At 68.8% G+C, this 57,671-nt stretch carries 48 protein-coding genes and 1 pseudogene (1 of these 49 running past the window's edge); 20 read left to right on the top strand and 29 right to left on the bottom strand.

Features of this window, described 5'->3' with window-relative positions; translation table 11 throughout:
• From Vgi01_RS25480 to Vgi01_RS25390, 19 genes are all read right to left on the bottom strand, one after another.
• Positions 1–311 carry the 5' portion of a hypothetical protein gene (locus Vgi01_RS25480; RefSeq protein WP_204292753.1) on the bottom strand. Its footprint begins 250 nt before the window's first position, so the window shows 311 of its 561 coding nt (coding positions 1–311); it begins with the start codon at positions 309–311; its stop codon lies off the left edge, out of view.
• A gap of 67 nt (positions 312–378) precedes the next feature.
• Entirely contained in the window at positions 379–1,437 is a 1,059-nt protein-coding gene (locus Vgi01_RS25475; protein WP_204292752.1) for a M23 family metallopeptidase, read from the bottom strand.
• 476 nt (positions 1,438–1,913) lie between these two features.
• On the bottom strand, positions 1,914–2,999 hold the full coding sequence (locus tag Vgi01_RS30870; RefSeq protein WP_239089149.1) for a hypothetical protein: 1,086 nt from the start codon (positions 2,997–2,999) through the stop codon (positions 1,914–1,916).
• A 383-nt stretch (positions 3,000–3,382) separates the two neighbouring features.
• The gene (locus Vgi01_RS25465; protein ID WP_204292751.1) at positions 3,383–3,745 is read right to left on the bottom strand and encodes a hypothetical protein; all 363 of its coding nucleotides are present in this window, start codon (positions 3,743–3,745) and stop codon (positions 3,383–3,385) included.
• Positions 3,746–4,177: 432 nt separating this feature from the next.
• Entirely contained in the window at positions 4,178–5,515 is a 1,338-nt protein-coding gene (locus tag Vgi01_RS25460) for a hypothetical protein (protein WP_204292750.1), read from the bottom strand.
• 354 nt (positions 5,516–5,869) lie between these two features.
• Complete coding sequence (locus tag Vgi01_RS25455) at positions 5,870–6,388, bottom strand: hypothetical protein (protein WP_146017443.1); 519 nt, start codon at positions 6,386–6,388, stop codon at positions 5,870–5,872.
• Positions 6,385–7,305: a DNA-processing protein DprA gene (locus Vgi01_RS25450; protein WP_239089150.1), complete on the bottom strand. Its 921-nt coding sequence runs from the start codon at positions 7,303–7,305 to the stop codon at positions 6,385–6,387. The genes Vgi01_RS25455 and Vgi01_RS25450 overlap by 4 nt, the downstream gene beginning before the upstream one ends.
• Entirely contained in the window at positions 7,305–8,420 is a 1,116-nt protein-coding gene (locus tag Vgi01_RS25445) for a hypothetical protein (protein ID WP_204292748.1), read from the bottom strand. Before Vgi01_RS25445 ends, Vgi01_RS25450 begins: the two co-directional genes overlap by 1 nt.
• 122 nt (positions 8,421–8,542) lie before the next feature.
• Positions 8,543–8,893, bottom strand: a complete 351-nt coding sequence (locus Vgi01_RS25440) for a hypothetical protein (RefSeq protein ID WP_204292747.1) — start codon at positions 8,891–8,893, stop codon at positions 8,543–8,545.
• Positions 8,890–9,231, bottom strand: a complete 342-nt coding sequence (locus Vgi01_RS25435; RefSeq protein WP_204292746.1) for a hypothetical protein — start codon at positions 9,229–9,231, stop codon at positions 8,890–8,892. The genes Vgi01_RS25440 and Vgi01_RS25435 overlap by 4 nt, the downstream gene beginning before the upstream one ends.
• Complete coding sequence (locus tag Vgi01_RS25430; protein ID WP_204292745.1) at positions 9,228–9,869, bottom strand: diguanylate cyclase domain-containing protein; 642 nt, start codon at positions 9,867–9,869, stop codon at positions 9,228–9,230. Before Vgi01_RS25430 ends, Vgi01_RS25435 begins: the two co-directional genes overlap by 4 nt.
• 157 nt (positions 9,870–10,026) lie before the next feature.
• Positions 10,027–11,040 (bottom strand): DUF4192 domain-containing protein, encoded by a 1,014-nt coding sequence (locus Vgi01_RS25425; protein WP_204292744.1) that lies wholly within the window; start codon positions 11,038–11,040, stop codon positions 10,027–10,029.
• Between the two features lie 48 nt (positions 11,041–11,088).
• Positions 11,089–11,442, bottom strand: a complete 354-nt coding sequence (locus Vgi01_RS25420; protein ID WP_204292743.1) for a DUF3846 domain-containing protein — start codon at positions 11,440–11,442, stop codon at positions 11,089–11,091.
• A 132-nt stretch (positions 11,443–11,574) separates the two neighbouring features.
• A complete protein-coding gene (locus tag Vgi01_RS25415) occupies positions 11,575–12,318 on the bottom strand; it encodes a hypothetical protein (RefSeq protein WP_204292742.1) in 744 nt (247 codons plus the stop codon).
• 50 nt (positions 12,319–12,368) lie between these two features.
• Positions 12,369–13,055, bottom strand: a complete 687-nt coding sequence (locus Vgi01_RS25410; RefSeq protein WP_204292741.1) for a hypothetical protein — start codon at positions 13,053–13,055, stop codon at positions 12,369–12,371.
• Positions 13,056–13,189: 134 nt separating this feature from the next.
• A complete protein-coding gene (locus tag Vgi01_RS25405) occupies positions 13,190–13,618 on the bottom strand; it encodes a hypothetical protein (protein WP_204292740.1) in 429 nt (142 codons plus the stop codon).
• A 134-nt stretch (positions 13,619–13,752) separates the two neighbouring features.
• Positions 13,753–14,160 carry a hypothetical protein gene (locus Vgi01_RS25400; protein ID WP_204292739.1) on the bottom strand — a complete coding sequence of 136 codons (408 nt, stop codon included), beginning with the start codon at positions 14,158–14,160 and terminating at the stop codon, positions 13,753–13,755.
• Positions 14,153–15,025, bottom strand: a complete 873-nt coding sequence (locus tag Vgi01_RS25395; RefSeq protein ID WP_204292738.1) for a diguanylate cyclase domain-containing protein — start codon at positions 15,023–15,025, stop codon at positions 14,153–14,155. The genes Vgi01_RS25400 and Vgi01_RS25395 overlap by 8 nt, the downstream gene beginning before the upstream one ends.
• Positions 15,026–15,117: 92 nt before the next feature.
• Positions 15,118–15,780: a hypothetical protein gene (locus Vgi01_RS25390; protein WP_204292737.1), complete on the bottom strand. Its 663-nt coding sequence runs from the start codon at positions 15,778–15,780 to the stop codon at positions 15,118–15,120.
• A 492-nt stretch (positions 15,781–16,272) separates the two neighbouring features.
• On the opposite strand from Vgi01_RS25390, the gene Vgi01_RS25385 reads away from it, so the two are divergent.
• From Vgi01_RS25385 to Vgi01_RS25375, 3 genes are read left to right on the top strand one after another with little or no spacing between them, the layout of a single operon-like run.
• Positions 16,273–17,007: a hypothetical protein gene (locus Vgi01_RS25385; protein ID WP_204292736.1), complete on the top strand. Its 735-nt coding sequence runs from the start codon at positions 16,273–16,275 to the stop codon at positions 17,005–17,007.
• Positions 17,000–18,121: a KAP family P-loop NTPase fold protein gene (locus Vgi01_RS25380; RefSeq protein WP_204292735.1), complete on the top strand. Its 1,122-nt coding sequence runs from the start codon at positions 17,000–17,002 to the stop codon at positions 18,119–18,121. Before Vgi01_RS25385 ends, Vgi01_RS25380 begins: the two co-directional genes overlap by 8 nt.
• A complete protein-coding gene (locus Vgi01_RS25375; RefSeq protein WP_204292734.1) occupies positions 18,118–20,292 on the top strand; it encodes a CHAT domain-containing protein in 2,175 nt (724 codons plus the stop codon). Before Vgi01_RS25380 ends, Vgi01_RS25375 begins: the two co-directional genes overlap by 4 nt.
• Before the next feature lie 294 nt (positions 20,293–20,586).
• Here the strand turns inward: Vgi01_RS25375 and Vgi01_RS25370 are convergent, their stop codons facing one another.
• The 8 genes from Vgi01_RS25370 to Vgi01_RS25340 form a co-directional block, all read right to left on the bottom strand.
• Complete coding sequence (locus tag Vgi01_RS25370; RefSeq protein WP_204292733.1) at positions 20,587–21,561, bottom strand: replication-relaxation family protein; 975 nt, start codon at positions 21,559–21,561, stop codon at positions 20,587–20,589.
• Between the two features lie 311 nt (positions 21,562–21,872).
• Positions 21,873–24,419: a type IV secretory system conjugative DNA transfer family protein gene (locus tag Vgi01_RS25365; RefSeq protein WP_239089148.1), complete on the bottom strand. Its 2,547-nt coding sequence runs from the start codon at positions 24,417–24,419 to the stop codon at positions 21,873–21,875.
• 125 nt (positions 24,420–24,544) lie between these two features.
• A complete protein-coding gene (locus tag Vgi01_RS25360) occupies positions 24,545–26,332 on the bottom strand; it encodes a VirB4 family type IV secretion system protein (protein WP_204292732.1) in 1,788 nt (595 codons plus the stop codon).
• Between the two features lies 1 nt (position 26,333).
• Complete coding sequence (locus Vgi01_RS25355; protein ID WP_204292731.1) at positions 26,334–27,272, bottom strand: PrgI family protein; 939 nt, start codon at positions 27,270–27,272, stop codon at positions 26,334–26,336.
• Entirely contained in the window at positions 27,259–27,384 is a 126-nt protein-coding gene (locus Vgi01_RS31190) for a hypothetical protein (protein ID WP_275412579.1), read from the bottom strand. Before Vgi01_RS31190 ends, Vgi01_RS25355 begins: the two co-directional genes overlap by 14 nt.
• Before the next feature lie 324 nt (positions 27,385–27,708).
• The gene (locus Vgi01_RS25350) at positions 27,709–28,683 is read right to left on the bottom strand and encodes a hypothetical protein (protein ID WP_204292730.1); all 975 of its coding nucleotides are present in this window, start codon (positions 28,681–28,683) and stop codon (positions 27,709–27,711) included.
• 1 nt (position 28,684) lies between these two features.
• Entirely contained in the window at positions 28,685–29,023 is a 339-nt protein-coding gene (locus Vgi01_RS25345; RefSeq protein ID WP_204292729.1) for a pilin, read from the bottom strand.
• A gap of 299 nt (positions 29,024–29,322) precedes the next feature.
• Positions 29,323–30,192 carry a hypothetical protein gene (locus Vgi01_RS25340; RefSeq protein WP_204292728.1) on the bottom strand — a complete coding sequence of 290 codons (870 nt, stop codon included), beginning with the start codon at positions 30,190–30,192 and terminating at the stop codon, positions 29,323–29,325.
• Between the two features lie 453 nt (positions 30,193–30,645).
• Between Vgi01_RS25340 and Vgi01_RS25335 the strand changes: the two genes are divergently transcribed.
• Complete coding sequence (locus Vgi01_RS25335) at positions 30,646–31,446, top strand: hypothetical protein (RefSeq protein ID WP_204292727.1); 801 nt, start codon at positions 30,646–30,648, stop codon at positions 31,444–31,446.
• A gap of 422 nt (positions 31,447–31,868) precedes the next feature.
• Positions 31,869–32,186 (top strand): phage integrase N-terminal SAM-like domain-containing protein, encoded by a 318-nt coding sequence (locus Vgi01_RS25330; protein WP_204292726.1) that lies wholly within the window; start codon positions 31,869–31,871, stop codon positions 32,184–32,186.
• A gap of 15 nt (positions 32,187–32,201) precedes the next feature.
• Here Vgi01_RS25330 and Vgi01_RS25325 read toward each other — a convergent pair.
• Positions 32,202–33,409, bottom strand: a protein-coding gene (locus Vgi01_RS25325) for an IS3 family transposase (RefSeq protein ID WP_204292725.1) whose coding sequence is annotated in 2 segments (ribosomal slippage) — positions 32,202–33,112 and positions 33,112–33,409 — 1,209 coding nt in all. Because the reading frame shifts where the segments join, the coding sequence is not laid out codon by codon here.
• A gap of 87 nt (positions 33,410–33,496) precedes the next feature.
• Between Vgi01_RS25325 and Vgi01_RS25320 the strand changes: the two genes are divergently transcribed.
• The 4 genes from Vgi01_RS25320 (at position 33,497) to Vgi01_RS25305 (ending at position 36,164) form a co-directional block, all read left to right on the top strand.
• Entirely contained in the window at positions 33,497–34,141 is a 645-nt protein-coding gene (locus Vgi01_RS25320; protein WP_239089146.1) for a tyrosine-type recombinase/integrase, read from the top strand.
• Entirely contained in the window at positions 34,134–34,463 is a 330-nt protein-coding gene (locus tag Vgi01_RS25315) for a hypothetical protein (protein ID WP_204292723.1), read from the top strand. The genes Vgi01_RS25320 and Vgi01_RS25315 overlap by 8 nt, the downstream gene beginning before the upstream one ends.
• A gap of 273 nt (positions 34,464–34,736) precedes the next feature.
• Complete coding sequence (locus Vgi01_RS25310; RefSeq protein WP_204292722.1) at positions 34,737–34,982, top strand: phytanoyl-CoA dioxygenase family protein; 246 nt, start codon at positions 34,737–34,739, stop codon at positions 34,980–34,982.
• A 255-nt stretch (positions 34,983–35,237) separates the two neighbouring features.
• A complete protein-coding gene (locus Vgi01_RS25305; protein ID WP_204292721.1) occupies positions 35,238–36,164 on the top strand; it encodes a gamma-glutamylcyclotransferase family protein in 927 nt (308 codons plus the stop codon).
• 284 nt (positions 36,165–36,448) lie between these two features.
• Here Vgi01_RS25305 and Vgi01_RS25300 read toward each other — a convergent pair whose 3' ends face one another.
• On the bottom strand, positions 36,449–38,299 hold the full coding sequence (locus tag Vgi01_RS25300) for a hypothetical protein (RefSeq protein ID WP_204292720.1): 1,851 nt from the start codon (positions 38,297–38,299) through the stop codon (positions 36,449–36,451).
• Between the two features lie 169 nt (positions 38,300–38,468).
• Here Vgi01_RS25300 and Vgi01_RS25295 point away from each other — a divergent pair, with 169 nt between their 5' ends.
• The 11 genes and pseudogenes from Vgi01_RS25295 to Vgi01_RS25245 form a co-directional block, all read left to right on the top strand.
• Positions 38,469–39,755, top strand: coding sequence for a hypothetical protein (locus tag Vgi01_RS25295; protein ID WP_204292719.1), 1,287 nt, complete (start codon positions 38,469–38,471; stop codon positions 39,753–39,755).
• A gap of 360 nt (positions 39,756–40,115) precedes the next feature.
• The gene (locus tag Vgi01_RS25290) at positions 40,116–40,394 is read left to right on the top strand and encodes a barstar family protein (RefSeq protein WP_204292761.1); all 279 of its coding nucleotides are present in this window, start codon (positions 40,116–40,118) and stop codon (positions 40,392–40,394) included.
• 153 nt (positions 40,395–40,547) lie between these two features.
• Positions 40,548–44,654, top strand: coding sequence for a WD40 repeat domain-containing protein (locus Vgi01_RS25285; RefSeq protein ID WP_204292718.1), 4,107 nt, complete (start codon positions 40,548–40,550; stop codon positions 44,652–44,654).
• Between the two features lie 27 nt (positions 44,655–44,681).
• Positions 44,682–45,872, top strand: a complete 1,191-nt coding sequence (locus Vgi01_RS25280; RefSeq protein ID WP_204292717.1) for a lipase family protein — start codon at positions 44,682–44,684, stop codon at positions 45,870–45,872.
• Positions 45,872–47,014: a caspase family protein gene (locus Vgi01_RS25275; protein WP_204292716.1), complete on the top strand. Its 1,143-nt coding sequence runs from the start codon at positions 45,872–45,874 to the stop codon at positions 47,012–47,014. The genes Vgi01_RS25280 and Vgi01_RS25275 overlap by 1 nt, the downstream gene beginning before the upstream one ends.
• Before the next feature lie 251 nt (positions 47,015–47,265).
• The gene (locus tag Vgi01_RS25270) at positions 47,266–49,074 is read left to right on the top strand and encodes a hypothetical protein (protein WP_204292715.1); all 1,809 of its coding nucleotides are present in this window, start codon (positions 47,266–47,268) and stop codon (positions 49,072–49,074) included.
• A complete protein-coding gene (locus Vgi01_RS25265; protein ID WP_204292714.1) occupies positions 49,071–50,228 on the top strand; it encodes a hypothetical protein in 1,158 nt (385 codons plus the stop codon). The genes Vgi01_RS25270 and Vgi01_RS25265 overlap by 4 nt, the downstream gene beginning before the upstream one ends.
• 58 nt (positions 50,229–50,286) lie before the next feature.
• On the top strand, positions 50,287–53,319 hold the full coding sequence (locus Vgi01_RS25260) for a helicase-related protein (protein ID WP_204292713.1): 3,033 nt from the start codon (positions 50,287–50,289) through the stop codon (positions 53,317–53,319).
• Positions 53,316–56,687, top strand: a complete 3,372-nt coding sequence (locus Vgi01_RS25255; protein WP_204292712.1) for a sacsin N-terminal ATP-binding-like domain-containing protein — start codon at positions 53,316–53,318, stop codon at positions 56,685–56,687. The genes Vgi01_RS25260 and Vgi01_RS25255 overlap by 4 nt, the downstream gene beginning before the upstream one ends.
• 54 nt (positions 56,688–56,741) lie before the next feature.
• Positions 56,742–56,888 (top strand): hypothetical protein, encoded by a 147-nt coding sequence (locus Vgi01_RS25250; protein WP_204292711.1) that lies wholly within the window; start codon positions 56,742–56,744, stop codon positions 56,886–56,888.
• Between the two features lie 140 nt (positions 56,889–57,028).
• Positions 57,029–57,637 (top strand): annotated as a pseudogene (locus tag Vgi01_RS25245) (IS701 family transposase); the annotation flags it as partial.
• Positions 57,638–57,671 lie beyond the last annotated feature (34 nt).

The raw sequence follows: 57,671 nt of genomic DNA, 5'->3' as shown, positions 1-57,671 counted from the left end.
CCCATCGCCATCCCCGCCGCTTGCTCGACGAGCCGCAGCTCCTCGGCATCAACATCGGCGCCCGGCGCGCCGATGACGTACCCGTAAGGCACACCATCGGCGGAGTACCAGTAGCGCGGATCGGGCTCGTACCGATGCAGCCCCTCAGCGATCATCTCCTCAATCACGATCGACTCGATCCGCTCGGTGTCGTGAGGAGCCAGGATGCTTAACGCTGTTCCACCCATGGCAACGAGTAGATAGCATCCGACGTCCTGCAGCCGCATGCGGTGACACGCGGCCAGGTTCTGCCCATCCATCAACAGCCCCATGACTCCTTCCGTGCTGATTCATTTACTGTGAGTAGTTTGCTTGGGTGCAAAAAGGGACTGCCGCGCCTCACGGGCCCGTCGTCGCTGGCGTCGGTGCGGTCAGGTCGATGCCACGGATAGCGAAGAAGTCGACGGGGTCAACGGCGTTGGCATCGATCGCGGGCTGGCCGGTGTGGGTTTCCAGATGCAGGTGGGGTCCGGAGGAGTGGCCGCTGCTGCCGACCTGGCCGATGACCTGACCGACGGTGACCTGCTGGCCTACCTCGACCGGTGGGCGGCGCAGCATGTGGCAGTACCGGGTGACCGTCGAGTCGGAGTGCTCCAGCTCGACGAACCAGCCGCAGCCTGCGACGTTGACCGGATGCCCGTCCACGTCACAGGAGTAAGGGCTGCCGTTACGCAGGTGGGCGTCGCAGACCACGCGGATGACCAGCCCGGTGGCGGCGGCGTGGATCGGGCTGCCCTTGGGTGCGGCGATGTCGACGCCGTCGTGGCCGGGCCGGCCTTCGGTGCGGAACCCGGACCCCAAGCCTCCCTGGACTGGCTTCGTCCAGCCGCCGACGCTGACGCACGGCGCACCGGAATCGCCCGAGTCGACCGGCCCGCCGGCGACGAGCCCGACGAGGAGTGCCGCGTCGTTCTCCCACGGTGCGTAGGCGTCCGGAAAGGCCGACTGCTGCACGGCCTGCGCGGCGACGGTCAGCGGCATCAGCTCCCAACCGGCGATGGTGACGAGCTTGCGGTAGAACGCCGCCGCCGCGTACTCGGGATCCATGATCTGCACCGGTGTGCCCCAACCCTGGCTCGGCCGTTGCTGAAACAGGCCGAGGGAATCGTGGTCGTTGCGGTCACCGAGATGGCCGAGATTGCGCAACCCGGATTCCTGTAGTGCGGTGGCCACTGCGATCACCTGACCTCGCAGTGGGATCCCTTGCTGGACGCCGACAGTAACGATGACCTGCGCGAAGTGCCTTTGCTCGACGTCGTAGCGGCCGATCGCGCCGCCTGGGACGGCGGCCACCGAACAGGCCGACACCGCCCCGGTGAGTGCGATCAGACCGGCGACGCACAGGAACGCGACGCCGACGACGACCGAGCCGACCAGGGCGATGATCCGGCTGGTCATGCGAGGATCCTGATGAGTGCGGGCATGATGTTTCCTCTCGAGATGGATGTGTTGGCGGGTGATCTGTCGTGCCAACGGCGGATGTCTCTAGTGGTTTGTGGCGCGAAGGCTCGCTGCGCCGGGTAGGGCATGGCGCTGTCGGCGTACACCGCCGAGAAAGTTCGCTCTCTATTCAGTGCGGCCATGACTCCGCCTGTGGCAACCACCTCGGGGCTGTTGGGGTTCTGCGCGGTCGACGTCGACCCCGACGCGATCACGCCGTAGATCGCCGGGCTCGGTCTGCCCTTCGTCACCGTGGACCTGGCGTTGCGCGCCGACGGTGTGTGGAGGGTCGTCGAACTCGGCGACGGGCAGGTCAGCGACCGGTCCACCACCCATCGCACCCGAGACCCTGATCGCCGCCCTGTCGACCCGTTGATGCTGGGCGGCGCTCCTGCCTGCCGCCGCCCGACCGCGGCGCTGGTCGGCTGCGATGGTCAGCTGGCCGGGCGAGGGCCATGGCCGTTGCGGGCAGCCAACTGCGCGATCCGGTCGATCAACGTCAGCGGCGAGTCGAGAAGACCACTGGCTCCGGTGCGGCGGATCCACTGCACCTGCCGCAGAGAGATGTCGTGCCGGACGGCGAACTCGGCCAGTTCGACGTCGGGGTTCGCCTTCAGCTCGGCCCACAACTGCCGCCACCGGTCGTAGGACGCCTGGTCCTGCGGCACCCTGCGCAGCACGTCGGCCGGCGGCATCGGCCCGGCGGGCAACCCGGCGGTGGGGGTCTGCGCGGCGTCCGGGTCGCTGTCGAGGATCGGCGCCGCCGGGGGTGTCAGGTCGGCGCCGATGACACGGGCCCAGCCGGGCACGTCGGCCTGGGTGGTGAGCGCGGCGGCGACGGCGTCGAGGTCGAGGGTGGTGGCGGCGATGTCGGCCCGGACGGGGTCGTCGTGCCGGGACCGGATCAGCGTCTCCACGTGGGTGGCGAGGGCGGCGCGACGCTTTTCGTCACGCAGCTGCCGGCGGGCGAGGTCGAGGGCTTGATGCAGGGGGAGCCGCTGCGCGACGGCGAGGGAACGGGCGCGGCGGGTGACGGCGGGCTCGCGCCACCACTGGACGATGCCGAAGACCGGGGCGGTGTCGGCGAGTTTCCCGGCCGCGCGCAGCGCGTCGCGGCGTCGGGCGGCGCTGTGCATCAGCCAGATCGCGTAGGCGAAGACTCCGAGGCCGCCGAAGACGACCGCCAGGTACATCACGTCGGCGTGACCGATGATGTTGATCGCGACGCCGATGGTGACTGTGGCGGCGGACAGGATGCGCCACCCGTAGGCGGCTTCGCCGAGGCGTTGCCGCCAGTCGGCGAAGGCCGCGGTGACCGCGCCACCGAGGTCGATGACGACCGCGAACGGTGCGACGAACAGGGCCCGCCACCACCAGTCCAGGTTGGCGGGCCACGGCGGGGTCTGCACACCGACCCAGATCTGGCCGATGGTGGAGCCGAGAGCGGCGATGGCGTAGAAGACCCAGGCGGCGTGTTCGACCGCCGCGCGGCGTGGCTGCCGCGTCCGGTTGCCGTTCATTGGTGATCCACCCGCTGCCGCAGGTGACGCTCATCGTGGTTCATGGTGTCTCCTTCATGTGGAGGGCCCGGCGTCCCCCAGTTCGGGGACGCCGGGCGCAGAGGGTGCAGTCGTCCGGCCGGGACCAGCAGCCCAGGCCGAGGCCCGCCGACCGGTGTGACCTCAGGTGGTGAGGCGCCAGCGGCGGTCGGCGGCGGTGCAGTCGCCGCCGACGGCAGGAACGCCACGACCGGTGTCGTGGAGGCGCCCCGCGTCGCCGATACGTGTCGACGGTGATGTCGGACGGGGGGATGGTGGCGCCTGGTGACGTCCCTCGCCGGTGATCAGTGGCGTGGGATGTGGCGGGACCGGAGGCGAGGGGGTGTCCGCGCGCGTGCCGCCGGTCAGGACTCGGGCCGCCAGGTCCAGTGTTCGCCGGTGCCGTTGTAGCCGCTGCGGAACCCGCGGCACACCACCTCACCGGCATCGTCGACGACCTGCACCTGCCAGTACACGCTCAGACCGCGCAGTTCGCGCGCAACGTACCGTTCGATGTCCTCGACGGTGCCGAATCGGGTGCCGACGTCGGCCGGAACGTCGGCGTCGGCGGCGAGCGTCGGCCCGCCCACCAGGGATCTGTCGCCACGGATCGACACGTACAGCACACGCAGCATCACGCCCTCCAGCGGGTCGGGAGGGGCCGCACTGGCCGCGATCGGTTCCTGGACTCCCGCCGAGGCGGCGGCGTCGCGGTCGTACCGGCACACTGCGATGACCGCACGGCGAGGTGACGGTCGCCAGCGTGCAGGCGGTTGGACGGGTCACGGGTGCCGTCTTCCGCCTGGCGAGGCAGCCCGGCGGTGACGGCGGGACCGGTGCTGTGGTGGTGCGGACGGCAGTGTCGTGGGGCTGCCATGGCAGGACTCCGTTCTCATGATTGGCGGGTGCGGGCACGACCATCTGGCCGTGCCCGCCGTGGTGCCGATGGCCGGGCGCAGGCCTGACGCCACAGGTGCAGACGGTTCCGCGAGCGCCGGCAGCTGCCGGGCGGTCCTGTCGCAGGTGTGGTGCGTCGGTAGGGCGGCGCATGGCGCCGCCCTACCGGATCTCGCACGAGGTGGATGCCCTGGACTCTCGGTGCAGCGCGCGGTGGGACGCCGTGGTGCTGCTTGCCGTCCGACGGCTTCCGGCTCCTCCTTCTACGCGGGTAGAAGGGTTGCCGCCAGCGCGGCGGTCCGCGGTGCCGTCCGGAAGATCGACACGGCGTTGGCGTCGATGTCGGCGACACCGTCGATGCGTTCCAACGTGGTGAAGGGCAGCCGCGCGTGGGGACCGACGCGGAACACAGGCAGGTCGGCATGCTGACGCGCGACGATCATCCCGTCGGCGGTTTCGTAGTCGCCGAAACAGTCGTTTTCGAGTCCGTCGACGTCTGTTTCCTGGTTGCCGGTGCAGACGACGACGAGGTCGTAGGTGCGGCCCTCGATGAGTCCCGCACCGGGCAACGCGATCGGCAGGACGCGGCGCGGCAGCACGGTGAGGCGCTGGACACCGAACCGGTCCGGCCGCAGGTAGCGGCCGATGGCCTGATACCTGCCGCGGATCTCCTGCTGCCATTCGTCACACGTGAGCGGTAGGTCGGCGTACCAGTCGACCCGGTCCACTTGGTCGAGCGCGACGGCGGCCATGAACGGCTGCGGGCCGAGACCCAAGCAGGCTTCGACCGCGCACTTGCCGGAATCGCCGCCGCCGATCACGGCGACCCGACGCACTCCCCGCAGCGGCCACACACCCGCCATGCGTTGCAGGAACTGCGGGAAGGTGAGGATGTGCAGCCCGTCGGTGACGTCCTGATTGGTGGGGTCGCCCACGCCCCGGGCGTCGATGATCCGCCCGGCGCGCAGGGAGGCTCGGCCGTCGATCTCGATGTCCAGCCCGGGATAGTCCTGGCTGACGGTCAACACGGTGGCGTCGGTCAGCACGTCGGCGTACTGCGCCAACGTCAGACGCACCACGAACGCCAGGTCCGTGTTCGTGGGGTATTCGCACATGGACACGTTCGCCGGCTGGATCGGTGCTCCCGGCAGATAGTTCACGCTGGCGCCCAGGTCGCCGGCCACACCACCGGCGCCGGCCCGGTTGCGGGAGTTGAGGTAGAAGGTGGGCCGGGCGGTCATGGCGAAGCTGCCACCGACGCGGTCGGCGCGTTCCAGCACCAGCGGCTTCGGGTAGCCGCGCAGGACACGGACCGCCGCGTAGACGGCCGCGTGGACACCGCTGCCGATGATGACCTCACGGTCGCTGTTGTCGGCGGCGAGCAGGTCCCGCTGCCGCTGCTCGTCGGACCAGTATGCGTCGAGAAGCTGGTCGGCGTAGGCGCGGCCGTCAGGGTCCAGGGCGATGCCGGTGAGCCGGGCCTGCGTCGGGCTCGGGAACTCCGATTCCCGTTGCATCATCGCCCGCATTCCGGCAGCGGCGGAGTCCTTCACCGCGACGGCGGTGAGCAGAGCGTCGATCTGTGCCGATGGCGTGAACATGGGTGTCCTTTCTCGGTCACCGGGGACACCGCGCCGGGCCGCGCCCACACCCCGAACCTCCGGGGTTGCGGCACGCGGCCGGCGCGATTCCCCGGAAAGGGGCATGTGGGTAGGTGGTGGGATCGGGCGGTCACCCGGTCCTGGTGGGGGTGCGTCGCCGATCTGGTCGGCGGCGTACGTCCCCCGGGCCTCGCCGTCTGGGCGACGGCGCCGGTGAGAGGGCAGTGGGGGACCCGGGCACGGCCCTGGTGGCCGTGCCCGGGATGTGCGGGTTCGCACAGAGGCGGCCGGGCATCGGCCGGAAGGTGGTGCGGACAGGGGAGCGCGCGCTGACGTCGGCGGGCGATGCTGCCGTCAGGCGGCCCCGGTGAGGGGCCGGATGCGCAGCGGCGGGATCCGCTGCCACGACGCGGCGAGGGTGCCCGGCTGCGCCGGGTGCGCGATCACGTCGTAGTCGCGGATCCACACCGCGTACCAGGGCTCGGCCGGCGCCGCCTGCCGCAGCAGCCGATCCGCGGCGGCCGGGATCCCCGCCAGGGCGGGATGCCCGCCGGCCCGGTACCGCGACCGGCGGCCGGCGAGCATCGGGCAGGCCCTGCGGCTGTAGGCCGCGCACGGCGCACACACCGCCGGTTCCGCCGTGCAGTGGCGCAGCAGGTCGGACTCGCGGGCGAACAGCACCGCCCGCCTGCCCAGCGGCTGGGCGCAGACCTGACACAGGCCGCGGGTCAGGCACTGGTACTGCACCCGGGCGGTGATCGTGCCGAACAGGTGCAGCCCGCCGGACGTGGCCGGGGTGATCCACGGCACGACCAGCCCACCGGAGCGGGGCCGCCCGGCCAACTGCACCGGAATGTCAGGTGTCGCCGTCACCAGCCACCACCACCCTGCACGCCATGCCCAGCCGTGACGTCGGCCAGCACCTGGTCGACGTCGGCGACCGCCCGCACCCGCGCATCGGCGCGCAGCAGCTCATGGCAGCCGGCCGACGTCGCGGAGGTGACCGGGCCGGGCACCACCATCCCGACGCGCCCCAACTCGACCGCGTGCCGCACCGCCGACAGCGCACGGCTGCGTGTCGACGCCTCGACGCAGACCGTGCCGGCCGTCACCGCGGCCAGCAGCCGCTGGTTGGCCACCGCCCGCCGCATGCTCGGCGCGGCGTCGGGCGGCCAGGCGCTGAGCAGCAGACCATCGGCGGCGAGGCGGTCGAACAGGGCACGATGCTGGTACGGATGCCGCTGGTCGAGACCGCAGGGCAGCACCGCGACCGCGGCACCGCCGCCGTCGGCGACCAGCGCCGAGCGCAGCGCGGCACCACCGATACCGAGCCCACCGCAGGACACCACCGTGACGCCGCGACCGGCCAGTTGGGCGGCGAAATAACCTGCCACATGGTTGCCGTAGGGGCTGCTGGCCCGGGAGCCGACGATGCTCACCGCACCGGCCGGCGCCGCGACCGTGGCCGGTCCACGCGCCCACAGACACACCGGCTCGTCGACGTCCAGATCAGCCAGCCCGGCCGGCCAGTCCGGGTCGGTCGGGATCAGCACCCGGCCGCCGTCCTGGCGGGCCTGGTCGACGGCGGCGGCCGCCGTAGCCCACATCTGCTCCGGGCGCAGATGCCGAATCTCCGCCCGGGCCGCAAACGATGCCCCCGGGCGCGACAGCATGTCGCGCACCTCGACCGGGTGGTGCGCGGCCACAAGCTGCCACACCAGGGGGTCGCCGGGTTCGCACACCCAGGCCAACGCGGCCCGCGCGGCCCGCTCGTCGGCGTCGCCGCCCATCACGCCGCCTCCGGCCCGCACCCCGCGTTCGCCGCGGGTGCCGGTTCGTCGGGTCCGCGCAGCACAGGGTCGGACTCGTCGGTGAGGTCGGTCAGGATCTGCCGGGCCACCCGCAACACCGTCTCCGCGCACTCCTTGATTAGGTCCAGGTCACCGTCGGCCCACCCGAGGACGTAGGCATCGGAGTAGGCCGCCGTGTCCATCCCGAGAGCCCGCAACACGATGTGCGCGACGCTTTCGGCCTCGGTCTCCGCCCGCCCCCGATGCACCGTGGCGGCGCCCCCGGTGGCGTCCAGGTGCCCGCAGCGGATGTGCGCCAACTCGTGCAGGGTGGTCTTGGTGCGCTGCGCCGCGTCGACGTCGTCGCGCACCTGCACCACCTGCACACCCCGGTCGCGGACCGTGACGCCGTTGGCGTCGCTGAGCCGCCCGGTGTACGGGGCGACCAGGTCGAAGCGGTACCCCTGGTCGGTGATCAGCCTGACCAGGTCGTCGAAGACACCGGTCGGGTCGTCGCCGACGAGCAACTGGGGGCCGTCGCCGCGCTGGTGCAGCCGCCGCCGCTGCACCACCGTCGGCGGCGTGAACGGTTCCCCGTCGGTCTGACTCAGTTCGAAGGTGTTACCCAACCGGAAACCGACCACCTGCACGGCCGGGCGCCCGGACGGCTCGCGCCGCACGGCACGGCCGGCGGCCTCCCACTCGGCGGCCTGCTCCTCGGTCGGCCGCCGCCTGACCGGCGCCCAGATCTTGAACGCGGTCTCCCCGGCGCGCACATACCGCCGGTGGGCCCTCCAGCCGGTCGAGCCGTCCTTGCGCCCGTAGGGCAGGAAGTAGCGCGGGGCGATGCCGCGTTCCTCGGCCTGCACCAGCAGCAGGATCTGGTTGCCCAGGCTGTAACGGGCGCCGAACGCCGCGACGTGGTCGATGAACTCGACCCACCGGGCCGGCTCGGCCGCCATCGCGGCCAGCCGGGCGTCGAAGTCCGCTTTGATCTTCGCCAGCAGGTCGGCGCGCTCGCCGTCGCCCCCGGCCGGCACACCGGCCCGACGTTTCCTCCCACCCGCAGGCGTCGCCGCGGTGGCCTGGGTGGCCTGTGGACTGTTCGTGGCCATCAGAGTGTGGCCCTCCTATCCCCGCCTCGTGGCGGCGGACAGGTTGGGACCCGACGGCCCCAACCTGCCCGTAGGCACGAGATGAGGCCGCCACCCCGGGTAGGGGGTCAGCACACGTCGAGCTAGTCGGCGCCGGCGTCGGCGACGAACTCGATCCCCCGAGCGTCGTCGACGCCCACGTCAGGGCTGCCCTGGTGGACCAGTGCGGCGATCAGACACGTCACGGCGTGACGGTCTCCGGCCGTCCACTCGCCGGGCAGACTGACGGTCAGGGTGTCGCCACGCGCCACGGCGTCGCCGCAGGCACCACCTGCCGAATCGACCAACATGACCCTGGTCAGCCCGCGGGCCGGCCGGTCCGCCCACACGGCGACCCGCCGCACACCGCACCGCAGATCCCCCACCCGGATCGGCTGATCCGTCAACGGCGGCAGCGGCGCCAGACGGAAGCAGGCGTGGTGAGAGGCGGTCACCGGGCGATCACCACCTCGTCGTCGAGGATGGCGAACCACGGAACGGCCGTCACCCGACGCAGCTGCGCCAGCCACCCGCCGATGGCCGGCAACGGCCCGTCGGCGTCGGGCAGCGGATGCCGGTCGGTGAAACCGGGATCGTCCTCGGCGAGGCTGCCCCTGGTGGCCAGCGTGGCCGCGAAGATCCGGATCGCTTCCCGGGTGACCGCCTCCGCCGTGGCGCCGACGATCAGAATCGGCGCATCGTCCCAGACGATCAGCCCATACACGTCGCCGCCCGGTGCCGCCGCGCCCCGCACCGACGCCCGGCAGCGCACCAGTCGGCGGGCCCTCATCACGCCTGCCCACCGTCGACGGCACCGCGCATCGCAGCAGGGTCGAAGACCACGCACAATCCGCGGCCGGCCTGCTTCGCCGCGCGCAGCGCCCGGTCGGCGTGCACGAGCGCCCGCCGCCGTTCGGCCTCGGTGTGGGGCGTGACGGCGGCGACACCGGCGCAGGCGGTGACCGTGACGGTGACCGGATACACGCCGAGGTCAATGTCGGTGGGTGCGGCGACGGCCGCGACCAGCCGCGCGGCCTGGCCGGCCGGGTCGGCCCGCGCATCGACGATGACGGCGAACTCGTCACGACGCAACCGGAACACCTGCCCGCCGGCCGTCTCGTGCGCAAGACGCCCGGCGGTCAACACGAGCAGTTGGTCGAACGCACGGTCGCCGAACCGCCCCACGAAAGCCCGCATACCGTCGACGTTGATCACCACCACGGCGACCGGTCGTCCGGCGACCGCCAACGCGGCGTGAAACGCGGCCCGGTTACCCAGACCGGTCAGATGGTCGCGGCCCGCAGCGTGCCGGGCCGCGGTGACCGCCGCCCGCCAACGGGCAGCGGCACGCCACCAGGCCAGGTGCCAGGTGACGGCGGCGGTGATCACCACAGCCGCCAGGAGCACGGTGAGCTGCACAGAAGTGGACACTGGTGCCCACACCTCCAATCCCAGAATCGGGGAAGAGGTGAGGGCAGCCGGATGCCACCGGCTGCCCTCACCTCGAACGGTGTGCGCATCTGCGAACGCGAAAGATGCGCAGGCGGTGCCGGCGGCGCCCGGGGCGGGCACCGGAGGAACAGCGGTGTTACTCGTCGGTGGTGGTGCCGGTGGTGGCGGCCCGCCACAGCTGCGGCGGCACACCGGCCTGCAGGGCCTGGCCGAGCAGATGCGCCAGCCGGTAGTCCGGGTCGGCGCGCAGCGCCCGATCGACGGCGATGTTCGCCAACGCGCCGTCACCGGCGAGATAGACGGTGATCGCCAGCAGGCACGCCGGAGCGGGAACCGTCGGTGGCATGGCACGCCGGGTCACATCGATCCACAACTGCCGCTGGGCGTCGCTGCCGTCACAGGTGCTCCACGCGTGGTCCCGCACCTCGGGAACCACGAGCACCGCGGTCAGCCACGCCACGTCCTCGTCGGACAGCGTCTCGCCGCGGGCCGCACACTGATATGCCTGCTCGATCGCCGCGATGCCGTCCCGCATCACCTGCTCCGGTGGCGCCGACCGGCCCTCGCCGGCGGCCCTCACGGTGGTGATGGCCAGCATGCCCGCCAGCCGACGCAGCGCGGTCTCGGTCGCCGCGAACATCCGCTCACGCGGCGGCCCCGTCACCGGCGTGATGAGACGTTCCAACGCGGCCCGGTCCGGCAGCGGGGCGATGCCGAGATAGGCGGCCTCCGCCGGAACCGTGCTGCGGTCCGGGTCGTACGGCACACCGTCGGCGCAGTCGACGTCACCACACAGACACCAGTAACGGCCGTCGTCGACCCGCAGGATCTCACGCACCTGCACGGCCGCAGCCTCCAGCGCCGCAGTCAGCAGGGCAGCGGCCGGCTCGACGCGCTCGGCAGGGCCGTAGCCGACGAGGATCGCCGACGACCCGTACCGGGCGATCATCGTGGCGTGCTGTGCCGCCGGCGCCGCCAGGTGGGCAACCTCGGCCGGCGGCGGCAGGTCCAGGCGGGCGGCGAAGCGGACCCGCGTGTCGTCCAGGACCACGACGACCATGCTGTCGGTCGGCGTGAACCCGATCAGGTACGGCACCACGGCAACAAGATCATCGCCGCTGGTCAGGCGAAGCGTGGCAGGGGTATCCACAGGATGGTCCTCCTTCACAGGGTCGGCGGCCCGAGCCGCCGAGTGGGGTCAACGGAGCGGGGCGAGCGCGGACAGCACCGCGTCGATCTGAGCGGCGGTGAGGCTGACGGGCCGGTCGCCGCGGCGACCGGTGACGGCCACGGGTCCGACCAGCGGCCTCCTGCCGGCGCCGAGGCCCGCGGCGAGCAGCCCGGCGACCGGATTCGGACGCCCCGGCGTCGCCGCGGCGTCCTCGTCACACCACAGCGCGAGGTCACGCCGGCAGGTCGGGATCAGTGCCGGCCGGCCGCCGACAGCGCGGCGCAGGACCGCGGTGACGTCGCCGCGGCGCAGCCGGACACGGTGCTCATGGCTCGTGCCGTCCTCGACGACCACGAGGAACACGAACGGCGTGTCGGTCATGCAGACTCCTTTCTGGAGTCGCCGGGCATGACCGTGTGGCCATGCCCGGCGAGGTGAGTGGCCGGGCATCGGCCAGGAACACCCGACTGCCCGGGCCGCACGGCGCCGGGCAGCAGGGACAAGGGCTTCCGATCAGCCCTGGAACACGACGCGGCCGTCGACGGTGACCTGCACCGGCACCGTGCGGTCGCGTCGCCGCAGCCACGGCTCGGACTGGTCGAGGTCAGCGCAGATCCGCACCGTGCCGTGCCGGTCGACGTAGACGACAACCCGCACCCCGGCGACCCGGATCGCCGGATACGGCACGTCACACGTCGCCGGCACCAGCCGGGCCGCCAGATTCGCCCCGACCGCGGTCACCGGCATGGACGCCTGCACGCGGCGAAACCAGGACGCGTGGCGCCGCCACACCTGCAGGTCGGCGCCCGCGTCACCGCCGTGCCGGGCGGCCCGCCGCTGCACGCGGTCGGCCATGTCGTCACACACCGCCGCCGCCTGCGCGAACAGGTTCGCCCGCGTCAACTCGACCACCAACCGCAGCCCCGCCCGGCGTCGCGGATCACCCACCCGGTACACCCGCAGCAGCAAACCCGCCGAGTCTTCGTACAGATACAGCTCATAGCGGTAGTCGACATCGACGGTGTCGGCAGCGGTGACCTCGTCGCGCGGCAGAGTGCCGGGGAACGCGTCGGCGTAGGCCAGCCACGCCTGCGTGCAGAGCCGGTGACCACCCTCGTCGACCCAGGCCAGCAACTGCGCCACGACCGGGATCAGATACTCAGGGCTGGCCCACTCCGACCGGAACACCCGGGCAGCCCCCGACTGTTCGAAGATGGTGACAACGCCCCGCGTGCCCGGATCCTCTGCAGACGACACCAGAGAAGGCCGATGGCTGTCGTCAGATCCGGATCGGTGACCGCTGGCCGTCATGCGTCGTGGGATTCGACCTGGGCGGTGACGTCGAACGTCACCGTCGCCTCATCGACACCGTCGACCTGGTCGGTGTCCAGACGCAGATACTCGCGGACGTCGTACCCGGTGTCGCCGACACTGACGCCGACATCCGGGATCACGTCGCAGCTGCCGCTGATCGTGAACCGCACCCGGTGGCGCGGCTGATACGGCACCAAGCCGAAGCGTGTGAGGAACGCGTTGAGACCGTCGCGGCAGATGTCACCGTCGCGGTGCCGGTCGATGGCGTACGCGCGGATCTCCGCCAACTCACCGATGTGCCGCTGCCGCAGCTCATCGCACTGCACTACCAGCGCATGGGCCTCATCGACAGCATCCTGCTGGGCGGTCAGCGCCCACGCCACGGCCTGCCGCGTCAGGTCCAGCGCAATCGCCGTATCGGTGACCGGCATCGCGTCGACGTCGGCGTGCAGGTTGCGGACCTGCCCGTCGACCAGGACACGAACCAGGCCCGACCCGTCGACCTGGCTCAACACGACGGCGTTCTCCCGGTAGTCCGGATGCAGGACGGTGACGGCCTGGCCGGGTGCCGCGGACAGCTGCGCCAGCGGCTGGGGCTGCGGGTGCGGGTAGGCGGTGAGCGCACGAAGCGTCCCGGAACCGCTGGCGGGCGAGACAGGCTGGTGCAGGGTGTCGGTCATGGCATCTGCCTTTCATCACAAGAGCCCGGCTGACGACCGGGACAGGGGGAGGAAACGTGCGCCGTATGGCGCCGACGGCGCTGACGCACCGGCCAGAGAAAGAAGGCCGGCCCGCTCGGGCCGGCGCGACGGACTCACAGGAGGTGACCGTTGACGGTGACCGTCGGCGTCGGATCGACCAGCCGCAGCACCGCAGCCGGCGGCACCCTGGCGCGCTCACCGAAGCGGTAGTCGATGACCCACCACCGGTCGCGGCCCTGCCACGCCCCGGCGACCGCCAACGGTGTGCCGTCGAAAGCCAGCACGTCGTCGCCGGCACACAGCGCATGAACGGGTCGCAGACGCACCCCGTCGGCGGGCCGAACCAGCCACCGGGACACGCTGCCCGCCAGCCAACCAGCGGCCGAAAGGTGGGTGTCGTAGTCGACGCCGACACGGGTGTGCGTGACCGACGTGACAGTCGCCGCCACCCACACGCAGCCCGCGTTGACGTGCACCGCCTGCCCGGGATGCACATCGGCGGGCGCGACGACGGTGACGCGGGATCTGAATAACTCCGTCATGCCAGACTCCAATCGTCGAAAGGGATGGAATCCGGGCACGGCGACGCGGCCGTGCCCGAAGAAGGCGCAGACATGCGCGGGAACAGGCCGGGCAACGGCCTACAGGCAAAGCGGAGGACCGGCGAGCCGGCCGGTCAGCGCGGGGCGGCGGCGATCTCGACCCGCAGCGCCCCGACCGCGGCGTCGAACGCATCGCAGGCGGTGGCAAACTCAGCCGCCCGCGCGCCGCCGTCGCAGTACAGCGGAAAACAGACCCGCAGCGTGCGGTGGTGCACGCGGACCAGCCAGCCGGAGCAGGCCACGGTCGTCGGTGGAATCAGGTAGGCGATCACGTCGATACCCACCGCAGCCGGCTCGACCTCGAGGCTGTACAAGGCGCCAGCGACGGGCTGACGGGCCACCGCACGCCAACCCTCCGGCAGCCGGTCCTGCACGGCCGCACTGGCCTGACCCACCAGGTCGGCGCTCAGGGCGATCCGCCGACGATTGTCGGCCGCCCGCTGCCGGAACTCGCGCTCGGCGAGACTGACGGGCTCAGCCATCGCCACCCTCACCACGCGACGTGCCGCCCGCGCACCGGCCTGTCTCGCCCCGCACCGGCGGCCCGGCCTCATCGACAAAGTCACCGTCACGAACCTGCTCGACGATCATCTCGGCAGGCCGGGCAGGGCGGCGATCACGATGCCGAACAGCCGGACGCACCCCGGACGGCGGCGGCGCCCCATCACGGGCAGGGTCGTAGTGCGCGACACCACTGCCGGTCCGCTTCGCCGTGTACATGGCCCGGTCAGCGCGACCCAACGCGACGCGCGGATCCCCACCCAGGGTCCGGCAGATGCCGATGCTGACACCCAACGACCGCGTCGTCGAGCCGATCGTGACCGGCGCGGCCAACACCGCCACCAACGACCCCGCCAGCGAACCAGGATCACGAGAGGTGACGACGACGAACTCGTCACCGCCGAGACGAGCCACGAGATCACCGGGCTCACCGGCGGCAACGAGCCGCTCGGCGAGTGAGGCCAGATACCGGTCACCGCCGTCATGCGTGTGAGCGGTGTTGATGTCATGCATGCCGTCGACGTCGATCACCGCCACGGTCACCTCACGCCCAGCGGCATCGATCAGGTGCTGCTCGGCGATCCGCCGGACCGCGAGCCCGGTCACCGGATCGGTGTGCGCCACCGCAAGATCGGTCTCCAGGGCGCAGATGCGGTAACCGGCATGGACAAGACAACGGTGGTACGAGGCCAGCAGAAGCGAGTAGACCACGACGCCCGTCGTGGCGAGGACACCCGGCGACGCGGCCCGATCGGTGAAAAACAGAAACAGCAGGACGGACGAAAACAGCGCCGTGACCGCGATCGAGTTCCAGCGCAGGACAGCCGCCCACAATGTGACGCGCATGAAGAGTTCTCCTTCCTGAACGGATGGGGTCGCAAACGACGGCAGGCGAACCGGGGTCGACCGGTTCGCCTGCGCGGGAAAGTGCGGCGGGTTCAGCGGGTGCAGAGCGCGACGAGAATGTCGCGGGAATGCAGCGCCGCGATGCGCTCGTTGGCCTGCGACAGATAGGCCAGGTGAGTGGCGTAGCGGTCGCCGGCAGCCACCAGGTGGGTGCCGTTGAGACCGATGAGGCGCTGCCCCGGCACCGCGCACAGCCACCCGTAGTGGGCGTAACTGGTCGCGCCGGCCTGCAATGCCTCCACATGCCCGGTGGGCAGGAACGTCGACCTGGACGGCAGCGCGTTGTAGGTGAGCATCGCGGCGATCCGAGGCTGCGCCAGATAGTGCTGCTGCGCCTTGACGATCGGATACCGGCCTGGATCGGCGCGGTGCCGGTCCAGGAAAGTCCAGTACGGCTGGGCAGGCCGTGTGCCAGCGACGACCCAGTTCCAGACCCGCCAGCGGTACCAGAAAGCCCGGTGCGCGGCCACACGCATCGCATCAAGGTCCAGGAAACGGACGGGACCCCCGGCAGCGGTGCCCTTCCACGGCTGCAGCAGACGGCCGCGCCGTAGCCGGGTGGCGGTGATGAAATGCCCGGCGCCGCCGAGACTGGTCAGCGACGTGGCCGCGACACGGGTTGCGGCCTTGGCGGCCATTTGGTCGGTAGGGGTGCTCTGCGGCAGGCACACGATGGTCAGGGACGTGTTGGGCACAGTTCCTCCTCACGAAGGCGTAGCGAGAGACGGCATGCCGATAGCGGCACAGTGGAGATGGAGAGGTGAGGCGACCGCGAGACGGTCAGCGGCACACAGGACATGCCTGCGGCGAGCGGCGGGAGGGCGCGATGTGGTGGTGTTGAATGAGCGAGGCGCCTACGGGCGACGCAGGCCGACCGGCCAAGAGGCGGGTGGGCGGAAGCGATCGCGGTCGTGGGCGGCAAGGCCCGGAAGGTGGTGCATAAAGGGGTTCAATGAAATTGAGCCCTCACCGTAGCCCGACCACCCAACAGGCCACCGGCCTGTGGATCCGCCCGAGCGCGAGCCATCCTGCCGGGCGGCGTTGTTGGGCACGCCGCGTGTACAGACCGGTCTAGCTTGGTGTCCTCGACCAACCCCTCTGGAGTGCTCGCCAATAGGGCGAAGCGGTCATCTGCAGCATCCGTTCGGAGTGCGGGTTATTGCGCGGGGTGCCAGTAGCCTGTTTCCGTGTCACAGGCAGCCCTGCCGGACGGTCGTCCGAGCGCAATGAGCCGGCTCGATGCGGGACTGGCCGTGACCCTTGCAGTGCTGGCCTACGTGGCCGGGGCGGCGGTGGCCCCGCGGCTCGACCCGCCGTGGGGCCAGGAAGGTCCGGCTATGGCCACCACCGCGACCGGTCACAGGCTCCTGAGCGCGCAGCAAGACGTCGACGCGGTGAGATCGTTCCGCAGAGCGCTGGAATCCAAAGTGGCACAACAACGCGTCGCGCAGGTGGCTGACCGGGTCGCGTTGGGCACCGCGAGCAAGCAGGAGGCCGTGAAGCTCCACAAAGGCATCGCGGACCGCGAAGCGCTGCTGCATGCGCTGCGGACAGAAATCGATGCAGCGGTCACCGCCCAGTCGATAGCCGAGCGCGAGGTGCGGATCGCAACGGAAAAGGTAAGAAAGAGCGAGAAGAGCGCCGCCGACCGCCTGCGGTATCTCGAAAAACTCACCCGCGCGGCCGCCTCCGTGGTGGCGTGGGCCACGCTAACCAGTCTCATGCTCATCATCGTTGGACTGGTGCGGCTGATGTCGCGGAACCGGCCGCGGTTAGTTCACACGTGGATCGTGCTGGGCACCAGCGCACTAATGCTCATTGCGTTCATGCTGGCCGTGACAGTGGGTTGGATTCTCGCAGCAGCCTTCGTGGCACTGCTCCTGCTCGGTTGGGTGATCGTCGCGGGGAGGTCTCGTGCCTGACGCCAGCGACACGCCGATCTCCGATCCGCGCGAGGATCTCCTCGCGATGTCCGGCGACGCGAAACGGCTCGCCCAGCGCGTGGCCCGACGGCCGTTGCCCTTTACACTCGGCATCTACGGCGCCTGGGGTGAGGGCAAGACCACGCTGGCCAAGCTTGTCGGCCACTACCTCGAGCAGCAGGACGGCTGGCAGGACAGTCGGTTCATCGAGTTCTCGGCCTGGCCGTACGTCTCGGCGGACGCCGTCTGGCGCGCGCTGCTAGAGACGATCGCCCGATCTGTCTACGACGTCCCAGTCGATGCCGATGCCACCCGTGATTCAGCACGATCCCTGCCGGCCCGGCTGCGCAGCTTCCTACTCGGCGAAGTCTTTCCCGATACCAGCAGCAAGAGCCAAAAGGAACAGCGCGGCGAGGACTTCGAGCGGCTGATGGCCACGCTCGGCCGAGCAACTGCGGTCGCCAACCGAGCAGCCGCGGACGCCGACTCCGCCCGGCGTTTGTCCACCTTGGCCAGTGTCGTCCTGGATCTCGCGGCATCCGCAGCGAGCCCGCTGGGGCCACTACGCGGCTTGCTTGGCAAGGGCCCGGACCCGACCGCGGAGAGCGCCGCAGACCGCAGCGTCGCCACAGTGGAGGAGTTGCGGCAGGGTATCCGGGAGCTCTTCCGGATGGCGAGCAACCCCCGGACCGTCGTGCTGATCGACGATCTCGACCGGTGCCTGCCCGAGGTCGCCTTCGACGTCCTTGAGACCCTCAAGATCTTCCTCTCCGAGAGCGCAGACGTCGAAGCCAACTGCCTGTTCATAGTGGCCGTCGATCAAGTCGTCCTCTACCGAGGCCTCAGCTCCCGAGTCGGCGGGCCCACCGACATGCAGCAGGTGGACGCCCGGATGTATCTCGAAAAAGTGATCCAGCTGGGAGTGGCCGTTTCCGCCGTGCGTGAGCCCTCGTCCGGCCGGTTCATCGCAGCCCAGTTCCCGGAGTGGGTAGGCGCTGCCGATCTCATTGACATCGCGACCCGCGGCAACCCGCGCCGCCTCAAGCAGCAGTGCGACCTTCTTGCGTTCGGCTTCGGACGCGAGCAGACGGGGAAAGACGGCGAGAGCGCATGACCACAACGCCGGTCGCATCCGTCCAACTCTGGCACCACATCGTGCAGATGATCGCGACCGACCCCGCTCTTGAGGAGGATCCGACGGCACTCGTCGGTCGGCTAACGACGAGCAATATGACCGGACGGGTCGTGGAAATCCTGCTGCGCTTCGCCGACGCGCACGCCGTCGCAGGCTCAATCGTCAGCAGGGATGGACCGTTCACCTACATCGTGCAGACCGTCGGCGACCAGATAGGAACCACCTCCGCCGGCTGGCTTCACCTCCACTTCTTCGGCCGGGTGCTCCAACTATGGCACGACGACCAGCATCTCGCGGAGATCGTGCGGCAGGCCACCCACCGGGACGACTACTTGACGCAGATCGAAGCCATCGACAAGTGGCTCGACGCTCAGCAGGCACCCCACGACCTTGACGAGCGACCAGCGCTGGTCCGCGATCGTGATCCGAGCGGATCTCTCGGCAGTGACCGGTGGCGGCTGCTGCTGTCCGGCTCGCCCCGCATCTCCCAGGTGCCCCTGGAGTACCTCCGCGCCGACATCGCCGTGCTGTCCCCACACCCCGCCACCTTTCCGGCTTACAGCGAGGATCCGGACTCATATCACAAAGCTGCGCAAACTATGCTAGATGCTGCCAGAGCCCGCGATGAGGACTTCGATGTGTACGTGAAGGCGCGCCTCGACGTCGCCCTCGACCTCGTCCGGCGCCGCCGTTTCGCCAAGGTCCGCATGCTCGAACTCGGTTGGCCAGACCTGATGGAACGCGTCCGCACACCCGGTGGCATCCGGCGGCTGCGCCAACTCGAAGCAAGAATCCTCGGCGACACCGACGTGGAAGCACCGTCAGATGCCTGGCTCGCCTACGAGAGTGACGAGCGGCTCAGCGAGTTCCTACGCATCCGTCCGCACTTCCGCACGATCTATGACGACCAGCTGTCCCGTGTGGTGGGCACCAAGGAGGGCGGCTCGCCGCCGGCCCGGCCGAGAGTGGAGTGGGACCCATACGCCAACATCGAACTGCGCCTGGACCCATCTGACGAAACTCGCGCCGCGCAACAACACGACCGGCCGCGCTGGCAGGGCATTGCGCGGCTGATCACAGATTCGGACGATCATGCCTGGCCGGTAGAAATTGACGTCCAGGAGTTCCGGCGCGCGGTCGCCACCCTGCTCGGCGCGTATGCGTCTGCGCCAGCTATCCTCCTGCGCCCGAGCACGACAATCCGGGATTCGGCGCGCCTGCTGGACGCGACCGCGACGGTGGAGCACATCGGTGAGGCCCTGTGGCAGCAGACCATAGGCTCGGATGCCGGTGCGACGTCGCGGTTCCTCGACGCCCTGACTGGCAGCAAACGCCTGCGGCTCACCATCTCCTCCGATATCGCCGAACTGACCGACCTGCCGTGGGAGTGCCTGCGAATTCCCGCCCTTCGGATCATGGCCGGTCTCACCCTGAAGCTCTCCGTCGTCCGCCGAGTGAACGACACGATCAACATTGCGCCACGCCCGGTCGGCACGACTCTGCGGGTTCTAGCGGTGCATGCGCAGCCGCCTGGCGTGGCGCCGTTGCCCGGTGCCCGGCAGGAGTTGCGTCTACTGCGCGAGAGCTTTGCCGAGGCCGAGCAACAGGGCTGGGCATCGATTACGACTATCGAGGACGCCACCGAACGTGACCTGCGGGAGAGCTTGCTTCGTGTCCGCCCGCACGTCCTTCATTACACCGGCCACAGCATGGCCGATCAAACCGAGGGCCTTGCCGCGCTGATCCTCAACGACGGCACCGGCGAACCCTTCCTGCTGACGGCCGACAAACTCGCCGTCCAACTGTGGGATTCCGGCGTGGTCCTCGCTGTGTTGAACGGCTGCAATACAGGCGTCAACCCGGGCTCCGCCGACCGGGCAACTTTCGGGATGTGTCAGAGCATCATCCGGCAGGGCGTTCCGGCCGTCGTCGCCACGACCCGCGGCGTCCTGGACAACGCAGCCCTGCGCTTTGCTCAGGAGTTTTACCAGGCATTCATGGATGGTTACCCACTAGAGGCATGCCTCGCCGAGGCCCGCAAAGGCCTCTACATGCAGGGCTGGGATTGGTCAGCGTGGGCACTGTTCGCAGGCGATCCGGCCACGCTTGAGCTGATCCGCCTCCGCCGTCTTGGTGGGATGATTTCCTGACCACCATCAGTTTTCGACGGTGGTGTCACCTCTCCGGCATGGAATGACCAACAGCGGTGCGGGCGTGCGGAGGTGATCGACCGACCCCCGAAGCAGCCCGTCACACGCGGGGCTGCTCGGGTGGTGGGGTTGGCCGCACGGCGCTGCTGGTGGCCTCGGCAGTGATGGCAGCCGCAGTTGTCGAGCCGGACGCAGCGGCTCCGTTTGCTTCCATCGGATGACGATGCCGGCGGTGTCACCGTCCTGAACGGCTTCGTCTTGGTCGTGCTCTCCCATGCGCGATGTGGACGGGTGTCAGCCGACGGCGTCGAGGGCCAGGCGGAGGGGGTGATCGTCTGGGTGGGGTGGTCCGGGGGTGAGGGGGCCGGGGTGGCCGTGGTTGCTGGGGAGGTCGGCGAGGGTGAGTCGGTGGCGTCCGTTGCCGGCGAGTCGCCATACCGGTCCGGCCGGGTGGGGTCCGGATGCGGCTGAGGTGGTGGCGATGGTGAGGGTGGGTTCGGGGCGTTCGGCGAGTTTGCGGTGCAGGTTCTGTTCGCGTAGCCGGCTGGGCAGGACGAACAGGATGGGGTAGTGCGGGCCGCCTTCGGCGCGCAGCTTGCGGTGGGAGGCGAGTTTGTCGACGAGGCGTCGGATGGGTTCGGTGCCGCGGTCGAGTTCGAGGAAGAACCCGGTTTCCTGGTTGCCGTCGGTCCAGACGCCGTGGCCGTCGGGTTTGATGCGGTGGCCGAACGCGGCGGTGGTGGTGCGTTCGGACCACCAGCGGGTCAGTGCGGTGCCCGGGTGGTGGCGGGCGTGGGTGAGCAGGGAGACGAACAGGGTGTTGACGGCGAGGAGGTGGTTGAGGGTGGGGCTGGAGTAGATGCGGTCTTGTCGTTCGCGCAGTGCTCGGGCGGTGGGTGGGTTCTCGCCGCGCGCGAGGGCGGTGTAGCGGGCGGAGAGGAGGCCGGGTAGCCAGCACACGGGGTTGGGGGCGCCGGGTCGGTTGCGGATGAATCGGTCGATGAAGTGGAGGCGGCGTAGTAGGTGGAGGCGGTGTCGGCAGGTGGTGGGGTTGGTGAACAGCAGGGAGGTGAGGTGTTCGGTGGTGAGGGTGGTGTGTTCGTCGAGGAGTGAGGCGATGGTGTAGTCGCGGGGCCGTAGGCGGTGGGAGACGGCGATGAGGGTGTGGGTGGCGTGGCGGGGGGTGATCGGGCGGAGCACGACCAGTGGCGTGTCCCCCGACGAGGGTTCCCCGTGGGGGAAGTGTCGGGATTGAGGGTTGGCGGTCATGACGGCTCCTAGCTGGGGTGTTGGGTGCAGGGGGTCGGCCGGGCCTCGGCAGTACGGCGCCGGGCGTCGGCCGGGTCACTGTCTGGTGCGGTGGCCGGGTCTGGGCTGGACCGGCGCGGGCTGACGGGATCGTCGCGGTGCCGTCGTGGCATGTCGGCCTGGTGATCGGTCGATGGCGGTCGGTGTCTCTGGACGGCTTGACCCGGGACTGCTGGGGTACGCCCGGTTCCTGCTGCTGGGCGTGTCCGCAGCGCCGAGGGCGGTGCGGAGACGGGAATGACGGCGAGCGCTGTCGGGATGCGCCGGCTGGGTCAGGCGGTGTGCGATGGGCCGGCTGTGGGGTTGCCCGGGTCGGGGGCGTCGCCGTCGCGGTCGGCTACGCCGGCGAGTTGGGCGATCGCCGACCGGTTCCCGCCGGTACCGGCCCTCGTGTTGGCGGCGGCCTGGCGCAGGGCGGTGGTTTCACCGACGACGGGTCGTGGTGGGTTGGTGCGTAGCGTGAACGCCGCAGTTTCCCGGTTTCCGACGACGAGGCGGCATGCCGCCCGGTAGGCGTCCAGGTGCGACAGGTCGTGTTCGGTGAGCTCCGGCATGGTGTGTCGGGCCAGTTGGTGGGCGTCTTCGGGGGCGCATGAGAAGAAGACCTTGTTGCGGGCGTTGGCGGAGATGGCCAGCTGGGTTTCCCGGGGCATCTGTGTCAGGTTCTGGTGGGCCAGGACGAGACCGAAGTGGTAGCCGCGGGCTTCGGCGAGCATGTCGCCGACTGAGCCGGGCAGGTTCAGGAAGTTGTGGGCTTCGTCGATGTAGGCGAACGAGTCGCGCCGTTGTGGTTCGGGGAGTCGGGCGCGGCCGGTGGCGGTCTGCCAGGCGGAGGCGAGGACGAAGCTGCCCATCAGCCGGGCGGTCTCTTCGCCGATCTGGCCCTTGGGTAGTCGGGCCAGCAGGATGCCGCCGTCGAGAACGCGACGCATGTCGAAACTTGATCGCGGGGCGCCGAGGGTGCGGCGGACGAAGTCGCGCAGCAGGAAGGCCCGCAGTCGTGACAGCACCGGGCCGATCACCTGTGCGCGCAGCGGCGGTGGGGTGGATTCGAACCATTCCCAGTAGCCGCGCAGTCCTTCGGGGTCGTCGAGTTCCTGGGTGAAGGTGTAGCGGAATTTCTTGTCGTTGAGCAGCGGCGGGATCAGCGTCAGGGTGGCGTTGGCCTTGCGGAGCAGCGTCAGGCACGCCACCCGCAGGGTGTCGTCGATGCGCGGCCCCCAGTGTTTGGCGAAGATCCGCCCGAAGATGGACACGATGTTGTCCACGACCAGGTCGTGGTCGTCGCCCTGCAGCGGGTTGAGGGTGGTGCCGGCCGGCTGGTCCGGGTCGATGATCGTCAGCCGGTTGGCGTGTCGGGTCGGGATGCGGTCGAGCAGGTCGAGGATCAGGTCGCCTTTGGGGTCGATGACGATGACACCGCGGCGGGCGTGGATGTCGTCGAGGATCATGTTCATCAGCAGGGTGGATTTGCCGGAGCCGGTGGAGCCGAGGACGTGCAGGTGCTGGCGGGCGTCGGTGAGGTGCAGGGCGACGGAGTGGCCGCCGACGTCGGCGCGGCCGAGGACTTTCGTGCCGCGTCCGCCGGAGGCGACGGCGACTGGGGCGGGCATCGGTGTGGCGCGGGCCCGGTCCAGACCGGGTACGGCGATGTCCTGGGGCAGTGCCGCGATCGTGGCCAGTTCGGCGGTGGACAGCAGGAACCCGCGGCGTAGCCGGCGGGTGGCCAGCACCTGGGCGGGATGCCGCAGGGGCAGCCGGCGTAGCCGGTTGCGTCCGGTCCACACGCCGTACGCTGTGGCGATACCTGCGGCGAGGGTGCCCAGCCGGGGCCGGAGGGTGTCGGGGGTGCTGCCGCGGGTGTCGGTGAGGGTGACGCCGAAACGCAGCGCCACCTCCCACGCGGTGCCGGTGAGTTTGTCCACCCCGGCGCGGCCGTCACGCTCACGCTGCGGATCCCCACCCGCCAGCGGCGTGTACCGGGCGGTCGAGTGGGTGCGCCGGCCGGCGCCGGCCAGTTCCGTGACGAGGTCGAGGGCGGCACGTAGCCAGGTGGCCGGGTCGAGCACATCGCGTGGCGCCCGCCCGGTGCGCAGCCCTTGGACGCCGCGACGCAGCCGGCGTACCTGCCGGTGCGTGGCGGGTCGGGCCAGGACCTGCACGCAGGCCGACTCGTCGGCGCGTAGCCCGGAGGCGGCGGCGATCAGGGTCCGCATCGGATCGTTGGCGTGATCAGTGTGCAGGGCATACCAGGCGGGCAGGGTGGGGGTGAGTGCGCCGCCGACGGTGAGGCCGTCGCGGGGCAGCGGCGGGTCGGCGTCGGTGACGGTGCATGTCGCGCCGGGCCAGGCGCCGCGGATCGCGGCCTGGATCGGGCCGCGGGCGATGGTGGCCGGCACCCAGAGCGCGATGGTCAGTTCCCGACCCCGCCACCGGTACTCGACGGCGATGTGGGGGCGGCCGCTGCGGAGGCGGAGACGCCAGCTGGTGCGCAGGATCTCGGCGAGGGTGGCCCACACGGTGGCGGCGCCGTGCGGGTCGACCTGCGGCGGTGGGCTGATGGTGACCAGGCACGCGTGGCGGGTCATTCGGGTGTGCCGGCGGTGAGCCACCGCGGTGTGGACGGCGTACCCGCCGGCGACGGCCACCGCGGCGACGAGCGCGAGCCACGGCCGGTCCCGGCACCAGCCGACCGCCGTGGTGGCGGTGTCGAGCAGCCACTGCGACGGTCCCGGCAATAGTGGGGGAGTGGGCGACGGCGCAGGCGGGGCAGGGGCACTGGCCGTCACGGTGAGGGCGAAGGCGGGACTGGTGTTCACGGGATCAAGCCCTTCCGAAGTACGAAAAAGGGGGGTCGTGGGCCGCGATCGTTAGGCGGCCCACGACCCTGCGGAACCGGCGCGACGGTGAGCTTCAGTTGCGGCCGCAGACGGTGCGAAGGGAGCTACTCGTCGTCGGGTAGCTCCAGGTCGCCGATACACAGCCGGTGCTCCTGCCGGGAGGCCACGGCGTGGAAGCCGACGCGGTGGGTGCCGGACATGAGCAGGCCCTCACCGCGGCGGGCGGCGAGCAGCAGCCGCGACTCCCCACCGGTCAGGGCGAACACGTCGGCGACCACATCGATCGCCTGCGGCGCCTGCCGCAGCAGGATCTGGGTGGCGGCGTTGGCGATGACCACCTGCCCGAGGTCGGAGCCGAGCAGATCCCCGACGTCCTGGGTGATGACCGACAGGCCGGCCCGCCGCTTACGGGCCGCCTTTGCCAGGCGGGACAGGAACTTGGCGCCCTCACCGTCTCGCAGCAACGTCCACGCCTCATCCACGACCACGAGCCGCCGCGGGGTGTGCGCGGACCGGATCGCAGGCGTGTCGACGTCGCGCCAGATCGCGTCCAACGCCAGCAGCATGCCGGGGGCGCGCAGCTCGTCGGCGAGGTGCCGCGTCGACCAGCACACCAGCTGCCCTGACGGGACGGTGGTGGTGGGCCCGTCGAACAGATCCCGAAACGACCCGCTGGTCCACGGCGTCAACCGGGCCGCCAAGGTGCCGGCGGCGTCGGTGTGCTGCGCGGTGAGGGCGGCCGTCACGTCACGCAGCAGTGGCGCCTGCCGCCGCCATGTGGCGGGGTCGTTGGAGATACCGGCCCGGTCGTAGGCGTCGTTGATGGCCTTGTCCAACGCGGCCCGCTCCGACGGCGGCGGCTGTTCACCCAACAACACCGCGATCAGGGTGTGCAGGAACAACGCCCGGTAGGTGCGCGCCTGCGGGCGACGATCCCCCGGCGGAATGTCGAGGGGGTTGAGCCGCACCCCGCCGGCGCCGAGGGCGATGGTGACGCCGCCGACCGCATCGGCCAGGCGGACGTACTCGTTGTCCGGGTCGACAACCGCCACCTGCACACTGTCGGCCAGGGAGCGGAGCACTTCGAGTTTGACGAAGTACGACTTGCCGGCCCCCGACCGGGCCAGGACCACACTGTTGGCGTTGTGTTGCGCCCACCGGTCCCACCACACGACGCCGTTGGAGTCGGGATTGAGGCCGTAGAGCATGCCGCCGGTGGCGCCGGGCTCACCGGGCAGCGGCGCCGGCAGATCCGACGAGGCGAGCGGGAACGCCGAGGCGATCGCGTCGGTGTCCATCACCCGCCGCATGCCGAGCCCGTCGACGCCGAGAGGCAGGGTACTCGTCCAGCCCTGCAGCTGCCGCCACGTCGCCGGTTGGGTGTCCAGCAGCACCGACGCGGCGGTGGCCCGCACGTGCGCGACCGACTCGTCGAGCTCATCAAGGCTGGGCGCGTGCACACACAGATACAGGCCGACGCGGAACAGTTTGCTGTGACCGCGGGCGATCCGGTCAGCCAGGTCGGCGGCGTCGTCCGCGGCAGCCTCGGTGACCGGGTCGGCGAGACGGCCCTTGTCGGCGTCGGTGCGCCGGTTGGACTCCAACCGGGCCCGCTGCCTACGCAGCCGGGCAGCGGCGACCTGCGGCGCCACAGGCTCGATGTGAACGGCCACGTCGAGCCGACCCGGCCAGGCCAGCAGCGGATCCAACCAGGCGGGCCCCACCTCAGCCGGGTAGCCGGTCACGATCAGCGTGGCCGCGTAGCCGTCGCCGACCCGCAGGTAGCGGGGGGTGTGTTCGATCGCGGCCGGCCCCACCACAGCCGCCAGCCCCGCCCCATCGGCTGGGCCCGCATCAGCGGCGGCACGCTGCCGCCATCTGAGGAAAGGCATGTCAGTCTCCTGTTCCGGTGACGGCCGCGTCGGGAAGGGCACGGGCCCAGGTCACATCGGCCGGGGTGTACGGGTCGGTGGCGCAGGTCAACACCGCAGCCGCCCGACCGCCGTCCAACACGGCGGTCTGCGCCCCGAGCGCCGACAATGCGGCCGCGGCGTGCTCGGCCCGGCGCAGCACCTCTCTGTCGCGGCCGGTGTCGCCGGTGGCGGTGACCGCAACGGTCACGGTGCGCCACAGCGGATCCCGCCGCGCGGCGAGATCGTCGAGGAAATCGGCGTAATCGCGGGCGGCATGGGCCAAGGCGCTGTTACCGATGGACTGCGCGCCGGCGGCGATGCGGTGCGCGTGGCTGGACAAGTCGACCCGCTGCGCGGAGACCACGATCTGCACCGGCCCGGACAGCGAGTTCAACCACCGCCCGTAGCTGCCGATCAGCGCCGCCTGCTCGTCGCCGGTCCGCAGCCCGATGTTCACCGTCGTGCACGCGACCAGAACCGCAGTGTGGGAGCCGGCGTCGATGACGCCGCTGTCGCTGATCGCGGTAGCCGGCAGCCGCAACACCGGCACCGCAACGACGGGCGGCTCACACGCCGGAGCCCACCCCGGGCCCGCGGCAGGTGTGCCGGTCGGCGCGGGCGCCAACCGTCGAGGGCTGCGGGTGTGCCGCACCGCCGCGAGCAGCCAGGCGTCCATGGACAAGCCGTCACGACGCCCCAAGGCCAGCACGATCGCCGCCCCGGCAACAGGGATGAGGATCGCGACCAGGACCGGGGGCGGCAGCAGGTCACCGACCGCGCGGACGATGCCGTAGCCGATCACACCGGCCACCGAAAGGATGGCCAACTGCCGCGCCGTCAAGTTGTAGGCGATCTTGTCCGGGGTGTCGACGTCAGCGGGAATGCGGGCGTGGGGGGTGAGGTCATTACTCGGGCGCATCGTGGCCTCCCCGCCTCGCGCGGGCCTTCAACGCCCGGGTGTAGAGGTCCACACCGTCGGCGATCTCCGCCGGGGTGTAGCGGTAGATCGGCCGGCCGGTGGGCCAGGCCACGCCGACGATGGTGAATGGATCCGGGACAGCAGAAGACAGGACGGAAGCCTCGGCGTTCGCGCACGAGGGACAGCGCATGGTCGTCATCAGGGTGCCTTTCGAGTGGGGGAGGCTTTACGGCGCGGGTGTAGAGGCCGACACCGCCGGCGAGTTCGCCGCGGGTGCAGGGGCGTACGACGCGACCAGTCGGACAGGTGATGCCGACGTCCCGGGCCCACACCTGCCGGGCACGGCAACGCGCGAGGCGCGAGACAGGCAGAGCGAGGCGTCGGAGACAGCCCGGCGGGCACGATCCGGCGAGTACGCCTCCACCGCCCGGCCCGGTCACGGCCGGCCGGCCCCGCCCGCGCCGCCAGCACGACGGGTGGCCCGCGCCGCGACGCGGCTGCCGGCGAACGTGCGGGGAAAGCCGCGGGTCAGATGCTGCACGAGTACGACGCGCAGGACCGTGCCCATCCGGTTCGGCCGGGTCTGCGTGATGTAGCGGCCCATCAGTCCGGGGATCTTCACGACACCCCACAGCAGACACACCACGATCAGCAAGTTCATGATCGCGGCCGGGTCACCGCCGGGTATCGGCAACCCGAGCACCCGCAGATTGCTGTCCGGATTCAGAAAAACCCGCAGCGTGGTGTGCAGGGCGACCGCCTGGATCACGACGATGCCGAGCGCGCCCAGAATCGTGCGCCACCACAACTTGGCGGCACCCTCGGTCTGCGGTGTGCCGTGCAACGCCAACGCGATCGGCGCGATGCCGACGGCGACGACGAGGACCCCGAGCCGAATGATCCACTGCACGAGCAGGGTGCCGGTGAGTATCGCGATCAGCAGGCCGATGAGCAGCAGCAGGAAACTGACCGCCGTCGCCCCGCCCTGGCCGGTGAGCGCACTGACCGTGGTGTCGCGCAGATGCTGCATCGACCCGGGCGCGGTGATGTCCTGACTGGTCAACGCGGCCGTCAACGCATTGGCCAACCCGATCACCGTAGAACACAACGGCAGAGCGACATTGGCGCCGATCAGACCGATGACCAGGCGAGGAATCAGCTCACCCGGCCCGACCTGCGACTGGATGGTGTCGCGGCCCATCACCAGGATCGCCACCCACAGAAACGCCAACACGTAGCACACGTTCACCACCCCCAACGACGTGTTGGCAAACGCCGTGACCTGCGGCAACGCGGTCACATCGGGGCTGACGAACGCGGTGATAGACAGCAGATCCCACAAGGCGTTCAACACGCCGATCACCGTCTCGGCGAACCATCGCAGAATGGGACCGATGACCCAGTCGCCCATCTCAGCCCCCGATCCAGCTCCGCACGACCGCGAGCAGGATCGGCGCGAGCACCGCCAGCGCGTAACCGAGCAGCGCGTTCTTCAACGCCGAGTTCGACTTCTCGATCTCCGTCGGGTCGCCGCCGGCGGCCAGACGACGCAGACCACCGATGGTCAGAAACAGCGTCGCGACCCCGACCAGCAGCCCGACGATCCACGTCGTGATGTTGTTGATGATCACCGGCAGCGGATATGCGGCCAGAACCTGCGGCCCGGACGCGTACGCCGGAGCCGAGCCGGCCACGATCGCCAGGAACCCGAGCGTGACCGTGATGATGCGGTAGACGTTGCGGCGGAACATGACACGCACCTCCCACCCCGGCGTGCGGGGCTCGACAGGGATCCAGGTGCGCCCCCAGGGACCGGGGCGGGGCCGTGGGAGCATCGCTCCTTCCAGCCTTGAGGTGATCGGGTGCGAACACGGCCACTCAGACCGGCCGCGCCCCGATCCCAGGGGGCGCCGACACCGGCCGTTTCTCGATCCGATGTCTTGCCCACCAAAGCCGGCGGTTGGGTGGCCAACACGACGTCCGACGCCGCCTTGCCACCCAACAGAGCCCAACGGCCACTGCTGTGGGGTCGCACCCAACAGGGAACGTGCTATCGGTTGACGCCACCGGCAACAGCCACTCGCTGGTGGGTGGTGCCCAGGTGCCGGCTGCCGCCGGCGACGCGCTGCTGAGTCGCGGCGACCCGTTGCCGGGTCGCGCCAGTGCTGCGCCGCTGGGGGCGAGGCCGCAGTGACACGAATGCGAGATCACCCTCGCGGATGGCGTCCAACAATCGACGTTCCGCCTTCTGCCGCCACGACGAAGCCAGGCTCGCAGTGATACCCAAACGGGCCCCCGCCTCGACAAGCGTGACGTTCTCCAACCGCGTCGCGCCGATCAGATTCGCCTCGTCGGCGTCGAGGACACCGGCGATGACCGCCCGCGCCAGCACCAGGTCCGGATGATCCCACGGCGCCACCGGCGCGATCGGATCGACCGCGTCCGTATGAATGAGTTGAGCATCGGAGTCCGCATCGCGCGCCTTGCGGGCCGCTCGCAGGCCGGCGTCGATGAGCCGGCCCACCACCCGAGGCGGCTCCACGTCAATGCTCCTCAACCGGGCCACGAACCCGGTCAGCAACTCGGCATCCAGATCACGGGTATCCCCACGCCACCCGGCCGCCAACAGCCCGGCGACATGCCGCAGACCCGGCAGAGCAATACCGACAGCGGCCACCACCCACGCCGGACCATCCCGGCGAGCACGGACAACCAGCTCACGCCACACCGCATCACGAACCTCGACGCCCGTCTGCGGTGCCAGCAGCAGCGCACGCAGCCGCTCCAACGGCAAAATCTCGTCCGGAAGGCCCTCAAATCCGCGACCGTCGAAACCAATAGGGGTGGGTGGCTGGACCAGAAGAGTGAAGGCGCGGCCAGCCGCAGACAGCGGCGACGAAGGCCACGATCGAGAAGACATGACATCCCCTTGCGAGTTCGGGCACCGCATCCCGGCGGCGGTGCGAGACCCCCATCCGCGCACGGCCACCGAACAGTCCGACCCGACCCACACACAGGCGGGAACCTGTTGGACCTGCTCAGCGCCACCGTCATACCCCGGGCAACACGAGTGCCCAGACCGGCATCGCCGAGTACGGGCACCAACAACGCAGATCACGACCCAGTTGGGTGCTGTTGGCCGGAGAACCTGCCGGACCGTGTCGGCACACAGGCGTCACCATGCCGGCATCAGGAACCCGGCCAGGACCGCAGGCCCGGCTACCGGGCCAACAACAGACACCTCACCCAACACCCCACATCTGTTCGGCCACGGCGAGCAGAAGTCGACCAGCCGTCACGATCATGTTGGGTGACGACGCCCCACCACTCCGAGCCCTGTTGGGCGCCGTTGGGTCACCGACACCGTAAGCGGGTGCTCCGCGCCGGGCCGGCGAGGCCATTCGTTAATGCGAACACGGCCAGTCAGCGTGGGAGCCATCCCCACATGACTGCTGCACCTGACTCCACCCCCAACGGCGCGGCGCCGACCAACCCGCCCGTCCACAGCCCACGGCAACATCACGACGACGCAGTCCTCGTCGGCAGCGATATCCCAATAGCCATCTGGCGCCTCGACGACCGCGACGGCCCCGAACCCGCACTCCCCACGGACCACCGGCTCGCGTCACGCGTGTCGCAGCGACTCATCCTCGTGTACACCCGACCCGGTGACGCGGTCGTCGACCTCGACAGCGACCCGCACCTGAAACACGCGACCGCCCTGACGCACCGCACGTACCTGCCCATCACCGACATCAGCATGATCGCCGACCCCGGCACCCTCTACACACCCGTCAGCCTCATCGTCCTGCGCTGGCCACCACGCCACACCGCCCAGACACCGGACACCATCACCGACCTGCTCACCGCATGCCGGTCGATCATGACCGCCGACACCTGCGCCATCATCACCATCAGCTCCGCAGCGACCTGCGCATCCGACACGACCTACGCCAACCACCTCGACGGCCTCCTACCAGCCGCCCGCGCCGCCCGCCTGAACCACGTCGGTCATATCGTCGCTGTCACCGCCCCCGGCGACAGCGACGAGTTCCTCTACTACGCCACCTGCGCCGAAGCCGAGGCGGCACGGCGAAGCTGCTCAGACAGCGACACCGATCCAGGCAGCATCGTCGACCTCCTGATATTCATCAACGAGAGTCGCAATGACTGACCGCGACGTGCAGCGCGGCACAAGATCCCACGTCGCGACGCGGCACCCCGTGCCGCGGCCGCAGGCACGAAGCACCGTGAGTCGGCTCCAGCGTCACTGCCGCCATGATCGTGGACTCCTCCGCCCGATGGAGAGTTCGACGACGCGCTTCACGAAGTCGGCAGCAAGCCGGCCCCTCGGACGCCAGTGCGGCGACGCGCCCAATAGATGGCCTGCGCTGCATCTCTCCGAACTAATAGGCGCTGGGCACCGTTCGGGCCGATGCAGTTCAGCAAGGGCAGCCGCTACAGACGCTGACGAGCATGCAATGAGTGAGCGGCAGGACTCGCCGGCCACGTGGCGGCCTGGCCTGAACTCTCCTTCAGACAGCAACCCGCCGCACTGAATCCTCCCGAGTCCGCAGAGTACCGGGTGCCCCCATCATGAAAATGGACCTTGCCAAGCTGGTAGCCGGCCTGTCACCGACATGGGCTGCCTTCCTCACCGACTGGGATCGCTCGCTGAGGTCCGGAAACTACCCGCCGACCACCCGGTACAACTACCTGCTGGCCGCCGCTCAACTGTGCCGATACCTCACCGACCACACCTCTCAACCCGGTGGCAGGGAAGCGGTAGCCACACCCACAGCAGTCACCCGACGCCATGTCGAGGAGTTCCAGGCGTGGATGGTGCAGACCCGGTCGGCGTCGACCGCGCTCAACAAGCACAAGTCCCTGCAACAGTTGGGGCTTGACCCCTGATCCTGGACACGGGGTTTATGCGGCGGGGGCCAGCGTAGCTGGCGCTGGCAGGGTGTTCTTCTCGTAGGTGATCGGTGGCTGTTGTCCGAGCCGGGAGTGGCGGCGGATGGTGTTGTAGCGGTGTAGCCAGCGGAACGCGGTGAGTCGTGCTTCGCGTTCGTCGGTGAAGGCGCGGCGGCCTTGCAGGGTTTCGCGTTTGAAGGTGGCGTTGAACGATTCCGCGGCCGCGTTGTCGGCGGAGCTACCGACCGCGCTCATCGATTGCCGGACCCCGGCCGTGGTGCAGGCCTCCGCGAACGCTCGGGAGGTGTATTGGGCTCCGTGGTCCGTGTGCATGATCGCCCCGTGCAGGCTGCCCCGGGTGCGCTGGGCGGCGTGGAGGGCGTCGATGACCAGGTCGGTGCGCATGTGGTCGGCGATCGCCCAGCCGGCGAGACGGCGGGAGTGCATGTCGATGACGGTGGCCAGGTAGAGGAAGCCCCGGTCGCCGACCGGCAGATACGTGATGTTGCCGACGTAGCGCTGGTTCGGCTGCCCGGCGGTGAAGTCACGGCCGATCAGGTCCGGGGCCTTCGCCGCGGCCGGGTCCGGCACCGTCGTGCGCACCCTGCGGCGTAGCCGCAGGCCCTGCACGCCGAAGCGGCGCATCACCCGCGCGACCCGCTTGCGGTTGATCCGCAGTCCGGCATCGTGCAGTTCAGCAGTGATCCTCGGCGCCCCGTAGGTGCCGTCGTGAGCCGTGTGCACCGCCCGGATCCGGCCCGCGAGAGCCGCGTCCGCAGCGTCGCGGGCGGCCCGCGCCGCAGCGGCCGACCGCCAGTAGTAGTAGCTCGAGCGGGACACCCCGATGATCTGACACAACCGCTTCACGCCGTAGCGCTGCTGATGGTCGGCGACGAACTGGAAGCGGTTCACCAGCGCGTCTCCCCGGCGAAATACCGGGCCGCCTTCCGCAGAATGTCCCGCTCTTCCTCCAACTCCCGGATCCGCCGGCGCAACGCGGCGTTCTCATCCTCGACCGAGCCGCCCGCCTGCGGCCCCGCCGCCGACGCGGCCGACCCAGCAGCGCCCCGACACTGATCATCAGCGCGGACCCAACTCCGCAGCGTCTCCCGGTTGACCCCGAGATCGTCAGCGATCTGCGCGATCGTCGCCCCCGGCCGAGACCGGTACAACACGACCGCATCGGCCTTGAACTCAGCGGGGTAATGCTTCATCACCATCTGTCAGGGACTCCTGATCTCCCCAGACCATCACGATCCAAGGCTCAAGTGTCCAGGACCAGGGGGCAACTCCCGTTCTTCAAATGGTTGGCGCTGGACGAGGAGGAAATCGACCAATCCCCGATGCTGCGAGTGCGGCAACCAAAGACAACGGTCAAGCTAATCCCGATCATCCGCGACGAGGACACCAAGAAGCTGCTCGACAGCTGCAAGGGACGAGACTTCGTCCAGATTCGCGACGAAGCGATCATCCGGATACTGGCCAACACCGGCGCACGCCTGTCCGAGGTAGCGAACCTGCAACTCGCCGACGTCGACCTGTCGCTCGACACCGTGCACTACCACGGCAAGGGCGCCAAAGACCGACGAGTCCGACTGGGACCCAAGACCGCCCGCTCGGTCAGCCGCTACCTCCGCGCCCGCAGCAGCCACCGCGCCGTCAGCCTGCCCGACCTATGGCTCGCCGTACGCGGCGCGCAGCCCTTGGCCGCCAACGGCATCAAACTCATGCTCAAACGCCGCGGCCAACGCGCCGGAGTCAAAGGTGTGCACGCTCACCGGTGGCGGCACACCTACGCACACGAGTGGAAGCTGGCCGGGGGAGACACCGGCGACCTGATGCTGCTGCTCGGCTGGACCTCCGACGACATGCCCCGCCACTACGGGGCCAGCGCCGCCGCCGAACGGGCCCAGCACGTGCAGGCGCGGATGGGGATCGGTGAACGTGTCTGACCTCGATGACGTCCACCAGAAACCCGAAGGCGGGGGAGACCGGCGGCCTGCTGGCCTGACACCAGAGCAACGTCGCCGTCGAGCACGCATCGCCGCGCACGTCTCCTGGGCCAACACGGCCGATCGCGCCGCCCGAACCGCAGCCGGCACCAAGGCCTTCCTTGACCGGTTCGAACGCCAAGTCGATCCCGACGGCACTCTTCCCGCCGAAGTCCGCAGCGTCATGGCGCAACACGCGCGGAAGGCGTACATGCTGCAACTGGCAGAGCGATCAGCAGCAGCAAGAAAGGACCGAGGCCAGGGGAGCACCCGGAAGAGCTGATTGCATTACCCCCGCGCGAACGGGCAGCAGCTTGCACGGGACACTCCCGCTTGCGTCGCCGTCCGTATTCCAGCGTCGATGGCGCGTACGCTCGGCTCTGGCTGGGCCTGTCTCGCCTGCTGTACCTGGCACCGACATGGTTCATGTCGATCAACCAGCTCGGCTTCTACTACGGCAGCGTTGGCGACTCGGACGGGGCACTGCCGCTGTACACGCAGGTTCCGGTGCTGATGAAGCCAGATCACTTCATCGGGTACTTCAACCTCGCCCTGCGTGCACGCGTTGCGGGGGGACTTCGAGGCGGCCATCGACCAGTTGGCCCGCGTCGCTGACAATGACGCAGCCAGGTCCAGCGTTCGGGAGACGCTGGACGCCCTGCACCACGGCCCGGACTTCGCGGAACTGGTCGGTGACCCGGCCTGGCGCGGGCGGTTCCGCGAGATCGAGCTGGTCCTGTTCCCCGATGTGACCGAGCACGACTGGGGCTGGCACCGAGACGGCGGCTACTACAGGTTCTGACGAAGCGCCCCGCGCGGGTGCGCTGCAGTCATGCCACTCCGCCTGACGAGCGCCCGGACCCGGGGCGATGGCCGCCATGACCCGGGTGGCCATGGTGACGGGGGTAGACGAGACCGGCGAGGAGCGGTTGCGCCACGTCCTCCTGCCCTGGGGGGATCCTGAAGCAGCGCAAGTGGAGCGAGTGCCGGCGGCAAATTGGGTGTGCGGGGGCACACCCATCATGACCGATCCTTCGGCCGTGGCAAACTTCGGCTCGTGTCCGACACCCCGAAAGCGATTTTCGTCTACGGCAGTCTTCGCCCTAGCGAACTGGCCCACCGGCAGGTAGCGCCTTTGGTGTCGCGGATTGATCGTGCGGAGGTCACGGGATTTGGCCTCTACGTGCGCGACGGGCTCCCGTTCATCACCGAGGTCCGCGGTGGCTGCGTCCGAGGCGACCTGCTCAGCGCGTCAACGATCGAGGGCGCAGACGTCCTCCGACACAAGGTTCGGGCGTACGAGGGTGACGCCCTGTACATCGAGCGGGGGGTAAGGGCAAGGACCGAGACGGGGGATGAGGTCGACGCCTGGGTGTACGTTGGCCGTGGTCCAAGGAGGGGGAAGCCGCAGCCACACGAGCAGCAATGGTCATCTGCCGATGATCCCTTGTTCCGTGGTGGACTGGACGGCATCTTTGCTATCGCCAAACGTCACTTCGAGAGCGTCAGGCCCATGCCCGCCGACATGGAAGGCTTCTGGGACGCGTTTCTCCCGATCCAGGGCACGTACCTCACGCTGTGCACAGTGCTCGAAAGGTACACCGCCCTCGTCTTCGGCCCGACTATTGACCCGGGCGATCGGTTGCGCAGACTTCGAGACGTCCGTGCCGCCGTTGAGGCCGTCGAGACGGCGAAACCGCCATCGATCGAGGTCAGCGATAGCCGAGACCCGAGGCAGCGACAGCGTGCTCCCGGCCGGAGGTCATTCGATGCCTGGTACCGGGTCCGAAGTAACCTCTCGCACCGCGGTAAGGCCGCGTATAGCGACTTCAGCCTTGTAGAACGGAGCATCGTTGGCCTCCACGACACCCTGCGCCGGCTACTTTCCAGTCAGCTACCTCTGACTGACGCGGCGCGGCAGAGATTCGCGAGCGACGATCGGATGCTAGGACCAATCTATGCGCAATTCCGAGGGCTGAGGTGAGGCTTCTCCACTGTGCCGAGTCGAGACACCGAGGAGGAACGCCTCGGCCGGCTACCACTGACCACCTGACCCGCAGCACCCCGCACCAACCAGCAGAACGCCCCGAGGCCCGGCGACCTCACGCGTCCACAGCGACACGTGGTGATCCCACACCCGCCAAAAGGCGGACAGAACAGCGAAGCCGAAACAGTCAGGCAGGGAGCAAGAACCCTCTGACGGATCGAGGTTAACGAGGCAACGAGGCCGCGCCGGCGTACCTGGTTCTGCCGACGCCGCACCTTTCATCATCTGCCGTACATGCGGAACATTTTTCTGTTGACAACAAATCCTTGACCTGTTGTGAGATCGGCGCACGCAAGAAACGGCTGTCCGCTCCGACACCCGACAGGGCCGTCAATGATTGAGCTGCCGTAGGGAATTTTATTGCTGTAGAATTGGAACGGCACCCCGCCAGTGCAAATTCCTTGAGACGGGCCATCCTTGCGACTTACGCCAATGATATTGGGCACATACGCGATGTTTCCACAATTCCTAGGCGGCAGCTTAAACGAAAAGTCTTCGATGTAGCATGAGATGCCCGCGTCTGTCTTGTTGCTCCCGGAGAGTACGCACATCATGTTGCCGCTCGGCGTCGTGAAGAGGAGCCTCCCGGGGCTGGGGTAGTACGGTTGATCCGGTCCGTAGGCACCCTCGGCGTAGGCCGAAGTGTTGGCCTTTTTGCCTGCCTTGATGTAGGCGACGAGTGCCGCCGACGTCATTGGCTCGGAGACAGACGGATCGGCGATTGTGATGTTGTAGATGGCGTCGCTCTTCCCACCGAGACTCGCGATGTGGTCCCAGAGATCGCGGGCGCCAGTGACCAGAAGATGCACGGCGGTCAGGATGGCACCGACGAGCGAACCGACCATCGACAAGATTACGCCGACGGCGAAAATCTTGACGTCTTCGAGCTGAGACTTCATGTAGGCCGGCACACAGCCCCAAGCGAGCTCGAGAACGTCCCACGCCACCTTGGCGCTATCGAGTTTGAGGAGGCCCTTTCCGCCCTTAAGGCAGCTTTTGAGTACGTCGAGTTCGGAGGCAGCTTGACCGGTGGCGCCGAGCAGCACGGCGAACCGGTCGACGGCGCTCTTGGCTTCCTTTTCGAGGGTGCTTCCGGCCGCCTTAGCGACGGCTGCGTAGGTCTCAATACCGAAGGCGATGCCGGAGACCAGCCACGCGACGACCGACGTCTCCGTCGTCACCCGGCCCGACGCGCCAGCGGGAACGGCGAGGGTCAACGTGTCGCCGCCGTCCACGATGCGGGCCGCTGTCCCCCGGGGTATCGACACCGCCGCGCCGATCGCCCGGGCGGCCGTGCCGGCATCGAAGCTCACCGACGCGCCGTCTATGACCTTCCAGCTCGCCGGATAGGTCATCTGCAGGTACGTCCGGGTGTTGTTCGCGATCTTGAGCACGCGGCGTCCGCTGTGGATGCCGAAACACCATTTGACCCGATCTCCGCTGCCGCTGGTGACCTCGATGCCTCCGGTGCGAGCTGCGGCTTCATCACCACACCGCGGCTGGGCCACCCCCGCTCGGCCAGTGATGTAGTTGCGGAACGAGTTCCAGCGGTCACTTGCCCATTTCTTGACGTCGATGCCGCCGAGGAACCCGAGCGAGAAGTGGTCCACCTCTGCAGATACGGTGCGCTGGTCCACGTCGTACGTTGTGGGCGCCCATCGCCACCCGCCGGCGCTGTCCTGCCAGACGACGACCGGGTGCAAGGATTGGTCCGCGATCTCGGCAGACGCCGGGAAGGTGACAGTCGCAGGCTTGGCGATACCGCCAGGCACCTCCACCGAGACGCTGTGGCCAATGACGCTGATACCGTCCGGAACCTCGGGCAGGCCATCGGCGTCACTGACGGTGAGCTTGGCGGCCGTGCCCTCGACCACCGCACCCTCGGGCAACCTCACCGTCACCCCCGCCACCGAGAGCACGGTCGGGGACCCAGCGTGCGCCTGAGCCGTGTGCTCACCGACGGCCTTCGGAGCCTCTCGGCCGGTGCAACCGACGGCGAGCGTCGCCACCAGGCTCGTCGCCGCGACCAAGACGACCAATCGCGAGCCCGCAGACTTGGCACTCACCCACATGCCAGCACAATAGAATTGTCAAGCCGCCGACGACCATAGCGAAACGACGCCTCTGGGTTGCCCAACCGGCCAGAGCAAACCTCAGCCTCGATCCACCGATGCGGGGCGCGGAGCCGTCCGGGCCGGCGGGGAACACCGGCGGTTGTCGGCGATGGGCAGAATGCCAAGGGTGGATCTACGGCGAGCACTCGACATCGTTGCCCAGCCTTGGACGTACTTCGGCGTTAGCGATGCCCAACTCTGCGCTGACGTGCAGGCGTACGCCGATGACGACCTTGGTGTGCGGGACGTGCCCGCACTCGATGGCGAGGCGGCGGTGCGGCCGTTGGATGTACTGCTTCGGCTGGCGGTGGCGACGAAGCCGCAATATCAGACAGATCTGTATGAGGCGCACCGGCACTGGTCACTGCTGCGGTACCTGGGTTTGTTCGATTCGGACTCGGACGGGTATCTGTGTCTGTCGTCCGCGGGCCGGCGGATCGTCGGGAACCAGCGGAGGGTCACCTCCGAGGAACTGGGCATCGGGTTTGCCGTGCACCGGGCGCAGGAATGGATGGCCGCTCGTTGGCCCGGCGCCACGACTACCGGTGTCATCGACATCGACGTTGCGCTGTCCAGTGGCGTCATCAGGGTCGGCGGGGTTACCTCATCCGTCGTGCAGCGGGGGCGACGGCGTCCGGACTATCTCCTGATCGCGGAGAGCCCGGGTAGCGAAGACCGGTACCACTACGCGGTGGTCGAATGCAAAGGCACCAAGGGCTGGAGGTATGGCCTGGACCAGTTGGCGTCGGCTTGTGTGCAGTTGCGCGGTGTAGCTGTCGAGAGTCGCCAACCTCCCGGGCTTGCCGTCGGTACGGTCTTGGCGGACGACTGGGTGTATTGCAGGGCGCTGGAGCTGTCTCCCGGACGCCGTGGGCACCACGAGTCGGCGACTGATCCGGTGAAGCTGCCGGAGCCGTTCGGGGACGCGGCGGAGGTCCACGTTGAGCGTGAGGCGTTCGAGCGGATTGTTCACGTCGACATGGATGAGGGAGCGCCGTTGTCGGCGGAGGACCTGGTGGGGGCGGGGATGCAAGCTTCGTGGGCCAGCCTCGCCGATTTCGCCGGTAACGACTATGCGTTTCGGCGGTGGGCACCTCCGGTGTTTCGGGCCAACCTGGATCGGGATGTGCGGGCACGACCGCAGCGGGTCGAGCGCCAGACCCGTGGCGGTCTGGACGTTGTGGGCGTCCGCAATCTGATCACGCTGCCGGGCGGAGAGTTGGAGGTGGTGTTCGGCTTGGCCGCGGAGGTGGACGAAGCGCTTGCCGACCGCGACGCGGACAGGGTCATCGAGGCCCAGAGGCGAGTAGCCGGCCAGCGCGCACAGGAGCGTGATGTGGCGAGCCGTGAGCCCGGCGACGATGTCACCGCTGTCTCCGACGACGGAGCGGTGTTGATGCTCATCCCGCGGTAACGGGGGAGTGGGATGTGGCTTCGGCCGGTCGACGGCTTGATCGCTGACGCTCGGAAGTTGGATGCCTGTTTGGCAGTCGCGATGGCCGTGAGTCGGTCCTGCCTATGCGTGCACGAGAATTCCACGTCCTAGGATGCTCTAGAGAGTGTGCCAGCGAGAGGCCTCCGGCCTCAGCCGGTTGTCGAGCAGTTCACCTGTCCTGCTTCTCTGCGTTCCCGAAAGACTGGAAAGGTCGAGCGGGCGAGCGCACGAGGCCGCGATTGCCGCGGATGAGGTCGATCGAAGTGGACCGGATGACGGGCGAAGCGTGCACTGCTCCAGTGATCCGCTGGTGGTTTGCTCGCGTGGCTTCTGGTGGAGATGGCCGCGGTGCTACCCGTGTCCGGCAGATTCGTGGTCGCCCGCCTTGACGGCACGAGGATGGCGAATGCCGGCCACGTCTTCTACGGCTTTTCGGACGCCTTGCTTTTCCCCAGCTACTTCGGCTGGAACTGGAACGCGCTGTCCGATCGCCTCCGAGACCTGCACTGGCTGCCGGCGGACGGCTACCTGGTGATCGTCGACAACGCGCCGCTGTATGAACACCCTCGCATCGAACTTTGTCATCCGTTCGGGTGTGCCACCCTGTCGAAATCGTAACCGCGCGTACCCGCACGACTCAGGCACACCCACCGGCAGGCCGGAAAATTCATCCCCCTTCGGTGACTGATCGTCTTTCCGCTTCCACCAACCGGCCGGACTTCGTCCGGCGCTCTTGTCCGCGCCTCGACGACGCTGGAAGCATTCGCAGCGATGTCCGACACCATCGGTGCTGAGCCGTTTCAGCCTCGCCACGAACTGCGGCAGCTATTGCTGGACCAACATGCGGATCCGACGGCGGTGTTCGCGGATTCCCGGCGGTTGTGGTGGAAGGTGTGTGCGGGTGCCCTTCGCGAGGACCGGGGCTGGCTGGCGTCGGAGGAAGCAACCGCACTCATCAATACAGCACGGCTTAGGTCCGACGGGCGAAGGCTCGCCGACGATGCGGCGGCGCAGTTGGCCGCAGTACGCGCGGCGTCCGGCATCGCCCCCGACCGGGTGACGGACGATCTGCGCATGGCGTACCGACGCTGGCGCGAGGCCGGTTCGCTCCCCCGCGATATGCCGCCCGACGGCGGACTGGAACGGTTGGAACGCGACAACGATCCAGGTCTGACGGCCGCGCTGCGCCAACTCGCTATGCTTCGGCCAGGCCCGGCACGCACGATGGTGGCGCTTCTCGTGGCGCTGATCGCTGGTCGTTGGGGCTACGATCCTGACCGGGCCGAATACTCCGTGGCCACTCACGTTCTCTTCGACGCCGACCCTGGTGGATCCACGGTTTCCGGTGCGGTCGGACGGCTGGAAGTCACCTGTCTCCCGGACGGACCACCAGGCCTGTTCCCCGATCCCCGGTTGATGGGCTTCTTCCATGCGGATCCCGCGTTCCGGGACGCACTGACACACGCGTGGCACTCGACGTTCCGGCCGACCGATGTGATGCCGTGCCTGCTCTGGACACTGACTGCCACCGACCCCTCGGACGGGCGGCCGGTGGCCGAGATGTCCGGCGACTCCGCCGGCGCGGCGTTCGCTGTGCTTCTGACCGCACAACGGCTGCGACTGAACCCTCCGCGCAGCCCCGTGGAGTGGGTGACCCGGGTGCGCGGGCTGCGCGGACGCGTCGCGTTGACGGGTGCCGTTGATGCGCACGGTGGCATTGGCCCGGTGGGCGGCCTGGCTGCGAAGCTGACGGTCGCCGGGCAGCAGGCGTTGACGCCGATCGTGCCGGCGGCCAACCGTGATTTTGACGGAACCGCGCCGACTGCGGTCGAGCCGCACCGGGTCGCCACCGTCGCCGAGGCGCACCGGCGTGCCACGGAGTTGCCGCGAAAGCACCGCCGAATTGCGATCGGCGCCGGTGTCACGACAGTCGTTGCCGTGTTCGCCGCCGCGTCGGTCTTTGTGGTCGTCGATCACCAGAGAGACATCGAGCGGCAGGAAAAGGTCACCACCAACCTGATCGCCGCCGCACGGGAGAAGGGCGACGTCGAACCCGGGCTCGCGGGCCTGCTGGCCGCGCAGGCGGTGGCGCAGGCGCCCAACGACTCCTCCCGGGCCGGTGCCCTGCAGGCGCTTCTCGGGCAGGTCGCGTACAACGGCAGCTACGCTGGCGAAGTCACCGGCAACGACCGCACCGTCACCGTCACCGCCACCGCCGTCGCCTCTGCCGCCGGGCAGGACCTTGTGATCGGCGGGACCGCAGACGGGCGACTGTTCGGTGCGTACCGGTCAGCTCGGACGGTTCATACCCGTCAGGGTCGGGCCCACGACGGCCCGGTGAACCAGATCGCGGTCAGTCCGGTCATCCCGACATCGTTCATCACTGCTGGTGACGAGGCACCGGGCTTCTGGACGATCGCCGACGGACGGATCACCGCGGGACCGGTCGTGCAACGCACGAACCGCAATATCGGCACGGTGTGGTCGGTGGCGTACAGCCCGGACGGCACCGTTGTCGCGGCCGGGGACAACGAGGGGTGGATCACCCTGCTTGACGCGTCGACCGGCGCGCTGCTGACTGAACTCCGTCCACACACCAAGCTTCCGGTGCGGCCTGCAGCCGTCACGGCGGTGGCCTTCGGTCCGCCAGGTAGCGGCATCCTCTACGCGGGAACGGCCGCGAACCGGCTGCTGGCTGTCGACTACCGGCCGCTCGCCGCGACGCCCCGCGGAACGCCGACGACGAAGGTTGTCGACGTCCCTGACCGGGGACCTATCCGCGCTCTCGCTCTGGTTCCGGACGCCAGCGCGTACGCGAAGCACCATCAACCCGCAGGCGCTCTGCTCATCGGCACCGACCAGGGCCTGCAATCATGGGATCTCGACGCCGGTCACGAGGCCGACACCTTTCCCACAGCGGGAATCTTCGGGTCGGTCCGGAGCCTGACGGTCCACGGCTCGCGGCTAGCCGTCGGGCAGGAACGACGGACGATAATGATGGAACACGCGACCGTGTCGGAGGACAAAGCCGACCACCACTCGTTTGGGATCCGCTCGATCAGGGACGGAACCCTCCCCGGTGCGTCGCTGTACGATGCGGGTCTGCTGACCCCCGCGCTGGGTGGGCGGATCCACGTCTGGGAAGACAAACGCCGTCCACTCGCCGAACCATCTCTGGGTGTGTCCCAGGTCGACGACGTCGGTATCGACGCCGCCGGTTCGGTATTCACCCTACAGTTCGACTCCCTGACCAGATACCCGGACGGACAGCGGTCGGCGTCGCTCGGCCTCACCACCAGTGCCCCGAACACCTCGATCCGTTCGCCTGTCCCAAACCTCCTCGCGGTGCCGCCGGCCGACGACCTTCCTACGATCGTGGTTGGAAACACCGAGGAAGAAGCCGTCGAACCGCTCGTCGTCCTCGACCGCGGAGACTTCAGCCGGATCGACGTGCCGGATCAGGAGCATCTCCTGTCCGGCTGCCGCGGGGTGACCGCCGTCGCTTTCCTTCCTGTACGGCCGCCACGGTTCGCGGTCGGCTGCGGATCGGGCATGGTGCAACTTTGGGACCCGGTCAGTTGGCGGTTTCTCACCTCCAGCCGGTTGTGGCAAGGGGCTGCGAGCGCATTCGCCGTCAGCGGGGAAACGTTGATCGTCGGCACCCGTGGGCGGAACTTTGGGGACGACGTAGGGACGTTGGTCCGGGCGCCGCTCGCCGACCTGTCCCGCATGTCGACCACGCCGGCCAACCGCGGCGGTGTCACCGCGGTCGTCGTTATCGCCGGCCGGGTGGTGGCTGGCGGTGCCGACGGCGTGGTGCGGGCGTACTCGGCGGACCTGGAACCGCTGACCGATCCCGTGACGGTCGGCGGTACGGTCCGTGACATCGCGGCCGCGACGGTGCACGGCCGCGTGGTGGTGGCCGTCGACCACGGGTTGGCTCTGCTGGACGCGGACGCGCTGACCGTGACTGCGACGGTGCCGGCAGGGCAGCCGGTGAGCCGGATCGCCGTGGACCCGGCCGGCCGGATACTGGCCGGGACGCTGCAACCGGCACTAACGCAGTACGCAATCGCAGGAGGCAATCGTGCCGAAGGGGAATCTATGGCGCTGACCTGGCCCGTCGACAAGGCGACGCTGATCGGTGTGGCGTGCGATCTCGGCGCACGGGAACTGACCGTGGCGGAGGTACGCCGGTACAGCGGCGAGCCCGCCGCCGAGTACAGGAAGCAGTGCACGGGACTGCCGCCGCGTCCGGTGCCGTCGGCCTCCGGGCCGCAAACCGCCGGCCCGGACGGCACGACGCCGGGCGGTGTGCTCGTCACCGCCACCGGCGCGGCGGTGCCCCGGGTCAGCGACGAGTGCCGACCGCTGATCACCGGCAGCGGTGAATGCGGCGTCCTGTTCGGCGGCGAGAACGACTACGCGTGGACGAAGACCTTCGGGACGCCCGATCCCTCCGATCCGGAGAACTACAAGCACCGCATGGTGCTCTTCCGTGGCGCTCCGGACGGAAAGAGTTGGGTGCCCGTGCTGCAAACCAGCGACACGTGGGCGGGCGTGCGGATCCTGATCCGGGGGATGAGCGACCGTGGAGGCGAACGGACCTTGGCCATCGAGCATCACCGGGTCGGCTGGAGCGAGCGGATCGCGCTTAATCTCGTCACCGAGGGGCGCATCGAGTTGAGCCTCAGCGATGTGCGCGCCGAACCCTACGACGACGGTCTGCACATCTGGGCCGGAGTGTACAACGCGACAGACGCCAACTGCTGCCCCAGCAACTGGGTGACCTACGTTCTGCGTCGTAACGCCGACGGCACATGGAGCGAGCACGACCGGAAGGCGACCACCGCCGACCAGATCCCCCCGATCCGTTGACCACCGCTACGACCCGGAGGCACCTCGATGCCCATTGTCTTCGTCCACGGGGTTGGCACCCGACGCGGAACAGGCAAGGCGTACGATCGTCGGGTCGCCGCACGGACCGCGCTGCTTCGCCGCTTCCTGGGGCCGACGCTCGGACTGGACCCGAAGTCGACCCGGGTCTTCAACCCGTACTGGGGCAGCGAGGCAGCCACGTTCCGGTGGGATCACGCGTCGCTTCCCGGTCCGGACGTCGAGGCCTTCGGCGCGCCGGACGATCCGACGTCCAGTGACGGTGTCCTCGCCGAGGCAGCGCTCACCGCGTGGGAGGAGCCCCCACCTCCCGATCGCACCCTGCTGGCTACGGCGCGCATGTCGGCGCCCGCCGCGGTGGATCTTCTGTGGACGGTTGCCAGCGAGGTCGAGTGGATCGACTCAGCCGACGTCGATTCCCTGGCCGGTTTCGCCTACGAAGCATCGCGGTGGGCCGACGGTGTCAGGGCAACCGACTTGATCGATGTGGGCAACGATCCGGCGCTGTTCGGCCGGATCGTCGAGGCGGTCGAGCGAGCCGATGCCGCGGCCGGCGACACAGAGTCGTTCGGCGTTCGCGAGGCGACCGTAGTGCTTCGCGAGGCGCTGGACCGCATCCGGACCGCCGGACCACGGTTCACCTCCGCGGTCGCGGGCTCGGTGCTGCGGCGCCGGGTCCACACGGGCGTCGCCACGTTCATGGGTGACGTGCTGGCCTACCTTCGGCAGCGGGAACAAAGCGGCGCCGACGGGCCGATCGCGTCGACAGTCACGGCCGACCTGCGACAGGCCCATGACGCGCGTACAGACGCCGACCCGCACGTGGTGGTGGTCGCGCACAGCATGGGCGGCAACATTGTGTTCGACCTGCTGTCTCACCTTCGGCCGGACCTGTCCTGCGACGTACTGGTGACCGTCGGCTCGCAGGTCGGCTTGTTCGCCGAACTCGACCTACTTCCGGCAGTGGCCGCGCCGGCGGTCGCCGCGCGGGACCGCAGCCCGCGCCCCGCCTCGATCGGTCGCTGGCTCAACGTGTTCGACGAGTGTGACGTCCTCAGTTTCGCCGCTTCCGGCGTGTTCAGCGGCGTCGACGACTTTGCCTACTCCACCGGCTACGGGCTACTCAAGGCGCATTCGTCGTACTTCGTCCGGCCGAGCTTTTTCCGGCGCCTCGGCGCCCGTCTGGAAGGCGGCGCCTGATGTACGTCGAGGACCCGGCGTCGACACCCGGCGTGCACGCGCTGGTGATCGGAGTCGGCGGCTACCGGCACCTGCCGGGCGGCACCGGGCCGCAGATTCCCGATCCGACCCAGTTCTACGGCCTGGGCCAGTTGACGTCGGCTCCGGTGTCGGCAGTGGCCGTCGCGGAGTGGCTGCGCACCACCGCCGACCCTGACCTGTGGACCGTGCCGCTGGCCAGCGTCGACTTGCTCGTCTCGCCCCACCCGGATGTCACTGATGCGGTTCCGGCCACGACGGAGCCGACGATCGCCAATATCGTCGAGGCATACGCCCGTTGGCGCCAGCGGGCCTCCACTCATCCGGATAACGTCGCGCTCTTCTACTTTTGCGGCCACGGCCTGCAGTTCGACACGCAGCGACTTCTGCTCGCCAGCGACTTCCGCGCCAACGAGTTCTCGCCGTTGACCGGTGCGTTCGAGTTCGAGTCGACCCGCAACGCCAGCACGCAGGGCCTTCCCCGCACACAGTGTTTTTTCGTCGACTCGTGTGCGGGCACGGCTCCGTATCTGATGTCGCACCGCGTGGTGGTACAGGGGCTCGAGACGGCGGCGGTAAACACGGTCGGCGGCGGCGCTTCCAGCACCGTCACTGTTTTGGCGAGCGCGCCCGGCATCACGGCCGAAGGCCGGCGCAACGAAGTCTCGTACTTCACCCGGGCCCTGCTGGCTGCGTTCTCCGGACGCGCCGCCAGCCGCAATGTCTACCAGGACTGGGCGGTGCACACGACCGACTTGGGACCGGCGATCGACACCCTCGTTCGTGACTTCCGCGGCGACGATAACCAGCCGACCCGGCAGGACGACATGCGGGGCAAGGCCGAACTGTGGCGGTTGGCCGGCGCGCCGCCGGTGGAGTTCACCGTCGCCTGCGCACCGACCGATGCGCACCGCACGGCTGAACTCACCTACCAACGGCTCGAGGACGCTGATGTTCACCGCCTCGGGTCCTCACCGTCTGACGGCGCGCCGTGGACGGTGCGGTCCGCCGCCGGCAGCCATCGTCTAGAGGCGACCTTCGGACGCAAGGAATATCCCGACACCCTGCGACTGGTCGAAGTGTTGCCCCCCGGGTCACCTATCCGCCTGCGGGTGCTGCCATGACGTACGCCGCTTCGGGGTCGGCCGCATTCGGCCTGACGCTAACCTCGGCGGTTCGCGCAGCCGAGGGGGTTCCGGTCGTCGTAGAGATTCTCGACGGGAGCTTACGCCGGATCAGCGCGACTGCGGTCGCCGTAGGCCGCCGGCAGTTCGTGAATGGGCCGACGTCCGGCCATGCAGGCGTGGTGGTCCACACCCCGTGCGGCGACACCCTTAGCTCTCGGCTGACACCGTCTGCCGATGTCCGGATCGACGTGGGTCTGCTGGGGTATCCCGCCGATTTCGTGCGGGCCGGGCTCACCGGACCGGTCAGCCCGCTGCGACCATCGTCGGCAGACGCGATCTGGCTACGGCAGTGGACCCGCATCGGGCCACGCGGTCTTTGGCGGACGATCCGTCAGCCGGTACTGACCAGCGGCGACGGCACCAACATTCGCGTTCGCAGCCGGGGCGCCCGCGCCGTCCAGTTCGGTGGCCCGGAAACCGTCTGGCAGGTCGCCGTGCTTCCGGAGCACGGCGCGGCACATGCGGTCGTCCGGCGCCGGCAGGACGGGTTCTCGCCGCTGGCCGTCGCGGTCACCGGCCCTAGTCCCGGCGCCGACGCCCTGATGACGTACCTGACACTCGGCCGGCTCGAGGCCGCGGCGCTGATTGCCGAGCATCTGGCCGACAGCGTGGATCCGGCCGACCGGCTCGCACTGGCGTACTGGGATGTGCTCGGCCGCCGGACCGCGCCTTCATCGGCTGGCTTCGGCAAGGACGTGGACTGGCTGATCGTCCGGGCAGCGGCGCTCATCCTGGCGGACCCGGAAGACCCGTCGGCGCGTCGCCTGCTCATCCAGGCATGCGAGGAGTCACCTCCGCTGTGGACGGCAGGACTGCGGCTGCTCGCCGATTCTGTCCGGACGGTGCGGGCGGTGACGCCCCGATTCGACGACGAACTGGAAGCGGCCTGGCAACGGGTCTCCGGGTTCGCCGCCACCGCCGACCTCACCATGCCGACCGTCACGTACCCTGCCACCGGTCCCGCGGCACCGGTGGCGATCCCGGTCACCGGGATACCCGACGACGCGTTCATCTCGCTGGAACCAGCCGCTGACATGTCCACTACAGACCTACGCCCTCCGCCGATCCGAGCCACACTCGCAGCCGAAACGGCGACTCCGGACATGTCGTGGACCTGGACGACAGTCGGCGACCTACGTTTCGGCACGGCCTACCACCCGGTTCGACGCCGGCACGAGGTTCTCGTTGACCCGGCGACGGCCGGGCCAGCCATTGTCACGGTCACCTACACCTCGGCGGGGCGGCTACGGACGTGCCGGCTTCCGCTCCCCGGAGATGAAACCCCCGAGGTACGCGCGGTGCTTCTGGGCGCAGATCGCGGCACCCCGATCCGCGTCGCTGAACCGATTCCCGTCGACCGTGTCGATGTGTGGGACGCGACCGCCCTCCGGGAGGCCACCGCCGCTGCGGCGGACCGGCAGACCCGACTCGCCTGGCGTACCGTTCTCCGACTCGCCGGACCGGATGTCGCCGGACTGCTCGACGGCGACGTGCTCGGCGCCGAATCCGACACCCTCTTCACTCCCGACGACCCACCCCGCCGTGCGCCGGACGACCTCGACCTAGCCCACGACTTGCGCGACATGCTGCCGCAGACGTTGGACCCGGTGGGTGGGCCCACGGCTCTCGGTGACCTGCTCGACACTGAGGTGCTGGCCGGGGCGTGGATACGCCTAAAAGCGTCACCCCGGCTCGCCGGCTTTCTTCTTCACATTCACTTTGGACCGTCGTCCGATCGCCGGAACCTCATGGTCCCGCTCGGCGATGACGGATCCGGCACGCTCCGGTCGATCGGCTCGACGAAAATGACCACCGTGACCGTCGCCGACATCTCGGACCCCGCCGACCTCGATCGCAGCAACACATCGACCGTGGTGCGTTCCGTGGCCGCCGCAGGCCCGGAAGTGCGTGAACTGTGGCGACAGATCGCACGGGTCCGCCTGCTCGGAGACCCCGTACGTTCCGCCGTTGTCCAAGGACTGGAGGGCCTGGCATGACCATCAACCGCTGGCGCTGGACCGTCGTCGCCGCTGCCTCCGTGCTGCTGGTACTCGTCGGGGTCGTCCTGTACGTCACCCTGCGCACGGACAGCGCGGACCCGCCAGCCGTCGCGCAGCCGGGCACCCCCATGTCCGCTTCGCCCACGCCCACCGGAACGCTCGCGTACGCCTACACCTCCAGTTCCGGGCTGGTCATCAACCGCAAGGACGGTGAATCGGTCAAGGTACCGGGCGATTTCTCCACAGGCCCGATCTTCTGGACGGGCACCGGCGACTTCGTCGTCGCGCTCTCCCTGAGCACCACCGACGACGGGTTCCTCACTATTGTCGACGTCCGGACCGGCGCCTTCCGACGGGTGGAATGCGGCTGCTCGAGCGCGGCGCCGGCCGGCGGAGACCGGGTCGCCTACCTCGATGACGAGACCGACGAGCCGCTCGTCATCGACGTCGCGGCCGGCGACGAAACGCAGCCGTTCGACGTGACCCTGCCGGACGGCCGGCGCGTGACACAGGTAATGGCGGGCGGCGGAGATAGCGTGCTTGTCCGCACCCAGCTGATCCCGGCCGGCCAGGACACACCCGAATACAGCAGCCCGGATATGCTCTACGCCGTCAAACTCGGCGACCCCACACCGCGCAAGGTCTCCGAGAACCACTTCATCGTGGGATCGTCGGCGGTCGGCGGCTCTGGACCGGACGGCAGCGCCCGTTTCGTGGTCACGGTTTCCGACGACGATGGGCGGTGCGTCAGCTTCACCTACTGGCTCTGGAACGGATCGACTGGCACCACAGTCAGCCTTCCGAAGTTCGTGCAGAGCGCGCCGGGCGAACAGGCGTGGATGACCGTCTCCGACTGGTGGTGGAACCAGGACGGTGCCCTGCACGCCAGCCTGACCTCGCATCGCTGCACCGACGAGAACGACGACGAATTCACCGCACCGCCCACTCTGTGGCGGCTCGACGGCGACCGGTGGACCCAAGTCGACCAAGTCGTCGCAGACGCCGTCCGCCCGATCGGCGCCGGCACGCGCCTGCTCCTGCGCCAAGGGGGCGAGACCAACGAGCACGACCTGTACATCGAGACAGGCGGCAACGCCGAACTGTCGGTTCAGCAGGTCTACGATGTCGCGGTGGCGCCGGCCCGCCCGTAGCCGTGCGCCACGGCGACGCCGACGGCTCCGAGTCCGATTTGGCGGAGGGATCAGTTGCATGACAACGGAGTTCGCCCCAGGAGCCACGGTGCGACTCGTTGCGCGGCGGGATGTGATGGGCGTGATCACCGGTTCCCGGGAGATCGGCGGTGTGCTTCGGTACGACGTGTTTCACGACAACCGGATGCATGGCTATTTCGGCTCCCAGATCGAGGTGGTGCTGCCGGACTCGAAGGAACAGATGATCTCCGCGGTTGTTCTGCGGGCCGGCCTGACGTCTGAACTGATCCGGGACAAAAACACCGGCTACTTGCACGCCCGCAACGTCGGGCGCATCGACTACGAGCCCTACCAGTTCCGACCGGTTCTGAAGATCGTGCAGGCGGACCGCCCACGCATCCTCATCGCCGATGACGTCGGCGTGGGCAAGACGATCGAGGCTTGCCTCATTCTCAAGGAGCTTCAAGCACGCCACCGCGTCCGTTCGGTTCTGATCATCTGTCCGAAGCCGCTGGTGGTCGATGAGAAGTGGCGTAACGAGCTCAAGCGGTTTGACGAGGACTTCGTGCACCTTGACGGCTCGGACCTACGCTTCTGTATCGAGGAGGCCCTGCGCGAAGGGGAGTGGCCGGCTCGGTTCGCGAAGGCGATCGTTCCCTACTCACTGCTCGACGAGCGCCTGCTCGTGGGCAATGACGCCAACGGTCGACTGCGGCAGGCCGGGCTTGTTGATCTTACCCCCGGTCCGCGATTCGACCTGGTGATCGTCGATGAGGCGCACCATGTCCGCAACCGCGCCACCTTCGCCTACCAGAACGTGAAGCGCCTGACCGGGTCGGCCGAGGCGGTCGTGCTTCTCTCCGCTACACCGCTGCAGACGCAGAGCCGGGACCTGTTCACGCTGGTAAACCTGCTGCGCGACGACCTTGTCCCGACCGAGCGTGACTTCGCCCAGATGCTTGAGCCGAACCACTACCTCTACGAAGCCATCGAGGCCGCCCGCGGCGGGCAGGACGGATGGCAGGACGAGGCCCAGCGGGCCCTCGACGGCGCGCTCTCCACAACCTGGGGACGCGCCGTGACGGCGGTGGACCTGGGAGTGGAACTGGTCCGTGAATTGCTGACCGAAGACCCGGGGGACGCGCGGGCACGTGTGCGCGTCGTGCGCACGCTTGAGGAGCTCAACACCTTCTCCTCCATCGTCAGCCGAACCCGTCGGCGCGACATCGGAACGTTCACCACGCGCAAGCCCAGCGCGCCAGTCGTCTCCTTCACCCCCGAGCAGGAGGTCGTCTACAACGCGGTCATCGATCTGGGACGGCGCATCGTCGAGCTCCAGACGCCGGGCATGCCGGTGGCCTTCCTGTTGTCCATGCTCCGGCGTCAGGCGGCCAGCTCGATCAGTGGTCTGGCGCCGCTAGTGGAGCAGGTATTGGAGAACCGGCTCGACAAGGTCGAGTTCTCTGAGATCGGTGACGACGCGCCGGACGATGTCCCCTCGTCGCTGAGTGAGTTCCGGGCGGAGATCCGCGCCATCGGGCAGCTGGCCGAGGGTCTCAACGGTCTTCCCGACCCCAAGGTCGACGTCCTCCGGCAACTCGTCACCGACAAGCAGGCGGAGGAGAACAACAAGGTCCTGGTCTTCAGCACCTTCCGTCACACGCTGCGCTACCTCCAAGAAAAGGCAAGCGCGTGGGGCGTGCGAGTAGGTGTGGTCCACGGGGCCGTCCCGGACGAGGACCGGCATTCACTGCGCCGGCGCTTCAAGCTGCCGAACAGCAATCCTGACGCGATCGACTTGATGCTCTGCTCGGAGGTCGGCACCGAGGGCCTGGACTACCAGTTCTGCAACACCCTGGTGAACTACGACATCCCGTGGAATCCGATGCGCATCGAGCAGCGCATCGGCCGCATCGACCGACGTGGGCAGCAGAGCGAGTCCGTCGCAATCATCAACATCCTCACCGAGGGGACCGTCGAGGCGGAGATCTACGACCGTTGCCTACTGCGTATCGGCGTCTTCCACCGCGCACTCGGAGGCAGCGAGAGGATCCTCGGTGACCTGACAACCGAGCTGCGCAGGATCGCGGACGATCTGTCTCTCTCCGACGCCGACCGGGAGGAACGGCTACGCCAGATCGCGGACAACGAGGTGGCGCGCATCCAGGAGCTGGAGCGGCTCGAGGACCAACAGGGAGTGCTGCTCGGGCTGACCACCGAGTCGTTCGAATCGCGGGTCGCGGAGGCGAGCAGCGAGTGGCTCTCCGACGAGAAGATCGGCGACCTCGTCCGGGCCTACCTTGAGGCCGTCCTACCGGGCCGCCGGCTGGCACTGAGACCCGGCAAGGTCGCAGTGGTGCGCCTCGACGAGGACGCCGCAGCCCGCGTGAGCGGCGACCTCCATGCCGCAGTCGGCGGCGACCTCCGACTGGAGAGGCAGCTGCGCCGCAAGCCGGCGGTCCTACGGGTCACCACAGATCCCGAGCTGGCCGCCGACGAGCCTGACGTGGAGCTGCTCAACGCGACTCACCCACTGGTGCTACTTGCCGCCCAACACGCGGCGCTGCCGGGCGCACCGATGGCGTCGTTGCGGGTTCGCTCCGACGTCGTGCCACCCGGCAGGTACCCGATCGCGGTCCACGCCTGGACGAGACTCGACGCTCGTGACAGCCTCACGCTCCGCTACATCAGCACGGATCCGGCTGTCGAGGCCGCCGCGGACAGCCTCCTGGCGCTTGCCGTCGACGGTGACGGGAGCATGGCCCCTCATGAGCTGGACGTGGACGCGCTCGAGCAGCGGCACCAGCGGGAATGGAAGGTGGCCCGCGAGCAGCATGTCACTAGGGCGAGAGCCGCAGGTGCCCAGCGGGTGGCATCACTACGGGCGCAGCGAGACCGGCAGCTTCGCGCCATTCAGGAAAACGCCGACAAGGTGAGCGAACCCAAAATCGTGAAGATGCGCCAGAGCGAGCTGATCTCAGCCAGGGACAGGTTCGACCGGCTCATCGCAAAGCACGAACGTGCGGTCAGCGGCGCCGACCTCATCACCCGTCATCTGGTAACCGTGGCCTTGGAGGTCGAAGCACCGTGACCACGTTCGACGCACTGTCCGCGCGGCGCAGCGCCTATGTGTTGGCGGCGCGTGAGAACGGCTTCGAGGAAGGGCTGCGCCGGCTTCTCGCCGACCTCTACCCGGACAACGCCCACTTCATTTACGAGCTGCTGCAGAACGCGGAGGACGCCGGCGCCCGCCAGGTGGTTTTCGAACTACGGGGTGACGGCCTGCTTGTCGAGCACGACGGTGCCCGCCTGTTCGACCTTCGTGACATCGAGTCGATCACCAGCATCGGGCAATCGACAAAAGCGGACGACGCGACGAGCATCGGCAAGTTCGGCGTCGGATTCAAGGCTGTCTTCGCCTACACACAGACACCCGTCATCCACTCGGGTAGGCACTCGTTCGCCATTCGCGATCTATTCGTGCCCGTCGTCGTAGCCGGTAGCGGGCGGCCGGGGTGGACCACGTTCTGGTTCCCGTTCGACCGTCCCGACAAGCCGGCGGACCGAGCGGCGGCCGAAGTCGCGCACGCGCTGCGAGAGCTGTCGGGGGCGACACTGCTGTTCCTGAACAACATCATGTCGATCACCAGCTCCGTGTTCGGCGATGAACCACTGCGGCTTGCTCGGCATGCGATCGATGGCAACGTGATCGAGATCGCCAGCGCCCACGACATGGCTGGGCCAGCGCGATGGTACCGAATCGCCGGCGCCGTCGAGATCGACGGACGCCCCTTCCCGGTGGCGGCGGCGTTCGCTCTCGAAGTGCCGGCCGCGGAGAAGCCAAAGAAGCGGTCCAAGGGCTATGTGGTGGCGCCGGTCGACGGCCAGGTATCGATCTACTTTCCCGCTGTCAAGGAGACGTCGGGGCTGAGGTTCCACATCCACGCCCCGTTCGCCTCGACCGTCGCCCGTGACAGTGTCCGCGACGATCCGGGTAACGACGCTCTCATCGACGGGATCGGCACCCTCATCGCACAAGCACTGCCGGTCATGCGAAATGCCGGCATGCTCACCGACGGCCTGCTCGGTGCGCTCCCGAACGCTGACGATGATTTGCCGGCACGGTACGAGGTCCTGCGCGAGCGAATCATCGAGGCGTTCGACAACGGACCGCTCACTCCGGTCGCCGGCGGCGGACATGCCCGGGGAAAGCAACTACTCAGGTCGGACCGCAGCCTTCGCGAAGCTCTCACGGTCAAGGACGTGCGTTTCCTTCTCGGTCTCGCCGACCTTGATGACCGCGAGGCCATCAAGGGCTGGATGCCGGTCCGGGAGGGTAGGGCACGGGCGTTCCTTGACTCACTCGATGCGATCGACTTCGGCCCCTACGAACTTTCACACGTGCTGGGTCGAGCAGCTCGCGCATACGAGAACGTCGCTCGATACGAATTCGATCTTGGCAAGGTGCCCTGGTACGTCGAGAAGCAGTACGAGACGTGGCAGGGGTGGACGAAGTGGATCGAACCCAAGCCCGATGAGCGGCTCCGGGCGTTCTACACCGCGTTGGGCACCCTCGCCGCCAGGCTCAAGGCGAGCCATCCCTACAACCTCACGCTGGCCAAGGCACCCCTACTGCGCATTCGGGACGGCGCCACGACCCGGCACGTGCCAGGCAAAGAAGCCTACCTCCCGACGGCGCCGGGCCTGCACGTTGACGGCCTCGTGCCGGACTCGCTGCTGGTTCCAGACGATGGCGGCGACGAGGCGACGAAGGACGTGACCAAGGGTGCGCGGCGAGCCCTGCGCGACTTCTATGAACATGCCGACGTCCAGCCATGGGATGCCGGAGCCCAATTGCGGGCCCGGTTCGAGACCTACGACCTCCATCCCGCATCCGTGACCGTACGACACGTCGACGACCTGCGTCAGCTGAAGCGGCTGCTCGACGACGACGTCGTCGAGGCGAAGGCATTCGAAGGCCTTGCCTTCCTCGTCGCCGTAGGGCGCGACGGCGAACGCTACTGGGCACCACCCCGCGACGTCTACCTTGACCAGCCGTTCCTCGCGACCGGCCTCGCCGCCCTCTATCAATCGCATCAGTACCGGGGCACCCCACCCGGCCGGCTCGACCCGGCGTATGCGTCTGAGAACTTCGATGTCACAGGCCTCGCCGATTCCCTCGATGTCACGCGAGGGCTCTCGGTCAGGCCCGCAGACATCTCAGACAACCCGAAATTTCAGAAGTCGTGGTCGCGAGGCAGGCAGCGGGCGTATAGCCGGGTCGCGCGGGACTGGCAGATTCCCAACTTCGAACTAATCGTCGCGACCGAGGACGAAAACCTGTTGCGCTCGCTTTGGCGGACAGTCGTTCTCGCCAAGGCATCCTTCGCTGAGGCCGAGTTCCAGGCGAACATGACCAGCCCTCGCTACGCTCTCGAATCGCAACTGCTGCAAAGCCTGCGCCACACACCGTGGGTCCTCGACAGCGATGGCAACCTTCGGCTCCCTACCGACATCACGGCCGACGAGCTGGCGGAAGGCCTTGTCGTTCCCGACGCCTCACCGATGCTGCAACACGCCGGCTTCGGCAGGAACGCGGCCATCGCCGTTGAGGAACGCCGCGAACGCGAACTGCAAGCCAAGGCACTCGGCTTCGAATCCGTCGACGTTCTGCTGGAGATCGCCGAGGCGTACCAGGCGGACCCGGAAAGCATGCGGGCCTGGCTACGCGAGCGAAAGAACCTGACACTTCCGGAAGATGCCTCGGACGACCCGGAACAGCGGGCCCGACGCGCGGGCGCGAAGGCAGCGGATGCACCTGAGCGCCGGTCTGAAAAGCGCATGCGCACCGTCCAGACCCAGGTGCCGGGCCTTCAAAGCGCCGCAAGGGCCTACCTGACCCAGATGTACACCAATGACGAAGGCGTCATGGTCTGCCAAGTGTGCACCTCCGCCATGCCCTTTAAGGTCGGCGGCGACTACTACTTCGAGGCAGTCCAGTTCGTCAAGGACAGCACCCGCGACCTACGCGAAAACCGCCTCGCGCTGTGCCCAACGTGCGCGGCCATGTACCGCCACGCCCGGGACACGCCGCTCGAAGACCTGCGGGCAGCACTGCTCGCCCACCACGTCGGCGGACACAGCAGCATCACCATCGGTTTGATGCTCGCCGGCGAGGCCGCGATGATCCGTTTCGTCGGCAAGCACGCCATCGACCTCCAAGCTGCGCTACAGGCAACGAAAGGCGTCCAGAGCAAGGACGACGAGCCGGAGGGTTTGCTCCCACCCGACATGTCACGAGGCGTGGCAACCACATCGGCTCAAACCACCGCTGCCCCGCATCCCGCCGTCGCCTCGCCGCCTTCATCGGCGCGTGCGCATCGCCCGGCAGCACCCAGGCAGAGCGCGGTCGAACGCCGGGCGACGCCGGAACGGGACTGCGTAGATTTCCGTGTTTGACCTGGGTGTGGTCCGTTGGACAGGACGTTGATCCTGTCCAGGAAGGACCACGTCATGACAGACAAGAAGAACGTTGCTCAGCTTCCTGGACCGACGTCGGTGGAGGTGGAGTTCGCGCAGCAGTTGGTCGAGCGGGCCAAGGCCGACGGAGTCTCGTTGGTTGGGCCGGGTGGGCTCCTAGCTACGGCAGCCGCCGTTTGAGATCTTGCTGGTGAACCGGGGTGGACGCGAGGCGGCCACCGCGTGATCGTCTGTGCGTTGTGGACACAACATCAGATCTTGCGGTGGCCGCGTGCCACAGCGTAGCTGTTGGTCGGTGGGAGCGGGTGCTGGCCGGGGTGCTGGGGTGCTTCGCGGGCCGGTTCGGGCGAGTGGAGCCGCGTCGTGTGGCGGGAGAGTTTGTGACGGGGCTGCTGTCCGATCTTGAGGTCAAGACGTGTTGGCAGTTGGCCGAGCAGGCCGGGCACGCCCGGCCGGTTGCGATGCAGCGGCTGCTGTACCGGGCGGTGTGGGACGCCGAGGCTGTCCGCGACGACCTGCGGCAACTGATCACCGACCGGTTCGGCGGTCCGGACGCGGTCCTGGTCGTCGACGAGACCGGCGACCTGAAGAAGGGCACCCACACGGTTGGGGTGCAGCGCCAGTACACCGGCACCGCCGGGCGAATCGAGAACAGCCAGGTCGGGGTGTTCCTGGGCTACGCCGGCCGGGACGGACACACTCTGATCGACCGACGGGTGTATCTACCAGCGTCGTGGACCGACGACCGGGACCGCTGCCACGCCGCCGGCGTGCCCGACGAGATCGAGTTCGCCACCAGGTCAGAGTTGGCGGCGGACATGATCACCGCGGCCCTCGACGCCGGGGTGCCGGCAGGCTGGGTCGCCGCGGACGAGGCATACGGCAACAGCGCCGCCTTCCGCGCCCATCTGTCGGCGTACGGGTTCGGATGCTCAGGTAGGTACGCGTGAACTGCCCAGGTTG

It is taken from the genome of Micromonospora gifhornensis (genome assembly GCF_016863515.1).
Taxonomy (GTDB): Bacteria; Actinomycetota; Actinomycetes; order Mycobacteriales; family Micromonosporaceae; genus Micromonospora; species Micromonospora gifhornensis.
The sequence above is the reverse complement of the archived record's forward strand: the minus strand, read 5'-3'. Positions and strand labels throughout refer to the sequence as shown.

Coding starts and splice junctions, on each gene's coding strand:
- Vgi01_RS25395 (WP_204292738.1), bottom strand. CDS start 15,025: ATGCGCGTCACATTGTGGGCGGCTGTCCTGCGCTGGAACTCGATCGCG.
- Vgi01_RS25275 (WP_204292716.1), top strand. CDS start 45,872: ATGTACGTCGAGGACCCGGCGTCGACACCCGGCGTGCACGCGCTGGTG.
- Vgi01_RS25410 (WP_204292741.1), bottom strand. CDS start 13,055: ATGACCGACACCCTGCACCAGCCTGTCTCGCCCGCCAGCGGTTCCGGG.
- Vgi01_RS25345 (WP_204292729.1), bottom strand. CDS start 29,023: ATGTTCCGCCGCAACGTCTACCGCATCATCACGGTCACGCTCGGGTTC.
- Vgi01_RS25460 (WP_204292750.1), bottom strand. CDS start 5,515: ATGTTCACGCCATCGGCACAGATCGACGCTCTGCTCACCGCCGTCGCG.
- Vgi01_RS25420 (WP_204292743.1), bottom strand. CDS start 11,442: ATGACCGACACGCCGTTCGTGTTCCTCGTGGTCGTCGAGGACGGCACG.
- Vgi01_RS25475 (WP_204292752.1), bottom strand. CDS start 1,437: ATGACCAGCCGGATCATCGCCCTGGTCGGCTCGGTCGTCGTCGGCGTC.
- Vgi01_RS25280 (WP_204292717.1), top strand. CDS start 44,682: ATGCCCATTGTCTTCGTCCACGGGGTTGGCACCCGACGCGGAACAGGC.
- Vgi01_RS25360 (WP_204292732.1), bottom strand. CDS start 26,332: ATGCCTTTCCTCAGATGGCGGCAGCGTGCCGCCGCTGATGCGGGCCCA.
- Vgi01_RS25300 (WP_204292720.1), bottom strand. CDS start 38,299: ATGTGGGTGAGTGCCAAGTCTGCGGGCTCGCGATTGGTCGTCTTGGTC.
- Vgi01_RS25370 (WP_204292733.1), bottom strand. CDS start 21,561: ATGACCGCCAACCCTCAATCCCGACACTTCCCCCACGGGGAACCCTCG.
- Vgi01_RS25375 (WP_204292734.1), top strand. CDS start 18,118: ATGACCACAACGCCGGTCGCATCCGTCCAACTCTGGCACCACATCGTG.
- Vgi01_RS25445 (WP_204292748.1), bottom strand. CDS start 8,420: ATGGCCACGAACAGTCCACAGGCCACCCAGGCCACCGCGGCGACGCCT.
- Vgi01_RS25405 (WP_204292740.1), bottom strand. CDS start 13,618: ATGACGGAGTTATTCAGATCCCGCGTCACCGTCGTCGCGCCCGCCGAT.
- Vgi01_RS25250 (WP_204292711.1), top strand. CDS start 56,742: ATGACAGACAAGAAGAACGTTGCTCAGCTTCCTGGACCGACGTCGGTG.
- Vgi01_RS25400 (WP_204292739.1), bottom strand. CDS start 14,160: ATGGCTGAGCCCGTCAGTCTCGCCGAGCGCGAGTTCCGGCAGCGGGCG.
- Vgi01_RS25450 (WP_239089150.1), bottom strand. CDS start 7,305: ATGGGCGGCGACGCCGACGAGCGGGCCGCGCGGGCCGCGTTGGCCTGG.
- Vgi01_RS25285 (WP_204292718.1), top strand. CDS start 40,548: ATGTCCGACACCATCGGTGCTGAGCCGTTTCAGCCTCGCCACGAACTG.
- Vgi01_RS25290 (WP_204292761.1), top strand. CDS start 40,116: ATGGCCGCGGTGCTACCCGTGTCCGGCAGATTCGTGGTCGCCCGCCTT.
- Vgi01_RS25260 (WP_204292713.1), top strand. CDS start 50,287: ATGACAACGGAGTTCGCCCCAGGAGCCACGGTGCGACTCGTTGCGCGG.
- Vgi01_RS25340 (WP_204292728.1), bottom strand. CDS start 30,192: ATGTCTTCTCGATCGTGGCCTTCGTCGCCGCTGTCTGCGGCTGGCCGC.
- Vgi01_RS30870 (WP_239089149.1), bottom strand. CDS start 2,999: ATGAACGGCAACCGGACGCGGCAGCCACGCCGCGCGGCGGTCGAACAC.
- Vgi01_RS25355 (WP_204292731.1), bottom strand. CDS start 27,272: ATGCGCCCGAGTAATGACCTCACCCCCCACGCCCGCATTCCCGCTGAC.
- Vgi01_RS25265 (WP_204292714.1), top strand. CDS start 49,071: ATGACCATCAACCGCTGGCGCTGGACCGTCGTCGCCGCTGCCTCCGTG.
- Vgi01_RS25330 (WP_204292726.1), top strand. CDS start 31,869: ATGAAAATGGACCTTGCCAAGCTGGTAGCCGGCCTGTCACCGACATGG.
- Vgi01_RS25350 (WP_204292730.1), bottom strand. CDS start 28,683: ATGGGCGACTGGGTCATCGGTCCCATTCTGCGATGGTTCGCCGAGACG.